The following is a 57671-nucleotide window of genomic DNA, read 5'->3' on the forward strand; positions in this document are numbered from 1 at the left end:
ATTCGTGGACTGCTGAAGGACGACAGCTGTCGCTTCCTTCGCCTGCGTCCACTGCAGCGAGATGCTCGTGAGTGTTGTCGCATCGCTTCTCTTCAAGTCTGTAATTGGCTGTGGAATCGTGGTTACCGCCGTCACATTCGAAAGACCCTCATTCATGCCTCCGACTACTTTCAAGCGGAAGCTGTACGCTTTATTCGGTGTTAGGTTTGTAACCGTAGCGACTGCCGCATTGGATGGAATCGACGCATCTGTCGTTGACGTTACCCAGTTCACTTGGTCTGTGGACTGTTCCACCGTCACAGCCGATGCATTCGCACCTGTACTTGGCGTCCACTTGAACGAAGCAGTAGTTGCTGTCTTGGCCGTATTAGCAAAGGTTGTAATCTGCACTGCACCGGTCTTCGCCAAAACAACAGCGGTTATACCTGCATTGCCACCGCCTACTACTTTCAATCGGAACTGGTAACTCGTATTCGGCGTTAAGCCCGTAACCGTAGCGGTTGTAGCGGAAGTCGCAATTTTACTCGCTGTTGCCGTCTTCCAATTCTCGCCGCCATCGGCAGACTGCTCAATAACGATGCTAGTTGCACGAACAGCTGCCGTCCATGTGAACGATGCGCTTGTTGTTGTCGCAGCAGCTTTTAGCGCAAAGTTCTCTACGGGTACAGTAAGCGTCGTCTCGTCCAAGACGTTAGAATACCCCGCACTGTAGCCGTTTGTTACCGATAGCCGGAATTTAAGTGCAGTGCCGGCAAGAAGCCCAGTAACTGTTACGCTCGTTGATGATGCATTCAGCGCGCTTGTAGTAGCAGTTGTCCATGTGGTGCCATTTGTAGACTGCTGCAAAATGACACTTGTCGCACCTGTTGCGGCTGTCCAACTGAAGGTTATGCTGGAGCCTGACTTGCTTGAAACCTTAAAATCTGTAATCGGAATAACATCGGTTTTGACATCTACCGCGTTCGAATTCCCCGCGTAGCCTCCTCCTGTAATGAGAAGACGGAATTTATAGGCTGTATTCGGAGTCAGATTAGTAACCGTTGCGTCAAGCGCATTTGGCAATATTGGATCGACCGTAGAAGCTTTTGTCCAAGTGGTGCCATTCGTTGATGTCTGAATTTCCACTGCACTTGCATCTGAGGCTTCCGTCCACGTAAAGCTTGCCGTAGTTGCATTCTTTGCCGTGTTCCTAAACGAATTCAACTGAGCCATTGGTGTATCAAGGGAAAGAATATTGGAATTACCGGAACTGTTGCCGCCAACAATAGCCAATCGGAATAAGTAGTGTTTGCCAGCGAGTAAATTACTGGCTGTCGCAGTTGTTGCATTGGAAGCCAAAGTGCCAGTCAGAGCTGTTGTCCAAGTGGAGCCTCCATCGGTCGACTGCTGAACCGCTATGCTCGTAGCTCCTGAGCCCATCGACCAGTTAAAGGTCGCAGACATGGCTGTTGCATTTAAGGTACCTGAAAAATCGGAAACCGGTTCAAAGATGCCTACCTCAGCCCATGCATCAATTACGATAGACTTCAGCTTCTTGACTTGCGCAGCACTAAGCCCAGACATAGAGTCTACTGCAAATAGGTAAGCGTATCTAGCATCTATGAATTGTGCAGTTGGAAACAGGAATTGCATCGCGTTGTAGGTGAGCTTGCCTAAAGTGTCTCTTCCTTGTAGTGAAATGCCTGCCGCATCGATTTTGCTAGCTATTAAATAAGCCGCGTGATTCGGGATGCCGCTGTTCGTATGGACACCGCCATTATCATCCTCATTGGATTCCGGCCAATAGGTGCTGTCTGACATTTTTGCCGGTTGACCGTATCTCTCAGGGTACTGCAAGTTTCGAATGATGTAACCTGTGTCCTCGCCCATAGTCCAGTCATTGGAGTCGATGACGGCTCCCATGATGTCTGAGAAAGATTCGTTAAGCGCTCCGGACTGATTGCGATATTCAAGGCCGTTCGTGTATTGGGTAACACCGTGTGTAAGCTCGTGAGCAACGATATCAAGGGCACAGGACGTACAATCCATGCCATCATTGGCTGATCCTGATCCATCGCCATAGAACATAAAGTGGATTCCCCTGTCCCATGACGCGTTATCTAGGATACGAGGATCATTTACGATCGATATAATGTTCATTCCATTTCCGTCAATACTATCCCTGCCTAATGTATTTTTATAATAGTTATAGACAAGGTTTGCATTATAATGTGCGTCTACAGCTGCACTGTAATAATGCGGTGGAAACGAGGCATTGTCCTTAAATGTGGATGTCTTACTCCAAGTTGCATAAAAGTCATCAATCTCATAAAAGCTTCCTGTAAATATAACGTCTTTATTATCATAAGAGTGGGTAAAGTCTATTAACTCGTAATCCGAGTAATTACCATTCGTATATTTACTAATTTTCAAAGACTTGGAAGCTCCATTATAGCCATACCCCGTTCCTGTCATAGGTGTATATGCGTCCTGAAGCTCATTATACTTATCAATGATTTCCCCCGTATCGGCATCCACATATCCGACCCAGTTTGCATGGGCAGGGTGGATAAAGCTCATATTTACTTCGTACACCAAATAAGTTTTTCCTTGATAGGGGTAGATCATGAGTTTAGCAGTCGGCTTTGGATAGTTAATACTCCCGACTTTGGTTTCCAGTTTCGTCTCCAATTCAATATCTGCTTTGTAGTCTGCCTCCAAATCTTTCTTGAATGCTTGTACTGCAGATTCGGCTGCGATCTTAGGTGTCGTATTGACAGCGGATAGATTAAGATCCGATTGTACATTATTTTGCATCGCATAAATCTTCCTGTCGCTATCCAGGTTGACTTGAACATAGCTTCCATAGACAGGAACGCCGCTCAGCGATTGTTGATAAACGTAGTGTGTTTTACCAACCTCGTCTTTGCTCTTCTTGTTCATAATAAATGACTCGTTACTAGCACTCCGATTATTATGTAGATTTAGCATCTCTTTGTTTGAAGTAAGGAAGTGAAGAATGTCCGTGTCACCCTGAAGCGCCCCAGAGAGATTGCCTTCAATAAACCTTTTATGAGAAGCCTCCTGTGGTTTTTTAACATTACTATCATCCGCAGCAAAGGCGAGAGTAGGTAGAGAGAGAGTTAAAACGAGTATTGGTGTTACTATTCTTGCTAAAAGCCGCTTCATACTTTCCACCCTTTCAAATATAGGAATATTCTACTAGACCCTATCATACATGAAGAAATAGGAAATGGGTTGGATAATTTGATAGAAAAAATAGTAACTACTATAAATACCAATTACAGGGAAATGCTAGTTTCGATTCGCCAAATAACAACAAAAAACGCGATCCCAAGTCCTCTTGGAAACCGCGCCATTTTCATATTTAGATGATGCTGGTGAAGGGAATCGAACCCCCGACCTACGCATTACGAGTGCGTTGCTCTGCCCCTGAGCTACACCAGCGCAATAGAAACCCTTACGTTGCCTACGCCTTTATGGATTGGACTCATTCCAAATATCCCAATCACGGGGCTTTGCTTCCCCCCTGACGTTCCATTTTCCACCTACAAACGTGTGCTGGTCTTCATCAACCGGGTATCGCCATTGGGTATACGCCTTGTGCAACTGTGTGCCCAGCTGGTTAAACGAATTGAAAGACTGGTTAGCCGTTTTGCCGTAATCCGCCCCATAAACTTGAATGCTGATAAATACGGTCAGGAACGTCAGTACGGCTGCAATTACGGTTAGTTCTACAGCTTGGCTTACCCATTGCGCCTTTCGCAAATCTGCATCCCCTTTCCACTTAATTAGCATGATTCAGATACGATTAAGTTTAAAGGTAGATTACATATACTGTAAACCCATCCACATCAATTTTAACAACATCTATTGAAGAATACGCTTTTATTGAGGTGTATAGAACGCAAAAAAGCGCCCTCCGCGAAGGAGAGCGCTTGGACTACAAAAAGATCCCCCTATCTCCTGCCTTCAGGCACGAGACAAGCGCCGATTCCCCTTATCCGGCGGCTCCGGCTGGCCATTGTCGCCGAGCGCGACGCTGCTTGTCACTTGCGGTGAAACCGGTAGATAGAGGGTGAACGTGCTGCCCTCGCCTTTCTGACTGACGAGCGACAGCGTCCCTTCGAGGAGCCGCGCGAGCTGCAGGCTGATTGACAGTCCTAGCCCTGTACCGCCGTAGTTGCGATTGATCGAACCGTCCTCCTGCTGGAACGCCTCGAAGATGAGCTTCTGCTTCTCAAGCTCAATACCAATTCCCGTATCAATAATGGAGAACGATATACGCTGCGGCGAGGTGATTCGCACCGCCGGCCGTCCCCAAGCGACTGGATTCCAGCTGCGAAGCCGGCGCTTCTTCAGCGCAGCAGGCTCAAGCGGCACGCTGCCCTCCAGCTTCACGACAAGCTTGACGCTCCCCCGCTCTGTGAACTTGAACGCATTCACTAGCAGGTTCCGCAATATCTGATTGACCCGCAGCGCGTCGCTCTGCATCACTTCAGGCACGTTCGGAGCAATCTCTGTCTCGAAGACGAGATTCTTCCTGCTTGCAAGTGGCATATATTGCTCCAGTAATGTCTGGACAAGCTCACGCGTCGATAACGGCTCGAAGTAGACATCCATTTTGCCCGCTTCCACCTTCGACAGGTCCAAAATGTCGTTAATCAGCTGCAGCAAGTCATTCCCAGCCCCATGAATAAGCTCCGCGTACCGCACGTCCTCCGTACTGACCCTCTCGCCGTCGCTCTCTTGTAGCAGCTGCGATAACAAAATAATGCTGTTCAACGGCGTCTTCAATTCATGCGACATATTCGCAAGAAACTCTGACTTGTATTTACTCGCGAGCGTAAGCTCCCGCGCCTTCTCTTCAACATCACGCTTCGCCTCGCGCAGCTCCCGCGTCTGCCTGCGAAGCAGCATGTTCATCGTCCGCAGCTCATCCACGCGCTGCTGCTCCTTTTGGAAATCCCGGATGATATAGATCAAGAATCCGCTTAGCACAATGCGAATCGGCAGCGAATAGTAGCCAAACTCCCGCCAGTAGGTGCCGAGCGGCATTAAGTCGAGCGTTTCCAGTGTCAGCGTTGTATTCAAGGCATACAATAAATTTACAGCAAGGACGGTAACGATGCTCTTATATTCGAAGCGCCACGGCTTCCAGCGCAGATACGCGCATAACCAAGCACTGACTAGGCCAACAACGGTCATATTCAAAACAGCGGCTATTGCGGCTTCATCGACACCGAGAAACAGCCGCCCCACTCCGATGCCGAATCCGATTATCGCAATCGTCACCGGCTCTTGAATCACGAGCACCGCGATAATAAGCGGAACGAATCGCAGATCGAGCAAATATAGACCTTCAGTCTTAATGCCGAAAGCCATCGCCGTCCACCCGCCCAGTATAAACATCGCTGTTGTTAGCCAATATTTTACCCGGTTAGATGCGTATTGAAAGAGGTACCGATACCCCAAGTCGAACAAATAAGCCAGCGCAATAAGCAAGCAAATATTGGTTAATAGCGCTTTAGCGTTTGCCAAGATTCATGCCCTCCCGCCCATCTTCTGCAGGTCATTACCCGTTTTCCAGGTTCCTGACACAGCATGAGGATTATTCCGCACATTTGAGCAAATAATACCACGAGCATCGCACCTCGAAAATACGCGAATGTTGCATGAATTTGTTAGAAAAGCTTAAGTAAAACAAACAGATGACTCATTTCCATTTTATAAGGGACTAAAAGATTTTCATTACAATGAAAACATCAAATATACGGAGGCGCTACAGCGATGACTAAAGTCATTACCTTCAAGAATCGTACTGTTCCAGTCCACTACCCATCCGAGCAGCTTTCATACATGGAGCTTCTACGCAATAAATTACTGGAAATGGAATTCAACTTTGATTTTCGCAAAAAATGGAAACGAATCAAGTCAGTCGAAATGGTTCGCGACGTGGCTATCCTGCAATACAGCGACGGCACCAAGCTTTACCTCGAAGTATGCTAGTCATCGGAACGAGCCGCAAACAAAAAGAGCAGTTTGTACATAGCGGAAGCACGGTCATCCAAGACTCCCGCTTAGTTGCAAACTGCTCTTTTTACGTCTGTGCACTTCTCGCGCGCTATAACGCCGCCTGCCGCAGCTTCACGCAGATCGCTTCTTCCTGCATCGGCCTGCCAAGCAAGTAGCCTTGATACAGGTTACAGCCCCAGCTCCGAAGCAATTCAAACTGCTCCTTCGTCTCGACACCTTCCGCTACCGCTACAAACCCTAGCTCATGAACGAGCGAGATCATTGCCTTCACAATCGCCGCCTCCGCATGCTGCTCGGTAATATGGCAAATAAACGAACGATCAAGCTTGAGCGTATGAAGCGGCAGCTCTCGCAAGTAGGTCAGCGAAGCATACCCGATGCCGAAATCATCCAGTGCAATGCGCACGCCTATTTCCCGCAGTGCATTCAACACCGTCGTTGTGCGCTTGCTCGAATCAATCATAATACTTTCCGTAATTTCAAATTCCAAGCATTCCGCCGGCGTATCTGCCAGCGCGAGTATACGTTGCAGCGTCTCGACGAATCCTGGGGCTGTAATTTGCAGCGGGGACAGATTCACGGAAATGATAATATCGTGCAGTCCTTTGCTCCGCGTCCGATGAATCATCCGGCATACCTCGCTCAGCACCCATTCGCCAATCTCCACGATTTGGCCGCTCTGCTCTGCGAGCGTGATGAACTCTCCAGGTGGTACATTCCCGAGCAGCTCGTGATGCCACCGTAGAAGCGCTTCCAAACCTCTCAGATTGCCTGTGGCATCGTAAATCGGTTGATAATGCAGCGACAGATGCTCACTTGGAAGAATGGTTCTGAGTGCCCTTCGCAGCTCTTCCATCCGGTTGATATGCGCTACATCATCTTCGATGTAGACCGCAACCTGGTTGCCGCCAGCCGCCTTCGCCTGGCGAAGAGCCGTGTCAGCATGACGCACGATCAGCTCCGCCGTATCACCATCAGCCGGGAAGCTGCTTACGCCAATGCTGCACAACGAATACAGCTGCTGCCCCCTGACGTGCAGCAAGCTCTCTACCGAGTTTTTAAGCTCTTCAATAAGTCGCTCCGATTCCTTCGAAGCCGTATCCAGCTGAAGCATCTGGAACAGGAGAAAGGTGTTGCCGCTCAACCGATAGACCGAGCAAGACCAGTGGCTTAGCTCATAGAGACGATTCGCCATCTGCCTCAGCGCCTCATCGCCAAACGCCGTTCCCTTCGTTTCGTTAATCAAATAAAACCGGTCCATATCTACAAGCGCAGCAAGCACACCCCTGCCGCACTTCTTCGCTAATGAGATCGCTCTAGCCAGCATGGCAAATGCCGCCTTCCGGCCAGGCAGTCCAGTCAAGGCGTCGTACATCTGCGTAGATGGGGCATTCATACGGCGAGGCATCGTTTCCCTGTGAATGATAGGTTCTAATAGTTCCATACGCGTTACCTCTCATCCTTTCGACCCATAGGTTCCTTAGGTAAATTCTCACACAAATCGACAGGAAAGGAAATAGAGTTTTGACACTTCATACGCTAAAATTATGTTAAAGTGTATATTTCGCGCACAAAAAAAGCCCTTCGGCGCATAATTATGCACCAAAGAGCCTCTATCGTTTATTAATGCGCCGGTTCAGCCTCCGAGACGTACTTGTACCCTACACCCCATACGGTGCGGATAAAATGCGGCTCCTTCGGGTTACGCTCAACTTTGCGGCGAAGATTCACAATATGAACATCGATAGCCCGGTCCGTTACGAACGAATCGAATCCACGGATCGCGTTAATCAGATCTTCACGGCTAAACACTTTACCTGGATGGGTAAGAAACAGCTTCATGAGCTCAAACTCTGAGAACGTCGTCTCGACTTGCGTCCCACGTACAAGCAGCAATCTCCGCTCGGTATCGAGCCGTATGGCGGTCTCCGATTGCTCCAGCTCGTCCACTTCCGCACCAGCTGCAGCCGTCTGCATCAGTCTTGCTCTGCGAATTAGCGCTTCCACCCTCGCACTCAACTCATGCATGCTGAACGGCTTGCATAAGTAATCGTCTGCGCCTGCGCGCAGCGCTTGTACACGCTCGGAAACTTCCGATTTCATAGACACAATCATAATCGGAACGGAAGATGTCTGCCGTATCTTCAGGCACAGCTCTGTGCCATCCCAATCCGGAAGCATCAAATCCAGCAATACGACATCCGGGTTGAACTGCTCCAGCAGCTTCAATCCTTGCTCACCAGTAGCAGCCTGCTTAATGACGTAGCCTTCTTCAGACATGTACATCGACAGCATATCGCTCATCATCACATCATCTTCGATAACCAATATCTTGTACATGCATTCTTCACCTCGTGAAGGGAGTCGTGATTCGTACAAAAACCTTCTGCTATTACTATACAATAGGAAGATCAACCCAACAATAGATTGTTAGAAAAATGTTAGGATTTTGTGTCGAATTCCGTCATCTCCGTCACAAGTCTTGAAACAATTTGTCGAAGCTCCTCACTTACTGCTGCAGCGGCCTCATAAATGAGACCAACTTCCATATCAGGCTCAGGCGCTTTCAGCTGTTGTTCGAGCTGCTGCGCCAGCATGGCGAGCTCAGCTGCCGACAGATTGCTCGCTACCCCTTTGAGCGTATGCGCCATACGGCGTGCCAGCGTGTAGTCCTGCCCCTCGAGCGCCTCAGCCAGCCGTTCATCGAACGTGCTGTAATCCTTCACAAACAGCTTCAGCATATGCGTCAGAATATCCCTTTTGCCATTGACCCTCTGCAGTGCTTCTTCGAGATTCAGACCTTTAATGCCCCTTGCCAGCCACTCATCATCTAGCGCCTGCACTGGCACATATGCGGTGGCTGCCGAATCGCGTTCCTTCGGCTTCGATTTCGCCTGATCGACACGCAGTTCTCCGCCGTAGCGGAGCCATTTGGTAATGATTTGGAGGAGTGTATCCGGCGGAATCGGCTTTGTAAGAACATCGTTCATACCCAGCTGCATGTACCGGTCATGATCCTCTTGAATAATATTCGCTGTCAGCGCTACGATCGGCAGCCGATCATACTTGGAGTCCTGCCGGATAATGCGCGCCGCATCGTCCCCGTCCATCTCCGGCATATGAATATCCATGAGAATGAGATCATAACGCTTGGTCGTGATGCGCTTCAGCACCTCAGTGCCGGTCTCCACCACATCGACCTTAAAGCCCCATTCGCGCAGCTGCTCCACGGCGACAAGCTGGTTGATGTGATTATCTTCGGCAAGCAGAATCGTACCTTTCGTCTGCTTCGGCAGCGGCGCAAGTGCCGCTGCTGCTTCAACATCGGCTTCCGCTGGCGGCTGCTCCTCCCGAGGGAACAGCGTCAGAAGCATCTGGTTCAGGCTGACACATGTCGCTGGCTTCACCAATATCGCATCTGGACGATGTTCGAGCGGCAGCTTCAGCAGCTCCTCGCGTCCGTAGGCCGTCGTCAGCGCGATCGTCTTCACGCCAGCATCCCTGGCCGCTGCCTGCATATCGTTCCAGGTTTCTTCTCCATACATATCCGGCATTTCAAAGTCGAGCAATACCGCGAACGGTCGAACGCCAATGCCCGAACGCAGTAGACGCTCATGAGCTGTCTTCCATGAGTTCAGCGGTATGGGCGTTAGCCCACTGTCTTCAAGCGCTACGCACAGCCGCTGGCTCATCGGCGCATAATCCTCTACAACCCAGACGGAATGCTCTCCGCTCCGGTCACTTCGGTCAATCCGGAAGCGATCCGGCTGCGCTTCTTCCGCAACCGCCAGATCGAGAACAACAGTGAACTGACTGCCTTTTCCATGCTGGCTCTGTACCTGTATCGTGCCGCCCATAAGCTCTACCAGACGTTTCACAATGACAAGGCCGAGGCCAGTCCCGCCATACTTGCGGTTCGTCGCCGCATCTGCCTGCATGAACGGCTTGAACAGCTTGGCAAGCTGCTCTTCTTTCATGCCAATGCCAGTATCTTCGACGATAAAGGCAAGCTTCGCATCTCCGCCCGGCTTGCTGCTCTGCAGCAGCTGAACCTGCAGCCGCACATGACCGCGCTCGGTAAATTTAATCGCATTGATACATAGATTGAGCAGAATCTGCTCCATCCGGAGCCAATCCCCGATAAGCAGCGAAGGCAAAGTATTCGGCGTCTCTACGATAAACTGGAACCTTTCCTTGCCGCCGACGAACACGCTGAGCAGCTCTGACAGTTTATGTATCATGCTGTAAGGATCGAAGGGCACCTCATCCAGCTCAATCTTGCCTGCCTCGACTTTGGCAAAGTCAAGAATATCGTTAATAATGAGCAGCAGCGCCTCGGACGAGTCTCGCGTCTTATGGAGATACTCAAGCTGCAGCGATGTAAGCTCCGTCTTCTGCAGCAGTCCTGTTAGCCCGATAATGCCGGCAAGCGGCGTACGGATCTCGTGGCTGATCTGGGCAAGGAAATGGCTCTTCGCAAGGTTTGCGCTCTCCGCCTCACGCCTTGCTTGCTCGAGCTCCAGCTGGACCCGCTTCGTCTCCGAAATATCACGGGCGATACAGGAGTAGAACGTCTCGCCAGTCAGATCATCATGATGAACGACGAGAATCTTCGACACGGGAATAAAAGCGCCCTGTATCGTGCGCAGCAGCACTTCCTTCTCCTGGAAGCCAACCGCACGAGCATCATCAATACCATCGAGCAGCTCGCCGATTGTGCGCATCGGCATGGCATCCGTGTCGCTGTGAGAATCATGAATGCCAAGCAGAGCTCGCCCTGCCGCATTGATGTACAACAGCTGGCCCTGATCGTCGAACGTTGCGATCAAGTCCTTCGCGGCGCCCATCACCTTCAGCTGCTGGCTGCGCGCTTTCTCCGCCTGCTTCTGCCCTGTAATGTCGCGGGCGATGCCGGCTACGCCAATAAAGCGCCCCTCGCGGTCGCTCATGCCGTTAGAACTGTGCGCGACTGGGAAGCTTGTCCCATCCTTACGGATGTAATTCCATTCCCGCTCGTATGAGAAGTTTTCGCTGCGCAGCATTTCGAACACGGTAATATCCGGCGGCACATGACGGTTGAATTTTTTGCTGAGCCGCTTTGCTTCCCTGCGAACATCTTCAGGGGCAACAAACAAGAGCCCTGTCGCTTTGTTAATGACTTCTTCGGACTTGTATCCGAGCATCTTCTCTGCAGCCTTGCTGAAATAGGTAACGCGGTACTGGTCATCGAGCACGATAAATGCGAACTGGTTCTGGTTAATAATCGCATCCATACGACCGAACAAACCGCTTAAATGCACTTTCATTTGGTTCACCGATTGGGCAAGCTGTGAAATTTCGTCACCGCTGTCATCATGCACATTGTTCACGTCAAACCGGCCAGCCGCCGCCGCCTCCGTAACTTGGAGGATGCGCTTAATGCGCCGAATAACATGATCGGAGAATAAGAAGAAGAGGATGGTCAGCAGCGCTTCCGCGATAGCAATCGTCAAGATCGCGCGCCATTTGATCGCTTTGAGTGGCGCTCCAATATCATCCAGCGGAACATTGAGTGCAATGTGCCAAGATGTCCCTTTAACAGCCGCGTAGAACAGAATAGAGGCGCCTGATGGTCCATGCAGCGTATCGTATCCGTAATCACTGACAAGCATTTCCGAAGCAACCGATTGAAAAGGAAGCTCCGCCGAATGTATAGACTCCGAAGGCAGCTTCGTTGAAGCCTCAATAATACTAGCGTTGTCGTTATACAAGAACAGCAAGTCGTTTGCTCCGACATGAATATTAAGATGCTCTTGGTACATTCGGTCAGCAAGCAGAGAGGCATCCACAATGCCGATCACTTTATTGCCTGCGCCGAATACGGGCACTTGAATGACGATCATTTCCTTCTTATCCTGACGCCTTTCCATCGGATCGGTTACGACGACATTGCCTCTAATCGCTCTCGTAAAGGAAGGCTCGTCCAATATATTAATATAGGTACTATTATTAAGATGCATGCGTCCGGTCAAGTCTGCAAACCCTAGCGATACATAGGGGGAATTGGGCCGATGTGTTTCCGTATTAAAATAAACCTCGCGCTGGCTGTCCGAACCGAAGCGAACTTGATCCGTACGGCTCATCACTTCTACCTCGGCACGCCGGGTATCAATCCAAGATGCCAAATCATTAGCCGTGTTCTGAACCTTCGCATTCGCCTTCTCGACGAGCGTATCCATAATCGTTTGCTTAGCAAGCGTATAGTTGCCATAGCCGACAATCGACAGCGCGCCTGACGTTACAAAAAGAATTAATACGAGCACTTTTGTCCTAAGTGAAAAACTTCCCAAAGCTTAGGCCCTCCTGAAGGAACAATAGTTGTAGTTGTTACCATTATACCTCTAGCAGAAATAGCTTCATAGAAGATAGTTATTGAACCTGTTGGCGATAGAGTAATGAATTACGTGTTTATATATGCACCTTCTGCACGTTTTGCAGCCGGTAGATGTAGTAATGCTTCGAGCAAAGTCCTTTGCTTACAGTAAGCCTGTCGCAGTTCACCCACTTGCAAGTGGTCGGTTCAGCGGATTGGCGAACCTTCGTTACTACCGGGTCCCCGTGCCTGCGCCAGCGCTGATGATGCATCGAGCACATTTGCTTTGCTTTTACCGGTTTTTCACATTCATCTACTGTACAGTTAGCCATATAAAATTACTCTCCCCCGTTGTCAAAACCTAGATGCTGATCTGTGTATTATTATGAATGAAAGTGCTCTTTTTGGAAAGTTCCGCGTAGCTGTATTCCACTGGTAATTGAAACATTTTAATGGCAGGGCGGTCGTGCCCGAGCCCGGCGGTTCAGTTCGAATTGCGGAGTGAAAGCTATCTGAATTTATAAATAATCGCGACAACTTATAAATAATCATTGAAAATTCAGACTTCCTTTCATATACTGTTCTATAAACTAGCCGCTTATTGATTGTGAGGGAAGCCCGATGTCACTGTTTGCCGCTGTCTTTCATACGCTCAAAACGCCGCTCGCCGTCATAACAGGACGAGGTGCGAGCATGCAATTTGATCGCGTTAATAAAGCTTTTTCAGATCTTGTTGGCTGCTCGGAGGATGACCTAAAGGGGCTCCCGCCAAGCAGGCTATTCTCCTCTTGGAACGAAAAAGCGCTAATAGTTACCGAACGGTCGGAAATCTTCATGCTGAGACAGACTTCCAAACCTCGAGAACCACAGCATCTGCTGCTAACGATTGATGAGGTTGCCGATACTGCTGAACCTGCTTTTTTGCTGACAGCCGAAGATATCTCCGCCAGAACGTGGATCGATGCAATGAGCAAGACCGAAAGGGTACTGCAATCCGGAATTTTGAATGAGCATCTCGTAATCGAGCGTTATTTTCGCAGCACTACGTCTCCGATTCTCGATCCGAACCTGCGCATTGAAGAAGAGTCTCTCCAAAAGTTTTTTGAAGACGCCGACCGGGAACGGTTAGTATCCGCGATTAAGCAAGCCACCCTCCACCAAAGAATGGATCAAATTGTCGTTCAAACCAAGCCGCTTGCGAATAACGTGCAGCTAGAGCTGCATATTACGTTTTGCCCGTTCTTCAATGGCGATGGCTCCTTGCTTCATTACGGCTTCATTATAACTAACATACATTCCGTCTCTGAGCCGGCTGATCCGTCCGTGACGCTCAAGGTGCTCATGGCCCGCAGCTATATATCCGCTCAGCAGCTGTCGCTTGCGACGGGCATCTCGTTGCAAACAATTTCCAAGCTGCGCAACGGCAAGATCGGCAAGCCTCAGCGTCAGACGGCGCTTCTCATCGCGTCCCAGCTGAATGTGCTGCCCCAGGATATATGGCCTTAACGGCGGGATCGAAACAGCGGAATAAAAAACCTCTCCTTGGAGAACGGACTCACGCGGCAGCGCTGACCATTCCTCAAGGAGAGGTTTTTTTGGGCGGGTTACGAGGTCCGAGTAGAAAAATGAAGCTGAGAGATCGTATGTGCTCTCTCGGCATGATAATCGGCGTGGTTTGGGTGCTGATTGGCGATGCTGAGAGACCGTATGTGCTCTCTCGGCATGATAACCGGCCGATTGAGACTCTGAGAGTCCAGATTCAGCACTTTCAGAGAAGGAAACTGCCGAAATCGGCCGATTGGCGATGCTGAGAGACCGTATGTGCTCTCTCAGCTTCAAAATCGGCAGTTTTAGGCTCTGAGAGTCCAGATTCAGCACTCTCAGAGAAGGAAACTGCCGAAATCGCTCGATTGACGAAGCTGCAGATCGTATATGCTCCCTCGGCCAACTTTCTGCGCGTTTTGAATGCTGAGAGATCGTATGGAGACTGTCCATAAATTCTAGTCGATTCCAACCAGTTCAATTTTCTAGCCAGCGAAGTCTGAGCAAATCGGATTTAACTGGAGTATGGCACAGTTCAGGCGCAAAGTACCCGAATTAAATCGGTGAAGAGGGTTTTCCCGCTCTTGTGTGTTCATTCTGGGCTCGGCTTGTGGTGAGAGAGGATTTTCCCGCTCTTGGGTATTCTACGGGGATTTGCTTGTGTTCTCAGCTTCAGAATGTTGGTTAGTTTGGTCAGCAGCCGCGCTGCTCAGACCGCCCGGCGGCCAGCGCCTTCCCAACAACAATAAAGGCTGCCCTCGCGAGTCACAAATTCAACATGTGACTTGCGAGGGCAGCCTTCTACTTTATTGCGCAGCCTTATGCGTATGCGCGAGCCGCAGCGTTCTGTCGCTCGCTGCGATTTCGAGGAAGAACTGTGTGTCGATTGACGCGAGCTTCTCCCATGCCTTCACGCACGCGGGGTCGAAGTGAACGCCGCTGCCGGTCAGAATGATTTCCATCGCATCCTCATGCGACATCGCGAGGCGATAGGAGCGCGATGAGGTCAGCGCATCATAAACGTCTGCGACCGCGCTAATTCGCGCAAGCAGTGGAATGCCTTCGCCGCTGAGTCGGTCGGGATAGCCGGTTCCGTCCCATTTTTCATGATGCGATCGGATAATGGATAGCTCATCCTTGAGGAAGCCAAGCTGCCGGCATATCTCATAGCCTGAGACCGGATGGCGCTCGATAACGAGCCGCTCCTCCGCCGTGAGCTTGCCTCTCTTATTCAGAATCGCATCCGGCACGCGCAGCTTGCCGACATCATGCACGACGCCGCCGTGGGCAATCGCCTGCAGCTGATGCTTCGACAAGCCCATCACTTCACCAAGCCGCAGCGCATACAACGCAACCCGTTTGTTATGGCCGGCCGTGTACGAATCACGCGCTTCCGTCGCCATGATGAGCGCGTGAACGCTCGGCGTTATCCATGCTTCCAGCCAAGCGCGCGGATCAGATTGGAACAGTATGCGCAGCGATGTGCTGAATGATCCTTTGGAGAAATACTGCCGCACAAGACCGAACAGCATCGTGAGCAAGGAGCCGAGCAGCAGGAAGTGGTACAACCACCAGCTCAGCTTCCACGCCGAGCCCATAAGAATGATGTATTGCGCCGCAACGATAAAGCCTGTGCTGTATACGATCGCCTGCTGAAATGGGATACGCGCATGCCGATTTGCATGCCAATAGCGGTACATCGTCCATAGACAGGCTATGCATGTGGCACCTCCAGCGAACCATTTGTACGGATTGATGTTCAGCGGAAGATGGTCAATCGCATCCGGATAACGAATCGTTAACGCGCATAAAGCACCGAGCAGTATTAGCCAACCGGGGAGGAGCCAGACGCGCCATTTGGACAGCTGCCGCACGCTCCAATGGTCCGAGCTCACTGCCGACAGCGCCAGCCAAATCGATGTCAGCAGCACGCTCAGCTGCGCGAAAATCTTCGGCATGTAATCCTCATGCATCAGAAAGCCAGGCGTTGTAAGTCCATGCAGGAAGAAAACGCCCGACAGCGACAAGTAAGCGATCGACATAAACCCGACTTTAATGTTACGAAGCCGATGGCCTGTGATGCCGACGCCGATGGCAACTAGCATCGCTAGCGCTGCGACGATCGTTACAATGTGAAAATGTCCCGCCGGTACAACAATGGAAACATCTTTCGTTCCTAGCGAACGTACCCATTCAAATACGCCAATTGGCAATACAACGGATAAAATGGGGCCAATGACAGATTTACCTTTAAGCTGCATGTTACTAGCTCCTCTGCTACATATACTCGAACTAACGGGCAACTTGAATAGTCGTAAACATGCCTCCAATAGGTATCGTAAAGTTGTTAGACGTATGATGTGGAATATGGCAATGAAACGGCCAGTGCCCCGGGTTCCATGCGTCGAACTGCACATCGCGCGTCTCGCCCGGCGCAACAAACACGGTGCTTCTGCGGAGCTGTCTCCATGGCGGTACTTCGTTGCCGTCATAAGCCGTCTCCAGCATCTGCACGCCATGCAGATGCATCGGATGGCCCTGCATCCCTATATTCGCCAAGCGAATCCGTACGCGTTCTCCTAAACGTACCTGTACCGGCGAAGTATCGGGAAAGCAGCGCCCGTTCATCGTAAAGAAGTTAAATCCGTCCGAGAACGGGTCGATGGTGTAAACGCCTGGGCGCAGCTCACCTCTTGGCAGCCCGCTCAGATGAAATTCCTGAAGCATATATGCGATATCCCGGTGGATGTGCTTCTCCTGCTTGTTCTGAATAATGAATAATCCGCATAACCCCAGCATTTCTTGACGAAGCGTGTGGTAATGGCTGTGATACATATGCGTTCCGGGCGGGTTAATAATTCGGAAGATATAATCCATTCCATAGCCCGGCTCAATGAGCGGCGATGGCTCAATCGGCGGTACCCCGTCCATCGTATTAGGAACGTCTAGCCCGTGCCAATGGACACTCGTTGCTTCCGGCAGCCTATTAATGACACGGATGCGCACCCAGTCGCCAGTCTCTACAACAATTGTAGGACCAGGAATGGAACCGTTATATCCGTAGCCTTGCATGAAAATATCCGGCAGCAGCTCTTGCAGCACCGGTTCGGCAATTAATTCGAAGCACTTCATCCCGTTCTCGATCCGATAAGGCGCAAGCGGCAAGTCCGGCGATTCCACCATACGCATCTCCCCCCGTTACAAACAACGAAGTTTATGCGGACTTAAGCCGAATCATGACTGTTCCGGCCAGAAAAAAAAAAGCAACTATCACCAGTTATATCGGCAAATCCTTCTCATTAGTGTAGTTTTTTAAACAAAAAAAGCTCCGTCTGCTGCAACAGCAAACGGAGCCTTCATTTCTAACGAGCGCCTACATCCAAATTACCGGAGCCGGTACGAACATGTACGGGAATGCTGCCGCTGCCGAATACGAGGTTGTCGCGATCATCCTCATCGGTCATTTTTTGCGCTCCATCCCAATCGTTGTCCAGATCCCCACTGCCGCTGCTATACGTAATATGCGCATCTTGCGGCTCCTCGCGCGTCATGATGGACACATCACCGCTGCCTGTTTCCAGATCGGTCGTCTGATTCAGCCCATCCAGTGCGAGATCGATATCGCCGCTTCTTGTTTCACCTTTGATCGCTGCATCCACATCATTCAAAGCAATGTTGCCGCTGCCAGTCTTCGCCGTAAGCTGCTTTGACTTCAGTCCATCAACTGTAATATCACCAGACTGAGCTTTCAGCTCTGCCGATTCATTCACGGTTATATCCGTCGCGTGCAGATTGCCGCTGCCCATATCAACGCTCACCGTCGTAGCGGCAAGCTGCTCCAGGCTAACATCGCCGGAGCCCATGTCGAGCTCGATACGGTCCGCCTGAACTTGCTTCAATTCGGCGTCGCCGCTGCCAGTATCCAGCACCAGCTTGCGGTACATCTGCTGCGGCAACTCCAACGTTAAATCTACGCTGCGGAAGTTCAGTCCAATCGTGAAGCCGACTTTGTCTTCCAGCGAGACGTTCAGCTGATCCCCTTTGCGTTCAAGCGTAAGCTTCAGCTTGTCACGGTATTTGCGGCTTGCGCGGCCGGTCAGCTTTGCTTTAATCTTCTGATCACCGTTTGGCACAATCGTCACATCCATACTGCCGCTTTTGACAACAATATCAGATATGCCGTCCACTGCCATCCACTGCTGCTGGTCGATTTTTTCCGTACCGAACGAGAAGTCGCCTTGGAAGGTCGCGAACGCGCCGATGAGGCCGACGACGACCAGGATGAGTGCAATAACAATCCAGTTTCTCATTTTTTCTTCACCCTTATCACTCTGGAATTAAACTTCAAGTAGGCAAGCGTCATCTTCAAGAAGGCCTTCGTTAGCCAGTGCGTGCCTGCACCGATGAGCATGCCAAGGCCCAGCAGAACCATCGCGATGAATATTCCTTGCGTCATCGTCACTCCACCGCCATACGCACCTTCATAAAGCGCCATGAGGGAGGACACGCCGACGCCGATTGCCGTCGCCCACAGCGCGACAAGTACGCCAAGCAGAGCAACATAAGGACCCAGCACAAAAATCAAATTGAAGAATCCAAGGCTCACCGCAGCCAGCACGGCGCGGGAGACGAGTGTAATACTAACGCTCTTCGTCTCAGCTTGGTCGACGTGGTAGGTGAGGAGCAGTTCTTTGGCGATCAGACGCGGATCTCCCAGCTCATGCGCCGCTTCCGCTTCCGTCTTGCCATGCTCCGCCGCCATGCGAAAATGTTCCTCGTAATCGTACATCCATTCCCGCCGAATCCGCTCCGGTACTGGCTCCAGAAGCTCCCACAGCTGCTGCAAATATTGATTCCTAATCATCGCTCTACACCTTCCTTAATAATTTCGTCGACCGCAACGGAGAAGGACTTCCATTCACGAATCAGCTCCATCAGATGTCTATGCCCCTCGGGCGTAAGCTTGTAATATTTGCGCGGCGGCCCTTCCGAGGACTCTCTCAAGTAAGTGGAAAAATAACCCTCTTGCGTCAATCGGCTCAGCAGCGGATACACACTGCCGACAGCCACCTCAAACTTTGCAGACATGCTGACAGCAAGCTCATAGCCGTACCTGTCTTCCCATGCGGTCAGCGCAAGCACGCACAAGTCCAGCACGCCTTTCTTAAATTGAACATTCATATCAAGCACCCCTATACCACATCGTTAGGTATTCATCATTATAGAATAGTGAGCCAAAAAAATATTGCCCCGGAGCTATACTATATCACCAGCTATTCTACAATGCAATATAGTGAATTGAAAATACGTTCCCTTTAGTACGCCGCCCTCATTATGGTATGCTGATCGCATATCACCTGATGATGGGAGACCTGGAGCAATGAGCTATGAAGTGAAGCAAACGGTAGATACATATGAGCTGTTTACGTTGATTGACACGGAGTCGAACTCCTCTGTTACAGTCTGTCCGGAACGAGGCGGCATTGCCATCAGCTGCATCCTTGGCGGCGTGGAGCTGTTCTACTTGGACAAGGCGACGCTGCTCGATCCTGCTGCGAACATTCGCGGCGGCAACCCGATTCTGTTCCCGATCTGCGGTCAGCTTATGGAGGGGCGGTATGAATGGGAAGGTACAGAGTATACAATGCGTAACCACGGCGTTGCGCGCAATCGGCCTTGGGAAGTCGTTTCGACGAGCGGTGACGGCGAAGCATCCGTTACGCTGCGCCTTCGGAGCGATGCAAGCACCAGAGACGAGTTCCCGTGGGATTTCGAGCTGCTATTCACCTACGCGCTAGTTGGCGGCGAGCTGCACATCCGTCAGACGTACAGCAACTTATCCGATTCGGCGATGCCTTATTATGCAGGCTTCCATCCTTACTTCCGCAGCGAGTCGAAGGATATCGTCTATGGCACGGATGCCTCGCAATTCCTCGATTACAACGACAATATTGTCAAAGACGTGCAGGGAGAGATTGTGCTCACGGGGTTAAAAGAATCGGTCGCCTTGCTGGATGCAACCGACCCGCATATCTCATTCCCAGGTCCAGATGACAGCGGCAAAGTAACATTGCGCTACAGCGATGCATTTAAATATGTGGTGCTATGGCAGGTGAACGGTTCACCTTTCGTATGCGTAGAGCCATGGATGGCGCTGAATGGCGAGCTGAACCGGAAGGACGAGCTGCCGATGCTGGCGGCGGGTTCGAAGGCGCAGCTGGAGCTGTCGATTGCTTTTGAGAAGTAGAGCGAGTTCAACGTAAAAAGAGCCGCCCGTGTGCCGGACTCGTAGCGAAAAATAGACGTTTAAGGATAGAAAGGGGCAATTCGTGCATGGTGCAGCAAACGGCAGGAGCGAATGTACAGCTGCGGCGTCGGCTTGGCAATTCGGATTTGGAGCTTTCCCCGCTCGGTCTTGGCTGCTGGCAGTTCAGCAAGGGCAGCGGAATGGTCGGCAAGTTCTGGCCGGTGCTGGCGGATGAGGACATTCTCGGCATTGTCCGCACGAGCCTTGAGGGCGGCATCAACTGGTTTGATACCGCCGAAGTTTACGGCGGAGGCAAGTCGGAAGAAGCGCTCGCTGACGCGCTAAACGTGCTTGGCGATGCCGCTCGCGGCGCGCATGTGGCGACGAAGTGGTGGCCCATTATGCGGGCAGCCGGCAACATTCCGCGCACGATTGATGAGCGGCTGCGCCGATTGAAGGGCTGGCCTATCGACCTGCACCAGGTGCATCAGCCATACTCGTTCTCCTCGGCCACGGCCGAGATGAACGAGATGGCGAAGCTGGTGCAGCAGGGCAAGATCCGCCATATCGGCGTCAGCAATTTCTCTGCGGCGCGCATGCGCGAGGCGGACAAGGCGCTGCGAGCGCACGGGCTGCGGCTCACGTCCAACCAGGTGAAATACAACCTATTGGACCGCCGCATCGAGCATAATGGCGTGCTCGATACCGCCAAGGAACTTGGCGTTGCCATTATCGCGTACTCGCCTCTGGAACAGGGCGTGCTGACGGGCAAGTTCCACAGCAATCCCGAGCTTGTGCGCGGGATTGCCGCCGGCCGCAAGCTTAGCGGCAGCTTCAAGCCTGCCGCACTGGCGCGGACGCGGCCTTTGGTTGACCGGCTTGCCGAGCTTGCCGGCAAGCATGACGCTTCCCCGAGCCAGGTCGCACTGAACTGGCTCATTCATGCGAATGGCGATACGGTGTTCGCCATTCCAGGCGCTTCCAAGCCGAAGCATGCACAGGAGAATGTGCATGCGATGGCGTTCAAGCTCAGCAGCGACGAGCTGCTGGAGCTCGGGGAGCTGGCGAACCGCTGCAAACGGTAGTTATGGCTCGCCGCACCCGCACCTAGACTACCAGTTCAGTTCGTTCATGAATGTAACGCCCTGATTGCCTTGGCTCAAAAAAGGGATTGCTTACCCGCTCTTGAAGCGGAGTATGCAATCCCTTTATTCATGGCGCAGCCTGCGCCGTTTGCGGGCGCGGCTAAGCTCTAGGCGTGCCGGCATACGATAACCTGCCGCTCGAACTTGCCTTTACGTACGACGCAGCGGTCCGTAACAACGAGGCGTGCAGCGGCGATGTCTTGGTCAATCGTCTCGGTAGAGACGATTACGACCTTAGCCGCCAGACGGCAGGCGCTCTGCAGCATCGCGAGCCGCTCCTCGGACGAAAGCTTCGAGCACAGATTGTACGGCAAGTCGATGATCGCAGCATCGAAAGGCGGCTCGCCCGAAGCATCGCCTAGCTGAAGCTGTGTCATGTCTGCTTTGCGCACGACATCTGGCATGCCGAAGTGGGCGAGATTGACGCGGGCTCCTTTCAACGCGAGCGGATTCACGTCATAGCCAACGATATGGATCCCCATCGACAGCGCCTCAATGAGGACCGTGCCGATACCGCAGCACGGGTCGATGACGCGCAGCTCCGAAGTAATAGCAGGTGCCGCGATGTTCACAACCGCCCGCGCAACCCGCGTACTAAGCGCCGTCGAATACGGCTGAGGCTTCTCATTATGCTTCAGCCAGAGCGCTTCGCTCTTCTCGAATTCCCCAAACAAGTAACGCCCGTCTACGATGGCGACGCCGAACAATCGGTCAGGCTGGCGCATTTCAGCCTTGCCCGCGATTCGCCAGCCAATCTCCTTCTCGATCGCCCGCTGACGTTCGAAGTCGACCGGAACATCACTGCCGACGAACGAGACTTTGAACGTTCGCCCTTCAAGAGCTACAGCCTCTTCTACCTGTGCAGCGATACCGGCTGCATCGTCCGCTCTTAGCAATATGGTAAGCTTCCCCCGGATAAAAGGGCTCCTGCTCGGATTAATATTTTTATCTGAAATCACACAACCACGTTGCGGTTCGAACCCAAACAGCGATCTCATCTCCAGACCGCATAAATCTTGTTCATCCTCGTGGCAGGACACGTCGTAGAAGTATGTTTTTTTACTTGAAATATTTTGCGCATTTTCACTCATGATAGCACTCCTTAAAACCACTATTCATGGCTGCCGCTCGCCGCACGATAGGTCCGAAACACAATCGACTGATTGTAGTTTCCAAACGCTTCTCCGTAGATGGTGAGCCCGCCGATATGCTCGGCTTCTTCCGGAACAGCGAGGCGCAGCAGCCAGTCGTTGCGGGACATGACAATATCGGATAGCTTCACGTCTGACAGCCGTTGGCCGTCGAGGTAAGTGCCGTCTTGGGTAATGCGAATGATTTTAAGCCATCCATATTGATTCAGGTGCACGTTCCACCACGCAGGGTTCAGCTTGCCCCGCCCTTCACCGGAGTCACCGGGACTTGTCCATGCGCCAAGCAGCTTATTGTTGAGGTAGAAATGAATGTCGGACGGCCAATCGACACGCACACCGGGCGCCTCCGAGCCAATCTCCAGCGAAATCTCGATCTCCTCCAACGACTGCCCGAGCAGCACGTAGTTCGGTATCCGATATTCCACGTAACCTTTGCCGAACCAGAGAATTTGCGCATGCATTCGCTCCGGATCGTGAAAATAGCGCGGGTCGTCAAATTGCCCAATCATATGCTCGCTTGTAGCAAGGCCGCAGGTCGGATGAATATCGAAGCTGGTGTAGTGGCCGACCGGCACCGATACCTCGTGGCACTCCCGCTTCTGTTCGGCTGTTTGCGGAATCGTAATCTCCACTTGGCCTTCGGCAAGCGAGCAAATCTTATGCGTCCCGCCGCCGCGCCGGACGAGCTTCGTCTCGATAAGCCCGCCCTTCTCCAGCTTCTTCGCATGCATGGTCACGATTGCGCTGCTGAGGCCAAGCCCCGCCGCAAGTTCTTTTATATTCATCGGCTGTACCGCGAGCAGCTCTAGGATGTGCAATCTCACATCGCTTGCAAGCGCTTCGTAGAGGGGGAGCCATTTGCGGTCTAAGCTTGCACGAATCATCGTCGTTCACTCCGTATCTTGGCTGATATAGCCGATTGTCTGCGAATGCCAGTATATAGGTCCAGCCGGCAGCGGTCAAATTGTGGATGCACGCTCATCCTCGGCGGCGCTCGCAACGCAAAACAGCAGCATCGACCGATTCGTCATCCCGACTTCTACGATTACGGCATACGATTTGCTGCCAAAAGAAATACTTGCGCGGAACCGCCATGATGCGTTTTAATAATGGTGTGGTGTTTTTTTGTTAACTAATTAATATATTTATTAAACCAAGAGGTGACCATGATGTCAATGCAAGCGAAGCTGATTGTGGATAAAGATTTTACGATTGGCGAGGTCGACAAGCGAATTTATGGCTCTTTTATTGAGCATTTGGGACGCGCCGTATATGGCGGCATCTATGAACCGGGACATCCGTCTGCGGATGAGCAAGGGTTTCGCGGTGATGTAATGGAGCTCATTCGCGGCATCGACGTGCCGATTGTGCGCTATCCTGGAGGTAACTTCGTCTCCGGCTACAACTGGGAGGATGGAGTTGGACCGGTAGAACTGCGCCCTAAGCGACTGGAGTTGGCATGGCGGACGTTGGAGCCTAACTTGTTCGGGCTTGGCGAGTTCGTGGATTGGTGCCGTAAAGCGGGTACAGAGCCGATGATGGCGGTCAACCTCGGCACACGCGGTCCAGAGGAAGCGCGGCAGCTGATCGAGTATGCGAACCATCCATCCGGCACATATTGGAGCGATCTTCGCGTGCAGCACGGCCATAAGGCTCCGCATGCGATTAAGACGTGGTGCCTCGGCAACGAAATGGACGGCCCATGGCAGATCGGCGCCAAGACGGCGGAAGAATACGGCCGCATCGCCGCTGAAACGGCGAAGGTGATGAAATGGATCGATCCGAGCATTGAGCTGGTTGCCTGCGGAAGCTCCGGCCTCGGCATGCCTACATTCCCGGAATGGGAGCGTACGGTGCTGGACCTAAGCTATAACGAGGTGGATTATATTTCGCTGCATCAGTATTATGGCAATCGCGACAAGGATACGGCGAATTTCCTGGCGCAATCCATGGGCATGGATGCTTTCATCGGCTCCGTTATTGCGACTTGCGACTATATTCAAGCGAAGAAGCGCAGCAAGAAGAAGGTTCACCTCTCCTTCGACGAGTGGAACGTTTGGTACCATTCCAATGAGGCGGATTCCCGCATCGAACCGTGGTCGGTGGCGCCGCCGCAGCTCGAGGATGTGTACAATCACGAGGACGCGCTGCTTGTCGGCAGCATGCTCATCAGCATCCTGAAACGTGCGGATCGGGTCAAAATGGCGTGCATGGCGCAGCTCGTCAACGTCATTGCGCCAATCATGACGGAAACCGGCGGCGGCGCGTGGAAGCAGACGATTTATTATCCTTACATGCATACGAGTATATTTGGCCGCGGCACGGTGCTCGTTCCGCTGGTGGAATCGCCGAAATATGATGCAAAAGACTACACCGACGTCCCTTATCTGGACGCGATCGCGGTGCATAATGCCGATGCCGGCGAGGTGACGGTGTTCGCCGTGAACCGTCATTTGAGCGAATCGCTGCCTCTGTCGGTCGATCTGCGCAGCTTCGGCAGCTTCCGTCTGATCGAGCATATCGTACTCGAATCGGACGATTTGAAGGCGGCCAACACGAAGGCGGATCCGAACCGCGTCGCTCCGCACACGCACGGCAACGCCGTGGTCGGGAGCAGCGGCGGCGGTCTCGTCGCCTCGCTTGGCAAGGCGTCGTGGAACGTGATCCGCGTGAAGTTGGGGTAGTTTGCGGGGCGGAGTTGAGAGGCGATATTGAGAGAGGCTTAACCCGCTATTCGGCGGGGGAATGCCTCTTTTTTGTGGCTGAGAGAGGCTTTTCACTCTCTCAGTAGTGACATGCCGGTTATTCGGTGACACTTCGGCGCCACTCCGGCGCTGAGAGATCGCATACGTGCTCTCAGCAACAATATTCGAGTTACTTGGTGCCACTTAGGCACTGAGAGATCATAGATGTGCTCTCAGCAGCAATATTCGAGTTACTTGGTGCCACTTGGGCACTGAGAGATCATAGATGTGCTCTCTGCTGACTTTTTGCCGGTTTCGGATGCTGAGAGAACACATACGTGCTCTCAGCAGCAATAATCGAGTTACTTGGTGCCACTTGGGCACTGAGAGATCATAGATGTGCTCTCAGCAAACTTTTCGCCGGTTTTGAACGCCGAGAGATCGCATACGTGCTCTCAGCAACGGCAAACAGCTAGCCACTCCGCTGCCTAGTTCCCCCTATTCGCACCCTCCTTCACTACTGCCAACCAACACAAAAAAACGGAGCAAGGCTCCTCCCTGCTCCGCTCGCCAAACCAACAACTACAACTACAACTGATACCCAACCGCCTTCTGCCAGCCGCCGTATACGCCGGCGCGCCAGGCTTCGTCCCGCTCTGGAACGAAGGTGCGGTCCAGCTCCCACAGCGCGCGGAGCTCGTCCGTGCCGCTCCAGAAGCCGACGCCGAGGCCAGCGAGGAACGCCGCGCCGAGTGCTGTCGTCTCCAGCATGACCGGGCGGACAACGGATACGCCGAGCAGGTCGGCTTGGAACTGCATGAGCATGCTGTTCGCGACCGCGCCGCCATCGACCCGCAGCTCCTTCAGCCGCAGGCCGGATTCTGCGGTCATCGTGCCGAGCACATCCGCGGTTTGATACGCGATGGACTCCAGCGCCGCGCGCACCAGATGCGCCGAAGTGACGCCGCGCGTCAAGCCCGTTATCATGCCGCGCGCCTCGGCATTCCAATACGGCGTGCCAAGTCCCGTGAACGCCGGGACAACGTAAACGCCGAGCGTGTCCGCAACCGAAGCGGCCAGCGCCTCGCTCTCGGATGCATGGGCAATCAGGCCAAGCCCGTCGCGCAGCCATTGGATGACGGAGCCTGCCGTAAAGACGCTGCCCTCCAGCGCGTAGGCCGTCTTGCCGTTCAGCTGCCATGCGATCGTCGTGAGCAGACCCTTCTCCGATGCAACCGGCGCCTCGCCGGTATTCGTCAGAAGAAAGCAGCCTGTCCCATACGTATTCTTCGCCATGCCCGACTCAAAGCACCCCTGGCCGAACAATGCCGCCTGTTGGTCGCCCGCAACACCAGCAATAGGAATACCACGAAATTTGCTGATGTCTCTATCCGCCTCACCAACCACGCCAGCCCCATCCGCACCGAGCAGCCGCGTATAGCCAAAAATCCCGCTCGATTGCTTCACCTCCGGCAGCATTGCAGCAGGAATACCTAGCTTCGCCAAAATCTCCCCATCCCAAGCCAACGTGTGAATATTGAACAGCATCGTCCGCGAAGCATTCGACACATCCGTTGCATGGACCGCGCCCTCTGTCAGCTTCCATATCAGCCAAGTATCAATCGTACCGGCAATGGCGCGCCCTGCCTCCGCTTTCTCGCGAAGCCCCGGCACCTCATCGAGCAGCCACTTCAGCTTCGTCCCCGAGAAATACGGGTCAAGGACAAGCCCCGTCCGCGCACGGACCTCGGCTTCCCAGCCCTCCGCTTTCAGCGACTCGCACATCACGCTCGTGCGGCGGCACTGCCATACGATTGCCGGGTGCAGCGGCTCGCCTGTCTCGGCATCCCAAACAACCAGCGTTTCACGCTGATTTGTAATGCCGATCGCGCTAATTCGCGCCGCGGAAACACCACTGGCTGCCTCTTGCATTACCGCAAGCTGCGTACGCCATATTTCATCCGCATCCTGCTCCACCCAGCCGGCCTGCGGAAACACCGAAGCAAATTCCTGCTGCGCGGAGGCCGCTGCCCGCCCCTGCCGATCGAATAATATCGCTCTGCAGGACGTTGTTCCCTCATCTAGCGCCAATATATACTCGCCCTTCTCCATCTCCATCGTCAACGATGCCTCCTCCAGTCAGCTCACGTCATATCTGGAAAAGCCGTAACCGCATGCAGCTCTGCCTGCACACGCGCCAGCTCCGTCCGTCGCTTCTCCTCATTCCAGCCGAACCGCTGCCCAAGCAGCCGTACGACCGCGCCAGTCAACTTCTCCGCACGCCCCCGGTCGAACAAGATCATCCCCGTGCGCCGCATCAAGAAGTCTACCGCGCTGCACGTCATTTCCTCTTCCACCGCAAAATCAAGCTCCGCACGCAGCGCCCACTCCAGCCGAGCATTATGCAATGCCTCCGCTCGACCAACTGCGACGGTAATTCGCCGTCCCGCAGCAGCACTACCCGCTTCACCTGTACCACTCGCTCCTCCGGCACTGCCGGCACTGCCGGCATTACCAGCACTACCAGTTCCACCAGCTCCGCCAACACCAGCTCGAACGTCCTCGCGTGCAGCCGCAACGGGCAAGCCCGCCCCAGCAGAAGCAGCAGCCCTTTGCTCAGTTGCCTCCGCACGTTCATACGCAGCGTATCGCGCAAGCAGCTTCGGCGTATTACTCCCGTATCGCGCCACCCAGCCGCTCAGCGATTCCTCCGGCACGCCCTGGCGCTCTCCCTCCAGAAGCAGCGCTTCGCACATCGCTTCAAAGGTCGGATAGCCGCTGTAGTCGCCGCCAGAGAGCACCTCTTTATGCGTCGTGCAACCACCGAACTTGCGTCCGGTTCCCTCTTTGACATCCGCTGCGACGAGATCCACGACCTTCTCCGCCATTTTGCGAAAACCAGTCAGCTTCCCGCCTGCAATCGTAACGAGCCCTTTGTCCGATATGAAGATCTCATCCTTACGGGAAATCTCCGATGGGCTCTTCCCGTCTTCGTGAACGAGCGGCCGAACTCCTGCCCAGCTCGACTCAATATCTGCGCTAGTCAGCGCAGCCGTCGGAAAAGCCGCGTTCACTGCCGTCAATAAATAATCGCGGTCAGCGCGCGTCGCAATAACATCGCCAGGATCGTCGTTATAAAAGGTATCCGTCGTTCCGAAATACGTCTTCCCATCACGCGGAATAATAAAAATCATTCTTCCATCAGGCACATCTATATATATGGCCTGCTTCACAGGCAGCTTGGCATAGTCTACTACAAGATGAACGCCCTTGGTCAGCATGAGCCGCTTCCCTTCAACCTTGCCGTCCATGCTGCGCACGTGATCGACCCACGGTCCTGCTGCATTGACGATTTTGCGCGCATAGATGTCGTAGAACTTCCCGCTTCGAGTATCCTTCACCCTTGCTCCGCAGATAACGCCATCCCGATAAAGCATCTCCTCTGCCTTGGCATAATTCACAATGGAGGCGCCGTGGCGATGCGCCGTCTTCATCACTTCCAGCGTCAGCCGTGCATCATCTGTCCGATACTCGTAATAGCGGCCGCTGCCTCGAAGACCATCACGCTTCAATAGCGGCTCCAACGCTTCCGTCTGAACACGCCCATACATCCGCCGCCGCTCCGCTCGTTTCACTCTTGCCAGTCGATCATAGATATATAAACCAATTGAGGAGGCATAGTAGCCGAAGGTGCCGCCCTTATACACTGGCATCAGCATCGGCGCAGGGATAACAACATGCGGCGCATGTCGATGCAGCAGCGCCCGTTCCCGGCCCACTTCCGCGACCAGCCTCACTTCGCCCTGCTTCAGATAACGCAGCCCGCCATGCACAAGCTTCGTCGACCGACTGCTCGTACCTTGCGCGTAGTCGCCCATCTCAACGAGACCAGCCCGCAGCCCGCGCCGCGAAGCGTCCCAGGCGATGCCCGCCCCTGTAATGCCCCCTCCAATGATAAGCACATCCAATAGTTCAGATGCCATTCGTTCCAAATACATCGCCCGCTCCGATGCCGAGAAAGGTTCGTTCATTGCCTGCAAGCCCTCCTTATGAGCAAAAACTCCACAAGATATGCTTCTTTACATGCTGATATGACCTGCGGAATCGTCTCTTTTATCAGTATAAACTCAGGAGGAATTTCATACCAGTTGTCAGCATATATGATATTATTAATTTATGAAACACAGTTTCATACAATAAAACTATCAACGAGGAGGCACAACGACCATGACTAAGCCACAATCATTCTCATTCGACGGAATTGACCATATTCAGCTTGCCGCACCACCGGGCTGCGAGGAAGCGGCTAGGGAATTTTACGCAGGCATCCTAGGCTGGACAGAGCTTCCCAAACCAGTCGAGCTGCAGAATCGCGGCGGTGCTTGGTTTCAATGCGGCTCGCATCAGGTGCATATTGGCGTTCAGCAGGATTTTGTCCCGGCGCTTAAGGCACATCCGGCCATCCTCGTTCGCCAGCTCGATGCGCTTCGCAGCCATATCACTGCAGCAGGCGTCACCGTAATCAACGATGATGCACGGAGCTCGGATTCCATCCGCCGCTTCTACGTTAGCGACCCTTGGGGTAACCGGCTCGAATTTATGGAATATATCACACTGTAACCTTTTCCCGCCCAGGCGCGTCTATCCGATCAAACAAACATATTCCAATGATTGGGAGATGCGCCGACAATGAAGCTCAATTCCTTCGTAAAACGTTCTGCCGCAACTATGATCGTCGCCGGAGTCCTTGCCACTTGCTTTGCCGCCGCACCACCGGCCGGACTAACCTCAGCCAAGGCAGAAGCAGAAGCCAGCACTGCGCCGCAGCAAACAAAGCCGATCTTCGTCTACTTCAACAACTCGCAGCTGACCACTCCAGATACGACAGCGATTATTAAAGATGGCAATCTGCTGCTCCCGCTCCATTTGCTCGGCGGCATTCCCGGCGCTTCGTTCTCTTTTGACACCGCCAGCCAAACGATCTATGCCTCCTACGATACGCACAAAGGCAGCCTTCGTCTTGGTGAACAATCAGGCACGGTGGACGGTCACAGCATGACTTTTGCCGGCAAAGCCGTTCTGCTGAACAAGCGTATCTACGTCCCTGCCCGCTTCGCAGTCGCTGCAATCGGGGGAACGATCGTATGGGACGCGAAATACCGGATTGCATCCATCTTCGGCTCGCAATATGTTACGGCGAATGGCAAGGGCGGACAGTACAAGCTCGACGGCACGACAGGTTCACTCTATTTCAAAAAGCAAGGTCAGCAGCAGAAGCTGATCGGCAAGAGCATCGCGAAGCTGAACCTCGGCTACATTCCGATGGCGACGATGAGCGTTATCTCGATCGGCAAAGACAGCGAGCTGATTACGATCAGCCATATCCATGGGGAGCCGTTGATCAACGACGAAGTATACACCTTGTTCGTTAGAAATGGCGTAATCGTCCATCAGATGCAGGCACATTACTGGCAATTCGGGCCCCGGAATGCGGCAACAGCAGGCAACCTCGCAATCATGACGGACGGCCGCAACGTGCAGCTCGTAAACGGCGATGCCCAAATTGTCCGAAGCTATTCGCTTCCTGAGCTCGCAGGTCTAGATGCCGCTTTTGATGTTGAGGCTGTACATAGCGACTTCCTGCTATTCCGCTCCGAAGAGGGACTGCTGTACATGGCCGATTTCAAATCTGGCAAGACAACGGCGCTCTATCAAACGTTCAAGCTCGATCCGAAGCAGCTCGCCCCCTTCTATGACGGAATCACGTTCAAGGAACAGGACGGGAACAAGCTCTATTTTGAAGTAGCGTCTAACCAGGACGGCCATCGAGAAATTCTTTCTTACGGGATTGGTGGCGAATAGATTCTGTGATACACTATGGTCAAAATCATGCTGTATGCGACTGGCGAGAACGCGTGGAATAAACCACGGGGAAGCATACATTCGGCACATCTACCGTTCGCCTGGGTAAAGTATTTGCTGTTAAACCCCCTTGTCTTCTAAGACATGGAGCGTTTAGCGCGAGTACTTTTTTTTATTCCACGGATAAAGGGGAATGGATCAACATGACAATGGCAAGCTTGTTGAAGGCAAAAGAGGCGGCGGAGCTCGTCTACGCCGGCATCCGGGAGCGCGTCTCGGAGCATCAGAGGAATGAAATCCAGCCGCGCTTGGCGACACTGCTCATTGAGGGCGACCCGGCATCGGCCTACTATGCCAAGTCGAAGCAGCGCATGGCTGAGAAGCTCGGCATCACGTTCGACTTGCACTGTCTTAAGGCCGACATCACCGCGGAGGAGCTGACCGGTTTAATCCACAGCCTGAACACGGACGAGCGGATTCATGGCATTATGCTGGAGCTGCCGCTGCCGAAGCACTTGTCCGTTACAGCCATCGTGGCGCACATCTCGCCACTCAAAGATATCGACGGCGTCACGCCCGCCAATAAGCTGGCGACGCTAACGGGCGAAGCGGGGCTCTACCCGGCAACGCCGCAAGCCTGCATCGGACTGCTTCGGCATTACGGTTATCCGCTTGAAGGCCGCAACGTCACCTTGATCGGCAGAGGCCAGACGGTCGGACTGCCGCTGTTTCATCTGCTGCAGCGCGAACAGGCGACGGTCACCGTCTGCCATTCGCGCACGCCGGATATCGCTTCGCATTTGCGGCATGCGGATATTGCAATCGTCGCCGCCGGCAAGCCGGGCATCATCACTCGCGAGATGGTGCAGCCGAACCCACATCTCATTGTCATTGATGCCGGAATCAATGAAACAGCCGACGGCTCCATCATAGGCGATGCCGCTGCTGATGTAAGCGAAGCGGCGGCAGCAATATCGCCGGTTCCAGGCGGCGTCGGCACGCTCACGACCGCCGTGCTCTTCCGCAATCTGATGGATGCGATTCAGCTTCAACTTCAGGCAGCTCGAAAGGAGAATAACCGATGACAACGGTATGCTGGGACGATACATTGCGCCGCTTTCTGGAGAGAGCAGCAAGCGCCGATCCAACGCCCGGTGGCGGAAGCGCCGCTGCGGTTGCCGCCGCGCTCGGCACTGCCATGTCAGCGATGGCAAGCCATCTAACGCAAGGCGACAAATTCGCCGAAGTGCAGCACCTCATCGCGCCGGCGCTCGATCAGCTCACGCGGCTGTCCTCCGAATGCGAGGAGCTGCTTGCGGCAGATATTCGCGCATTCGATCGTTACATGGCAGCGCTAAAGCTGCCGCGAGCAACCGAAGATGAGAAGCTTCGCCGCAAGGCCGTTCTTCACGATTCAACGATAAGCGCCATCGAGGTACCGCTCCGCCTAATGCGTGTGTGCCACTCCGGTCTGCAAGCGACTTGGAGCATTACCGCTTGCACGAATCCGCATGTCATTTCGGATCTCGGCATCGGCGCGATCCTGCTTGAAGCGGCTGCTCAATCGGCACTGCTCACGGTGCAGATCAACTTGGCTGCGCTTAAGGACGACCCGCTCCGCGAGGAGCTCAAAACAACAGCAAGCACGCTGATTGCCGGCATCGAACAAATAAAAAACCGGACATTAGCTGTCGTTCGCGACAGAATCTAATGTCCGGCTCTTTCGAATTCTATTCTAGCTACAGCCTTCCGTAATTGCGCAGCGCGTTCAACACAACCGTAGTCGTATAGGCTTGCCAATGCTTCAAATCATGCTCATCGCTCCAGCCTCCGTCCTCGCGCTGCGAGGATTCGAGGTGGTCGAGGAACTTGCTTCTAAGCTCTGGAGGAGTCGCTTGCGCAATCAGGGAGTCCGGCGTCTGGGCAAAAGAGAAGTAAGAGAAGTACTGCTTCGGCTCCGCCTTGGATGCGCAAGCAATAATGTTCGCAATCGCCGCTTCCCTGTGCGGTGCAAGCTCCGGCGTTGCAGGCGGATTAACATAGTAATCAAAGGCGTGATAAGCCATGAAGAGCCACTCATTCGCCTGGATTTCCGCTATGTCCAGCTCCTCGCTTGCCCACTGAGCAGTAGATGCCTTCAGCTCGTCCGAACAAATGCCAAGCCGAATCAAATTTCCTGTAATCGAATCCGGTTTCGTCTGTCCGCCTCCGCTCCACCATGGAGCGAGCGGGTATTTCATCAGCGAATCCGGATTGCGCAAGGAGCCATCCGCTTCGCGATTACGCTCCACCCATTCGACTGTGCCTTCGAGCAACGGTGTAAGAGGCACTCCGGTATCCCGATTGATATTCAGCAGAAACTCTAGCGCCAGCGGATGCGAGTCCGGGCATTTGATATCATGCTCAAGACCGTGCGCCCACCCTCCGTCCGCGTTCTTATAGTTCAACAGGCAGCTATGCAGGCGCTCTAAGGAGCCGCCGTCGAATAAATAGCTGAATAGTGCCTGCTCCCACAATAGCCCGTTTGCATATACAAATTGTCTTGCCCTATCAACGGATACCGACATGCGCGCTAACCTCCAATTGGCTTCTTTTTCTCCCCTACTAGTTCGGTACGGGAATGCTAATTCCTTCCAATTGCCCAGTGAAATGCACCTGTCGCCGGTTACGCTGCTCCTTGCAGCAGTACGCTAAACCTGACGCCTTCCGGCGTATTCGTAATGCTGTACTGCGCTCCGTGGGCATCCAGCACTTTGCTTACAATATACAAGCCTAGCCCGCTGCCTCCGGTTGAGCGGCTTCGCGATTGCTCCGCGCGGTAGAAGGGCTCGAACAGCCGCGGCAGCTTCGGCTCGTCAATCGACACTCCTGTGTTAAGCACCTCAAGCCGATACATCATTCGCGGCCGGACGCCATCCGCGCTCATGCTCGCTGGCTCCTCCCACAAACGCACGATGACACGCTCCTCATCGCCGGAATATTGCACCGCATTCGTAATAATATTCGAGACCGCCTTGGACATGAGCCGCTCATCCGCCGTAATGATCGCTTCATCCGGCAGCTCGCAATCGAGCGTCATGTTCTTCACATTGGCTAAATAGCTTACATGACCGACCGACTCGCGGATAAGATCCACAAGATCTACCTCTCTCATCAGCGGCAGGAAGTCGCGACTCTCCAGCTTCGACAGCTCCAATATCTCATGAACAAGCTTGTCCATATCCTGCATGATCGTATAAGACTTGCGCAAATACGTGTCCCGATCCCGGAATGCTCCAACGTTCGCGATCATGGCCTCGAGCTGTCCGCTCACTGCGGTAATCGGCGTCTTCAGCTCATGCGAGATCGTTGCCACGAACTCGCGCCGCTTGGATTCCTGCTCGCGCTCCCGTTCAATGTCGCTCTTCAGCTGAGTGTTCGCTTCCTGCAGCTCGCCCATCGTCGATTGCAGATTAACCGCGAGCCTGCTGAGGCTGAGCGACAGCTCCCCAAGCTCATCACGCGTCTTCAGCGCCGGCTCCGTTGCGGAGAAGTCTAGCTTCGCAAGGCGTCTTGCCACCTTGTTCAGCGAAAGCAGCGGCTTTGCAATAAGCCTCGAATAGATGAGCGCTCCGCCAATTGCGATGAGTAGAATCGGGATGAGCATATAGGGCAGGAATAGCAGGATGACGCCTGCCGCCTCGCCGACCGGTTGCAGTGGCGCATCCACGTACAATGTGAATACTTCATCGCTCTCGGCGAATTTGATCTTTCTCTCTACGCTGAGCAGATGCATGCCTCGATCGCTAGGGTCCCTGCTACCTGCCTCAAACCTTCCCGCCTGCATTTGCTTGCGAAGGCCTAGGTAGCTGTCGCCTGTCCCGATCCAGTTCTTCATCGTGCGGAAATTCGGCGGAATGTAGTACCCGTTCCCATCGCTGTCGCGCAGCATCATCATGGCGTTATGCTCCTGACCGAACTGAGCCATGAGAGGAATGGCATCCGTGGTGCTCTTACCGTCGATGCCCTTCACAAGTACGCTGACGCCGCTCTCGAGACGATCCTGTTTGATTAATTTATAGTAACTCGGCAGCATGAAGTAAAGCGTCAAGTAAATGACCAGCGCGAACGTGACGAGGAGCGCTGTCGTGACGAGGAAGATTTTGAACCGGATGCCTTTGCGCCGTGTCATCCTTCCACCGCCGCGACTTCCGTTTCAAGCGAGTACCCGACTCCTTTGACCGTACGAATGACAGAGATGCCGAGCTTCTTCCGAATGTTCTTAATATGCGCGTCGACAATGCGAGAATCGCCATAATAGTCGTAGCCCCACACTTTGTCGAGCAGCATGTCCCTTGTCAGAATGCGCCCGGCATTAACAATGAGCGTGTTCAAAATATCAAATTCCTTCGTCGTCGTATCAATCAGCTTGCCATCGACGTACACCTTGTACGCATCGGCATCCAGCCGCAGTCTTCCGTCGAACAACAGCTCTCCGGACTGTCCAACACGCGTGCGCCGAAGCACCGCCTCAACCCGCTTCATGAGTACATGGAATGAGAACGGCTTCGTCACGTAGTCGTCCGCTTCTTCCTCGAACGCCTTTAGCTGATCCTTCTCCTCGCTGAGCGCCGTCAGCACGATGACCGGCGTATCCGACTTCTCGCGGATTAAGCGGCACACTTCATAGCCGTTCATCGACGGCAGCATCAAATCGAGTATAACCAGATCGTAATTGGCCTGCTGAAACTTCTTCCAGCCTTCCAGACCATCGCTTGCCACATCTACTTCATAGCTCTGCGCTCGCAGAAACTCGGCAATAAGCTCTTGAATATAATAATCGTCCTCGACAACGAGAATAGCGGCCGGCATAGCAGCAATCCCCCATCCTAATAAGTTACTCTAAGCATACCTGCCCAATATGAAAGGAATATGAATATAGGCTAAAAAAGGGATGAACAAAAAAAACTGACACCGCCATATTGCCGCAGTGTCAGTTCGTCAGTTCCTTCTGTTGTTGCTCCTATTGCCTGCCCTCATTCGCCAGCTTCTCTTGCGCCATGCGGATTAACTCCTTGACCATCGCGCCGCCGATCTGACCGCCGATTTGACCGGCGGACTCCGTCGAGAGCTGGCCGTTATACCCATGCTCAAGCGGAATCCCGAGCGACTTCGCGACCTCGTACTTCACATCGTCAGGACGGCTCGAATTAACGACGTAGCCTTCCTTCCGCATTACCTCGGCTTTGAATGCGCTCATATGCGCATCCGCTGCTGGGACAACATGCTTTCTTCGACTTCTTCGTGCCATTTTGACCTATCCGCCTCCTTCTGGAGTATCTACCGATTACCGTACCCCATGGCGAAATGTTCTATTCAGGCACTCATTCGAACCAGCCTTTAACCTTGAACCATCCATACATGCCGACCGACAAGATAGCCATCACAATGAGAACGAGGAAGTATCCAGCATGCCATTGCAGCTCCGGCATATTCGAGAAATTCATTCCGTAAATTCCGGCAATGAACGTTAGCGGCATGAAGATCACCGTTATGACCGTCAGTGTCTTCATAATCTCATTCATCCGGTTAGAATTGATTGACATATAATGATCGCGCAGATCCGACGTCATATCGCGGTTGGAATCGACCATCTCTGCGAGCTTCAGCAGATGATCATAGATATCCGTAAAGAACAGATGATAATGCGGCAAAGCCTCGATTCGTTGCGTGTTCAGCAGCCGGTAGAGCAGATCCCGCATCGGCACGAATGTTTTGCGCAGCTTCAGCAGCTTGTTGCGAATATCGAACACATGGTTCAAATTCGAGCGGAAGCCCTGCTCATTCGTTCCTTCCGTCTCAAACTCCAGCAGCTGGTCTTCAATCGCCTGCAAAGCCGGAAAATACTGATCCACCAGTTCATCCATCACCGCATACGCCGCATGCAAATTGCCATGAACTTCGGTATGCGGCTTATGGCGAACCTTCTCCCAAGCTTGATCGATCTCGTGATGCGGCTGGTGATGGTAGCTGACGAGAAAGTTTTTGCCGATGAACAAATCTACCTCGGTCGCTTCGAGCGTACGCTCGTCAATCGCATGAAGGACGAGGAAGTGAACATCCTCATAATGATCCATCTTCGGCCTTTGCAGGTAAAGCATACAATCTTCGATCGCGAGCGGGTGAAAATGAAAATAGTCATCCAGCAGCTTCGATTCCTCTGCAGTCGGTTCGGAGAAATCAACCCAGTACCACTGGACATGCTTTCCGTCTAGCTCCGAGAGGTTTGACAGCTGCATCACGCGATGGTCCTTCGTAATCAGCATTATTCGCATCATGATGGTAGCGCTCCGTCTCTTTTTGCATCCATTGTAGCATTAGCGGTAACGAAACTTAAAGCCGACGACTCCGCTATTATCCATCGTGTACGAATAGCCGCTAATTTCCGCTGCATGCTTCTGCATGATCGAGCTCCACGCATTCGCCCCTTGGCTGTCAGCGTATTGCCGCTTCAGCGTAATGGAATCCGCCTTCACTCTAATTGCCGCTTCAATCCGCTCTTCGAATTGCTGAGGCGTATCCACAGTCAGCCCGTTATACGTGTAATAGTTATAAATAATAGCCGTTGCTTTGGGCAGCTGATCGGACCAGACATGGTCACGGCGAAGCTCATCATCCGTCACGTTGAAGTATCCGTAGGTCAGCCGGCCTTCGACATCCGGTACTGGATCATCCCAGGTAACGTCCAGATTGTAGTAGGCTCCGCCGATCTTCACTTTATTCCAGGCATGCGCGACGCCATCGACCGTACCCGTCACGACGTGCGATTCAATGCCCGCCATCGTAAGGAGCAGCTGCGCCGAGTAAGCATAGCCTTGGCACACCGCAATTCCTCTCATCAGCGAGCCGTAGATTGTGTAGGAATCCGCCGGAACCGTGTTGTTCTCGTAATTGTCGTAGTCATAAGCGATATGTTGCAGTAAATAATTGTGGATGGCGAGTTCCCGGTCATATTCTGTCATGTCAGGCTTCAGAATGCTTGCGAGAATTTGTTTCGCTTTGACATCAACCGCTCTTGCCCGTTCGTCCTTAATAACGACTGGCAGCGTCTGATTCGAAGCATTCAATAGATCAAGCTCATCCTTTACAAAATAAGACCCGAACCGCGTGTAAATCCGATAAACCAGCACAATCGACTGCTCCCGAGTCGTTGTCGAGCGCGGCATGAATTTCAGCAGGCTCCCGTAGCTATTGCCCTTCATAATTCCATTGGCTGCAAGTAACGTCACGGCACCCTTCGACCATGCCGCAACCTGCTTGGCATCGGCGAATACTGGAGCGGGACCTTGTTTGCTCGTCAGCCTATCGCGCATGCCTGCGATCGCGAGCGTGTTGTACAGCATGAGCGACAGCTGCTCCCTCGTAATGCTTGCGGATGGGGTGAAGGTATTCGCACTCGTACCTTTGACAATACCGAGGCTGTAAGCTTGCAGGACAGGGTAGCTGTTCGTGTCCTTGAACGGATCCGCCTTTGGCGCAGGCGGCTTCTCGCCGGTCAGCACCTCATAGAGCTGCACCGCCATCTCGCTGAATTCCTGGCGGGTCAGCGGCTTCTGATAGCTATTCGTGAGCCCGTACGGGATGAGCCCGCTTGTCAGAGCATCTTGAATCTCTTGCTGCGCCCACACGCTTGGGGCGCCTGCAGCGGCAGCTTCAGCCTGTGTTTGGCTATAGCCGAGCTGACAACCTAGGCTTAACGTGGTGAAAGCGATAACGGTCATTCCATATTTTTTTATGCGTTGTATGTAATTCATGATCGGATAATCCTCCTACAGCTTTCAATCAATAAGAAGAAGCTATGAAACTATTAGTCTAGTTTAGCACAGATATGGGTATGACTTACATTTTTATTGAATGGAGGTGCGCATAAAATAAACCTCAAGTCCCTGTTAGCGATCCTCGGACTTGAGGTTCTTATCGTTATATTGTGACAGGTCACCGCCACCCAACAAACAAGATTCTGGGCTAGTGAACCCTCTCTCACCGGCTAAATTCGGGCACTTTGCGCCTGAGCTGTGCCATGCTCCATTGCATTACGCTCTCTCAGCTTCGCAAAGCTGCCGATTCCGGCTGGCTCCTTTCCTGAGAGTGCTGCATCTGAACTCTCAGCGCTTCAAACGGCCGATTTTCGCGCTGAGAGTGCGTATTACGCTCTCTCAGCTTAGCCAAGCTGCCTCTTCGGCCAAATACCACGAGTTCGAGCCAATGTAGATGGTCTAGCAGGCTCTGCATGAACCCTAGCTCAGCCAGCCGTTCTTCTCCGCGATGCCGATGGCGTCGATTCGATTCTTCGCCTCCAGCTTCTGAATCGCCTCGGATAAATAATTGCGCACCGTGCCCGCCGAGAGAAACAGCTGCTTCGCGATATCGCCAGCCGTAAGCCCTGCAGCCGCCAGCTTCAGCACCTCCTGCTCCCGCTCTGTGAGCGGATTCTCGGTGTCCCAGAACGTCATTGCCAGCTCCGGACTTACCGCCCGTCCTCCGGCATGAACAGTTCGCAGCGCCGCACCGAGCTCATCAATCGGCGAATCCTTGAGCAGAAAACCGCGCACGCCCGCTTTCATCGCCCGCTGAAAATAACCCGATCGCGAGAACGTCGTCAAGATGACGACACGGCAGGAATGACCCTGCTCCTTCAGCTTCTCCGCCACATCCAGTCCGCTCATCTCCGGCATCTCAATATCCATGACGCAGATGTCAGGTACCAGGTCCTGAATGAGATCAAGCGCCTGCTTACCGTTCTCCGCTTGCCCGATCACTTCAATGTCGTCCTCCAAATCCAGCAGCGCGCTTAGCGCTCCACGCAGCATCCCTTGATCTTCCGGTACGATGACCTTCATCCGCCTATTCCCTCTTTCTCGGCTTCTTTCGCTACGAGCGGCACGGTCATCATAAGCCGCGTCCCGCGTCCTATAGATTCGACGGCTAGGCTACCCTCAATTAACTGGAGCCGCTCACGTATCCCTTTGATTCCATTGCCGCCGCGGGCATCCGCCCATACTCCGTTCGAGGCAGCCTTGCTCAGTCCAGCGCCGTTGTCCGCAACCGAGAGCGTTAGCCGGCTTCCTTCCCTAGTCAGACGGACGGTGCATAGCTTCGCCTTGCTATGTTTGACGACATTCGTGACTGCTTCACGCAGGCACATGCCAAGTATATTGTTGATCGTCGCCGACGGAATCTCTAGCTCCAAGTCGCCTTCCGCCTCCAGCACAATGCCCGCCGCGGACAAAATCTGCTTCGCATGGTCAAGCTCATCGCGAACGGTGAGCGCACTCATGCCCGAGACGAGCTCCCGCACCTGCCGCAGCGCCGCGCGCGAGGTCGCCTGAATGTCCTTCACTTCCTGAACCGCCCGCTCCGGATGCTTCAGAATAAGCTTCTCCGCCAGCTCGCTCTTCAGCGTAATAAGCGAGAGTGTGTGGCCCAGCGTATCATGCAGATCGCGCGAGATGCGCTGGCGCTCTTCATTTTTGGACAGCCTCGCAATTTCCTCATTCGCCAGATTAAGCCGCTTCCTCAGCTCCTTCGATCTGCGCCCGATCATGAATGCGAACGGCATGAACAGCATAATGAGCATCGCAGGCAAATATTGCAGCATGGAATCCATGTCCCGGTACAGCTCCCAGTACCAAATCGTCGCACCGAACAGAGCTGCCAGCACGCCAAGCGCCATGTACATCTGCTTGCGGTTAATGAGCATGCCGATAAGAGGGGCTGGATAGAATGCCATGTAGATTGAGCCTTCATCCGCTAAGCAGAACATGCCAACGAGCACGATAAGCACGAGTATGCCATAGAAGCGCATCCGTTCGAACCGGAAGCTGCACACATAGATGATGATAAAAAGCACAACCGCCATAACACCAACAACCACCTGAAGAGGCGGCTGTTGGAATAAATCATAGAGCGGAAACACAAGATAAACGAGCCATATCATGGAGAAAATCATAGGCGGACCCGACTGGACCTGATTAGCCCGATGAGCTTGCTGAGCTTGCTGAGGCCGCCTTAATGATTCCGACATATTGCTACACCGCTTCCTGTTTCTTCATAATGTAAGCGGAAATTCGCATGCACACGACAACATAGATGACCAGAATGAGAACGCCCTGCCAGTCGATAGAACCGCCGCCGATGATGTTCCACGCACCTTGACCTAGCCGGTACGTAGGGGTCAGCTTCGAAATCGTCTGCATCGTACTTGACATCGATTCCGTCGGCATCCACAAGCCGCCGAGCACCGACAGAGCCATATAAACGATCGTACTCATTACTTGAACCGCATCAGGATTGCGCATTGAGCCGAACAACGTTCCAAGCGACATGAATGACAGGCCGCCAATCCAGATCCACAGCCCGCTCTCGATCCAATGTGCAGCTGATAAATCAACGTGTTTTCCTAAGCCGCCGATAACAAACATCATCACGATGATGGTAAGGTTGATAATCGCTTGCGCAGCGATCTTGGATACGATATACGCCCAGGAAGGCAGCGGCGTAATCTTGAGCAGCCGAATCCAGCCAAGCGAACGCTCACGCGCAATCCGAATGCTGAAGGTGTTGAAGCTCGCGCCGATAATGCCGTAGCAGGTCATCGACATCAAGTAGTATGCCGACCAATCTACGCCGCCGACTTTCTGATTACCAACGACATTGGAGAACAAGAAGAAGAACATGACTGGCATGATAACTGAAAAAATAACAAACCGTTTATTTCGAACCGTTCTCAGAAGCTCTGCTTTACACTGGGCAATCGTCGCCCGAAGCATCGTTGAATTCACCGTATGGTCAACTCCTCATCTATTTTATCCGTACGAATCGCCAATTATTGATTAGCTTGATGGACGAGCGCCTGGAACGCACTCTCCAGACCGCCGCTTTGAATCTCGATATCACGCATTTCGAATTGTTTCTCAACGAGCAGTGTAATGAGCTTATCCGTATTCCCGCTCGACAGCTTCACCCGGCGACCGCTCCACTCGATGTTCGTAATGTCCGGCAGCTCTTGCAGCAATTCCGTTGTCACAGATGGACCTGCGATGAATGAGATGACACGTCCCGTTGTCTCTGCCTTGATTTCACTTGGCGTTCCGTCTGCAATGATCCGGCCATTATTGATGACAATGATGCGGTCCGCCACACTGTCCGCTTCATCCAAGTAGTGCGTCGTCAACACAATTGTCCGGCCGCGGCCCGCCATGGCACGCACTGTATCCCAGAACAGCTGACGCGAAGTAACGTCCATTCCAACCGTCGGCTCATCGAGAAAAATCACGTCAGGATCGCCTGCCAGCGCAAGCGCGAATCCGAGCCGCCGCTGCTGTCCGCCCGACAAAGCCGTCGCTAACTTGCCTTTCTCCGCTTCGAGGTTCGATACTTTGAGCAAGTAATCGAGCGCTAACGGCTTATCGTAGTAGCTGCGAAACAGCTCAATCGTCTCTCCGACCTTGAGCCCATCGATAACGCTGACATCCTGCAGCATCGCGCCGATCCGATCCCTTACATGCTGCTTTCGCGGATCGTCGCCGAGCAGCTTCACGGTTCCTTTCGTCGGCTGATGCATACCGAGAATCATCGAGACCGTCGTTGTTTTGCCTGCGCCGTTCGGCCCGAGCAGCGCCACAACGGTTCCCTCTGCAATAGAGAGCGTCAAATCATCAACAGCCTTCTTGTCCTTGTACACTTTGCTAACGCCTGTTAGCTGTATCGCTGGTTTCATGGATTCGTCCTCGCTCCTTCTCTATTCGCTCATTTGATCTGTTCTAAGCATACCTTCTCGCCCTTAACGAAGGAATTTATGAATGTAATGCTTTTCGTATGACATTTGTCATGTAATGTGAAAAGCATATCGAAAGGCGATTCCTATCATTTGATAAAACTCATAGTAGGCGGTTGTTTGACAATTATGTGACAAGCGCGTATAATCGATTATTGTATCAAGTGTAACCTCTGGTTTTTTCCTCATAGATGTGTTGTTTACCCTCCAGATCACCACATAGTTTTCCTTTTTATTCTCAACGGCTGCTTTAAAGGAAACACGGATTCACACTGGCGCGGCCGAGGAGCCGCAAGGACGTTAGAGAGGTTAGGGCTTTCGTTGCTTTCGTGCATAAGTAATATTATGAAAGTAGGAAGACATTAGCGGTTACGCTTACTATATATGAGACGCGGGCATAGGCGTCAGCATAGCTTTTACACAACAGACCCTCGCTTCGAGATGAAGCGAGGGTCGTCCAATTTATACGGCTTTATTGATCAAAGCCGCCGCTTCGGCGTCTTTCTTTTCTAAGCTGATCCACACGAGTCCCGCCGCCATGAACAGCGTTCCCGCGAACTGCCAAAGGCTGATGCTCTCATCAAAGAACAGATAGCCGACCGCCACCGCTGCCGCCGGAACGACATAACGGAAGAAGTTCGCACGCGCCGCGCCGATGCGGAACATGCTGTCATTCCAGACGATGAACGCAATGACCGTACAGATCACCACATTATACAGAATTGCCGAGTAGTGGCTGGCAGTCAACCCGCTCCAGTCCACTTTGCCCCAAGAGCTAAGCGTAAGCGGGAACATGAACAGGACGCCGAAGACGATAATCCAAGTGCTGACCCGCAGCGCGGAGTACTGTTTCATGAGAGGCATGCAAGCAAGATTATATAACGCCCCGATGATGCTCACGCTAAACGCAAGCAAATTGCCGATCATATGATCCGATGACATATTGAACCCTTCACTGCCGCCAAGAATGACGAAGCACACGCCAATCATCGCTGCCGCGCCTCCGGTTACTAGCCGCCGTGAGATGCGCTCTCGCATAAACAAAGGCCCGAACAGCGCTGCGAAGATCGGCCAAGGTGCTACATTCAGCAGTGAAGCATTCGCCAGCGTCGTATATTTAATCGAATACACGACGATAATTTCGAGCCCTGTAACGCCAACAAGTCCGATAATAGCCGTCTGCAGCATGGCTTTGGGCGCGATGCCTATGCGGCCCTCTTTGATTTTGAGCAGGAGGAGGAATAACGGCAGTGAAAGAGAGAACCGGATAAAAGCGAATAAAATCGGGTCAAACGTCTCCATCGCCTTGCGTGTAACGCCGAAATTCGCTCCCCAAACCGCTGCAACGAGGACGAGCCCCAAATAATATAACCATTTACGATCCTGTTTCATCGTTCCTTGTATACCCCATTCCATGAATTGTAATCTCGCTCACAGTTTGACGGATTCGCCGAGGAAATACAACACAAAAAAAATCGGCGCCCATGAAGAGCGCCGACCGGCTTCTTAGTAAAATGGCTTGAGTATCATGAGGATGAACAGGAGCGATCCCATCGCCGTCGCACCGTAGTACAATTTGTTCGCCTTGGCAAGCAGCTGTTTCTGCTCGTCAGGCACAGGCTGATCAGAAGACAGCTTCGTCTCGGCAATCAGCTTGCCGACCTGTTTCGTGACCGGGGCAGCAAAGCCGATGACCAGCACTTGAATGGCGACGTACAGCACAAGCGAGCCGATGATCCAGAAGCTGACGAACTCCCATCCGTCTGAGAAGACGAGTATGAGCCCCGTTACTACCGCCATGGAACCGCCAATCTTAGGGAATAGCTCCAGCTTGCTGCCGAGCTTGAACGCGCTGCGCAGCTCGCCGACGTTGTCTTTCTTGCCAAAGAGCGTGTGGATAAAGAAGGTTGGGCCTACCCCAATGATGGCTGACATGACGTGAATGAGTACTAGAAATTTCATTCCTCGAATCACCTCGATTATAGTTTTGGAAAAACAGGTGTGCCTGGAAAATATGACCATAATAACACACTGCCACTTACAGCTATATTACGTCCCCATTACACCTATTCCTTCCAATTCATCGAGTCTGTACGAGACGGATGCTTCGACTTTTGGCGTTGCTTCGGCTACAATAGCATTGTTTATGTCCATCTCCCTATTGAAAGGAATGATTCCCGCATGAATGCTCGGATTAATCAGCTTTATACGTATATGGATCAGCATGCGCTAGACGCTGTGCTTGTTAATATGCCGAAGCATGTCTACTACCTGACCGGATTCGCTTCGGACCCGCATGAGCGGTTCCTCGGCCTCATTATCCCGCGCCAAGCGGAGCCGTTCCTGCTCGTTCCCGCGCTTGATCTCGAAGCCGCGCAAGCAGCATCTAGCGTAAAGCTCATCTTCACCCACACCGATACAGATAACCCGTATGAGGTGTTGAAGAAGCATTTGCCCGCAGGCATTCAGACGCTCGGACTTGAAAAAGGCTACCTGACCGTCAGCCGATTTGAAGCGCTCAGTGAAGCAATCGGCGCGACTCGCTATGCCGATATCGACGAGCCGCTGCGCGAGATGCGCGTCATTAAATCGGCGGATGAGATTATGCGCATGAAGCATGCGGTTCGCATCATCGAGGATGTGCTCCGCGCAGGCATCGCGCAAGTGAAGCCGGGCGTCACGGAGATTGAGCTCGTGGCGGAGCTGGAATATCAGATGAAGAAGCTCGGCGCGAGCGGCCCTTCGTTCTCCACGATGGTGCTCGCGGGCGAGAAGTCGGCGATGCCGCACGGTGAGCCTGGTGCGCGAGCGATTCGCTCAGGCGAGCTGCTGCTGTTCGACCTTGGGGTGTATGCGGAGGGTTATGCATCGGATATTACGCGGACGTTCGCAGTCGGCGATATTTCGGAGGAGCAGGCGAAGATCTATGACACGGTGCTGCAGGGGAACCTGCGCGCCATCGCAGCGACACGCCCAGGCGCGACACTCGCGAGCCTCGACCACGCTGCGCGCGAGCATATTACAGCGGCAGGCTATGGCGAGTACTTCATGCACAGGCTTGGCCACGGGCTTGGCTTGGATGTGCACGAGTACCCTTCCGTACACGGGCAGAACCAGGAGCTGCTGCGCAGCGGCATGGTGTTCACGATCGAGCCAGGCATCTACGTGCCTGCCGTCGGTGGCGTGCGCATCGAAGACGACGTGCTCGTCACGGATAGCGGCGTTGAAGTGCTGACGAGCTTCCCGAAGGAGCTTACGGTAATCGGATAACTAAGCTAATAATGAAAAAAGCCGCTGATTTGATAGTCAGCGGCTTTTGGTATTGCGGAGCAACCAATGTATAGCAGTCATGATCATAACTGCATATCTCCACTTATTTGGCTAACATTTCCCCACTATCAGTGAAATAGATGCATATCTCCACTTATTGAACGCATTTTGCTCAATGAAAGCAAACATTTCGAGAAATAAATGAATCTTGGCACTTATTTCATGGGGTCATGCAACGTCAGCAGATAGTTAAGTGCAGTATGCACTTACGAAACTTACTCATATTTCAGCAGCCGCGAAATAAGCGCCCGAGAAATACGGACAAGCTTTCTCTACAATTTAGACTTTACTCTTTAATAAGCAGCGGCAAGACCCACTCGATCCAAGCCATCTCTTCCCGCAGCAGCCTTACCCGCCGTTGATAGAGCAAATACCGCCCGAACTGCTTGGACGTATAACTCGTCACCGGAATAGGCTCACTCTCCATCAGCTTCATCTCCGTCTCCAGCCTCTGCAGGCGTGCAAGCATCGCTTCGCGCCGCTCCTCGAACAGCTTGATTGCCGTCTGCGGCTCGGTTAGGCCAATGGCGTACAGCTTAATGAGGAACTCGTCCCGTTCCAGCTGCAGCGAGGCCGGCTGGTTATCAATCCACTCCCGCAGCGCAGCAGTGCCTGCCTCTGTAATGCTGTATATTTTCTTATCCGGCTTTCCGGTCTGTCCAATGTGCTCGAAAGTGACAAGCTGTTCCTTCTCCAGCTTTGCCAGCAGCGGATAGATCTGGCTGTGCTTTGCCTGCCAGAACGCTTGAAGCAGCTTCATCAGCTCATAACCTGAGCAGGATTTGCGCATCAGCATGCTGAGCAGGGCATATGACAATGCATTCACGTTACAATAAACCTCCCAAAATCGCTATTTCTCTGCTCTCGATCGTATCATAAAAGCGCCAAGAACGCATCGCAACAGTTACCAGTCAAGTATGATATTGTTAAAAATGCTGTGAAATGACGACCAATCCGCAGGCTATATCGCCGTTGCCATGATTGCGCTTTCTTGCTAAGATGAAGGAAAGCATGACGGGTATTTCCGCTTTGATACGGAGCAGCGGCCCTGCTACCGATTTTGCGGATAAAATGAGGGATATGGAATGAACCAAACGGAAGCGGAATTCAGCAATTTGGTCAAAGCGTTCCGCAAGCGGCATATGGGCAAAGGCCCGAGCCGCATCACGACGACGTTCTGCAAGCATTGGGCCATCTGCGAGATGGACGGCAATCTCTCCCCTGTCGAGAAATTCATAGCGGGAGCGAGCGACGGCAAGCAAATGCTTCGTGAGGCACGCACGCAATGGGTGAAAGAGATTTATAAGAACCATCCCCCGACGGAGATGGAAGCGCTGCTTGGGGCCCGATTCGTGGACTTATTCGTAGATATTGATATCGACAAAGATTTCGGCATGTCGGTGTTCGTGTTCGATCAAGACATTGAGCGCAAATTCGGCAGCAGCCGTTAGCATACGATAATAGACATTGCCGTTGGCGCTTGGCAGCGAACCTGCGAGAGACTAACCGCGACAGAGACGAACGATTTTCTTGCTTGCAAGGAGAGGATCGCGTGTTTCTTCGCGGTTTTTTATTTCCTTTTTAAACCGGAGAGGACGATGGAAATTGGGAAAAACGAAACATACCGGGCCGATTAATTTGCCCAGCAAGCCGGATCCGAAGCTGTGGGTGAGCAAGATGCCGTTCGGTCTTGGCAAAGTGAAGCCGCATCATATCCGCGATACGATGAAAGTGATGGTCGATAACCGCGATAACCTCCCTTACGCGTTCCGCATTCTGACGCAAGGCGTGTGCGACGGCTGCGCGCTTGGCGTCTCGGGCTTGTACGACCAGACGCTGGCGGGACCGCACGTGTGCACGACACGGCTTAATCTTCTGCGCCTTAATACGATGCCGGCGATCAAGCCCGCTATGCTCCACGCGGACATTGATGAGCTGCGCAAAATGGACAGCACTCAGCTGCGCAAGCTCGGGCGCATCCCCTATCCGCTTATTCGCCGCAAGGGCGAGCGGTCGTTCAGCCGCCTATCTTGGGATGCGGCGCTTGATCTGGTCGCGGAGCGGATTCGCGCGATTGATCCGAAGCAGCTGGCGTTCTACCTGACCGCGCGCGGCATTACGAATGAGTCTTACTATGCGGCGGCGAAAGTCGCCCGCTTCCTAGGGACGAACAACATCGACAACGCGTCGCGGATCTGCCACTCGCCGTCGAAGACCGCAATGAAGAGGTCAGTGGGCATTGGCGCTTCGAGCTGCAGCTACAAGGACTGGATCGGCACCGATGTGCTCATCTTCTGGGGCAGCGTCGCAGCGAACAACCAGCCGGTGTCGACCAAATATATGTACGCCGCAAAGCGGAAAGGGACGAAGATTATCGTCATAAACCCGTATCGCGAGCCCGCGATGGACGGCTACTGGGTCCCTTCCATCGCCGAGTCGGCGTTGTTCGGCACGCGCATTGCCGATGATTTCTATCAAGTGAACATTGGCGGCGATATCGCCTTCATGCACGGCGTCATGAAGCATTGGTTCGCGATGGAAATCGAGAAACCTGGCTCTGCGATTGATCGTAAGTTTGTCGCTGAGCATGTGAGCGGCTATGAAGAGCTGCGCCAGCATGTGAAGCAGCAGGACTGGGCACAGCTGGAGCGCTCTTCCGGCTTGTCTCGCCAGCGGATGGAAGAGTTCGCTGAGCTGCTCGCCGCCTCGAAGTCCGGCGTGTTCGTCTGGAGCATGGGGCTCACGCAGCACCGCTTCGGCACGGACAATATTTCGCAGGTCGCCAATCTTGCGCTGCTGCGCGGATTTCTCGGCCGTGAGCACTGCGGACTCATGCCCATTCGCGGGCACAGCGGCGTGCAAGGCTCCGGCGAGATGGGAGCCGACCCGTTCAGCCTGCCGGGCGGCGAGTTCAAGGGCGCAGACATTCCACGCATCGAGAAGGTGTGGGGCTTCGAGCTGCCGAAATGGCAAGGCGACATCGTCGGCGTGACACTCGAGAACGCGGTGCTGCCGGAGGATCACGAACGGAAGCTGAAGCTGTTCTATACGTCAGGCGGCAATTTCCTCGAGACGATGCCGGACCCGGACTTCATTCGCGGCTGCCTCGAATCCGTGGCGATTCGCGTCCATCAGGACATCGTGCTCAACACCTCGACGCTCGCCGATGCGAAGGAAGCAGTCATCGTGCTGCCTGCGATGACACGCTACGAGCAGCCGGGCGGCGGCACGTCCACCTCCACGGAGCGGATGGTGTACTTCTCGCCGGAGATTGCCGGCCCGCGCATCGAAGAAGCGCGCACGGAATGGCAGATCTACTGCGACCTCGCGTCGCGGGTTGATCCGGAGCGTGCCGCACTCGTCCGGTTCAAGGATGCGCAGGAGCTGCGCGAAGAGATGGCGGTCGCCGCGCCGAATTACGACGGCGTGCAGAAGCTGAAGAACAAAGGCGACGTGTTCCAATGGGGCGGCGCATTCCTGTGCGAGGACGGCATCTGCCCGACTCCGAGCGGACGCGGCCAGCTGATCAAGGTCGAGCTGCCTGAGCTGCGCAAGCCAGAGGGGCATTACTACATCACCTCGCGCCGGGGCAAGCAGTTCAATTCGATGATCTACAGCACGAAGGACCCTTTTAACAATGCAGATCGGTATGATGTGCTGCTAAGTCCGAATGACGGTGCGAAGCAGGGCATTGCGGAGGGCGACGCCATTGTGCTGTACAACAGCTGCGGCACGTTCCACGGCAGGGCTCGTTTTGCGGATATTGCTTCTGGGAACCTCGAGCTCTATTGGCCGGAGTGCAATGCGCTGCTGCCGAAGAAAGTGTATGAACCATTCGCGGGAATCCCCGAGTACAATACTGCAGTTGTGATGGAGAAGGCGGAGACGTACCATGCGCTCAAAGATACGCGCTATGTGGAGAAACGCATTGCCGAGCTCGATCATGAGATGAACGATGAGGAAGCGTAAGGAGGCACTGCAAACATGCTGCCAAAAATAACGACGAGATGGCGCATTACCCGCATCAGCGATGGAGCGGCCGCGCAGCAAGAGGATGATATTGCGACCGAATATCCGCTGACGGTCCGGGTTGGCGATGAGGAGTTTGCGACGATTGTCTGTTCGCCGACCGACCTCGAGGAGATGACGGTTGGCTTCCTCGCCTCCGAAGGCGTCATCCGTGGGGCGAACGAGATCAAGGAGCTGCGCATTGACGAGGAACGCGGCTTCGTCTACGTCGAGCTCGTTCATGAGCAGTCCACGAGCAAGGACGATTACGCGCGGCGGTTCATCGGCTCGTGCTGCGGCAAGAGCAGACAGTTTTATTTTCAAAATGATGTCCGTACCGCACGCACCTCAATGAGCCGCACGACTCTAACACCGGAGCAGTGCACCTCGCTCATGCGGCTGCTGCAGAGCAGCTCGAGCGAGTTCAAGCTGACCGGCGGCGTGCATAACGCCGCCCTTTGCACGCCGACTGGGCTGCTCGCGGTCCGCACGGACATCGGCCGGCATAACGCGCTCGACAAGCTGTTCGGCTATGCGCTGCAGCAACGGCTTCCGATCACCGACAAAATCATTGCCTTCAGCGGACGCCTCTCCTCCGAGGTCGTGCTGAAAGCCGCCAAAATCGGCGTCGGCATCATGCTCTCCAAATCCGCGCCGACCGATCTCGCGCTGAAGCTCGCCGAGGACCTCGGCATCACCTGCGTCGGATTCATTCGGGGCAGCGAGATGAATGTGTATACGCATGGCCATCGCATAATAGAAAATAGGGGCTCGAGCGCTGAATAGCGCTTTAGCCCCTTTTGCATGTTCGCAATTGCGTATGATATGCTGCATTGCTGCAACGTTATTTCGCCTTTGCAAGCAGCTTCTTGATCTCAGCCTCGATCTTCATCGGCTTCGTCGCCGGAGCGAACCGTTTCACGACTCGTCCTTCGGAGTCAACGAGGAACTTCGTGAAGTTCCACTTGATCCTGCCGGAACCGAGGAAGCCTGGCGCCTTCTGCTTCAAGTACTTGTAGAGCGGGTCAGCGTCCTGCCCGTTCACATCGATTTTGCCGAGCAGCGGGAACGTTACGCCGAAGTTAAGCTGACACGCTTGCGCCATCTCGCTGTCCTTTACCGGCTCTTGATTCGCGAACTGATTGCACGGGAAGCCAAGTACCGCTAAGCCCTCGTTCTGGTAAGTCTCATGCAGCCGCTGCAAATCGTTGAATTGTGGAGCGAGGCCGCATTTGGTCGCCGTATTTACAATGAGAAGGACCTTGCCGCTATAATCCGCCAGCGACTTCTGCTCGCCTCTCGATGTCTTCACCTGGAAATCGTATACGCTCATGGTTCGTCACCTCATTTATATTTTACACAATTATATTTTACACAATTCAGAATGCATTGGAAAGGAGAAAAATAATCTGCTAAACACCAAAAGCCCCTTCCCGCCAGTACAGCGGAATCGAGGCTTAGCAACCTGCTTGGCGCAGTTCATATTGTGATGGTCAGCCTGTGCACCACCTAGCTGACAACAACCACAAAGCTAACAAGCGTCGACCAACTGCCGCTGAACCCTGGCACGCTGTCCGGGGGACTGTACAGCGTCACCGCATAGGTGCCCGGTCCTTTATTCGGCGTAAGCCGGTACGTGAACTTACCTTCTTTAACGGGAATATCGACAAGCTTGCTCTCCACACTGCCAATGCGATAGCCAATTTGAACCGAGTCGAAGCCCGCTCCTTTAAACTCCCCGGCAATGTCAATCGCGGCGCCGTTACTCATCTCCGCATAACCGCTCGGCCACGCCTTCCCGTTGCTGCTCGTCAGCTTCATCTCAACCTTCACATTATCCGTGAACACTGAGCCATCCGTGCGAAACGGCACATCTGCAGCCTTGATCGTCGTCTGAAGCGGAATACTGTTAATGACACGCTTCGTCTGCATATCGCGCATGACAAAAGCATTATCCCCCGGCACCAAATGTACGCCCACCTTGTACAGTTGATACTTCAAGCTATTATAGCCAGCCGGAGGCTTTTGCTGCTCGTAGCTCCATCCTGTCCCTGGCCCTAACCGCTCGTTGTAATAGTTGAACGGAGGTCCTCCAATGCTGAGCACCGATGTCTGATAATCCGCAGTGTGAATAACAGGAGGCACGACAGAGTTGGTCGACCAGTGCGCATAATGCACCATGATCGACTTCGCTCCAGCGTCATAGCTGACAGGCAGTCCGAACTGCTCGGTCATGAACCGGAGCGGCACCAGCGTCGTGCCAGCCTTCACCACAAGCGGCACGGTTGCCACCTTCTCCTTTTTTCGGAACACTTCGCCGGTACTCAGCTGGAGCTTCAGCTCGTTCTGCCAGCCATTCTGGGAGACGTAGACCGCGGCCCCGCCACCTTCCTCTGCCACATATTGGATCTGGCCGCCAATAATGTTTGCAATATCCCTCAGCGGCAGGAATGCCGTGCCGTCCTTCACTAGAGGCGCCTGCGCCAGCGGTACAAACTTATTCTCGAACGGCTTGAACATCTCGCCGCGTCCCGCCTGCAGGTTCAGCTGCATATCCACAGGCAGCAGCACGATATCCGCCGAGTCGAGCAGGTTCAGAACAGGCCGGAAGCTGGTCAGCATCGAGGCAAAATCATCAAGCGAGCCATAGCTTACGAAAGAGTAGTACGTGCTGCCGTCATTCGTCCAGCTCGCTGAATACGTCACTTTCCCTGCGACCGAGCTTGAAACAAGCACCGTGCCTGTCGAGCCGCTCACCGGCGCACCTGGCTTTATCATCGAAGCAAACTTATCGCTCAGCTGCTTCGATAGCTCAGCACCAACTCCATCACCCCAGAACTTCCAGCCGCCAGTCCCACTGCTCGCCAGCTGCTTCGCACTCGCCGGTACGGCCAATCCCGCTTCGCTCGCTTTCCCTGCCGCAAGCCGGTAGAGCACATCCGCAGTCTCAGGCTTCACGCCAGTCTGATCGCCAGCCCCAAGCAGCCTCGCCTCGACTAGCTTTGCCGAACGGTATGCCGTCAGCTCATATCCATCCGCTGTCAGCTGACTCTGCATCCCGTAATACTGCCAGCCTGAATCCGGCAGCCGCGTCGGCAAATACGCCGTGACAGGACTCTCCTTGTACAGCTGCTTCGCCAGCGCACTCGTAAAATGCGTATAATACCCAAAGCCCGGGTCAAGCTCAGGCTTCCCCAAGCCCGTTAACCGCGACGGCACGCCAGTTTCGGTCCCAGCCCAAGTCCCCGTTCCAATACCGGCCTCAGCCTCTGTTCCAGCCGTTGCCTCTGCTCCAGCCCCATCTGCCGCGGCCACGAACAACGCTGCCGCAAGCAGCATCAATCTTGTCCACTTCCTACTCCTTGACATCTGTCTCAACCTTCCTTTCACAGTAAACTCACCGTTTTTACAGACGCTTCCATCGCCGAAAGGTTGCAAGCATACAAAAAAGCCCCCAAACCATCAGCATCTGCCGACCGTTCGGGGACTCCACACTCTCTATTAAACGCGCGTACCTTCCACGCTCTTGCGAAGCAGTTCAACCGCTCTTGCCGTACCGGTCTTCTGCTCCTCCAACCCTTCATACTCGACGCTCATCCAGCCGCCGTAGTTCGCTCCTGCGAGACGTCCGACAATGTCAGCAACATCGACGCTGCCCTCTGTCGGAACAGAGCCCACGAACGGTCTGCCGTCCAGCGAGCGGTATACACCCTCGGTCACTTCCGGACCGACAAGCTTAAAGTCCTTCGCATGCACGTGGCGGATGAACGGCTTCAACGCTTCGAATGCCGTCTGCGGCACATCGTCGACGAGCAGGAAATTACCCATATCGAACGTGCTGCGCAGCGCCGGCGATGCAACTGCAGCGATGATCTCTTCCACTTGCTCCGATTTGCCAGCGAACACGCCATGGTTCTCGAGGCAAAGCACAATGCCTTTCTCTAGCGCATATGCCGCACCGGCTGCCAATCCTTCCACAATCCAGCCTTTGCCCTGCTCGAAGCTGATGCCTTCCTTGCGGTCGCCTGCGAAGACGCGCACCACTTCCGCGCCAAGCTCTACCGCCATATCAACGGCCAGCTTAATATCGTCTAGCTGCGCTTCGCGCTCTTCAGCCGTCAGCTTAACGAAGTCATTGCATGCGCCGAAGCAAGCCAGCTTCACATTATTGCGCGCCAGCGCCTCGCGCACTGCAGGCAGATCACGCTCCGTATTCCAGAACACGCTCAGCAGCTCCACGCCGCCTGCGCCGATTGATGCTGCATAGTCGATGAAGTCGGCATTTTGCCAAGAGCCGTCGTACAGATACTTGTGGCAGCTCCATACACTTACTGCGATTTTCATAACTGACCAACCTCCTCTTAACGATACCTTTTAATAAATTCAACCGCTTTGCGAATATCGAGCTCCGGCTTTGCGCCAACCTCACGCTCAATGGTTAGATAACCTTTATAACCGATCGACTGCAGCGCGGCAAAATAAGCGTCAAAGTCAACGCCGCCCTCGCCAAGCGGCACTTCTTCAAAGTCCGCACCGGCAGCAGCCATCTCGGCAATATGCTCATGCGTCATTTTCTGATAACCGAGGAATCCGTACACCTGCCGCGGATCAACGACACGCATCCGCTTGCCGTCCTTCACATGTGTATGCACAATATAATCTTTGAGCGTAATGACGCCCTGCACCGGGTCGTCGCCTGTCACCATGACCATGTTCGCCGGATCAAAGTTAACCGACACGCCGTTCGTGCTAAGCGTATCAAGGAAGCTCTTGAGGTGAGCAGCCGGTTCCGGCCCTGTCTCAATTGCAAAATACGAATTCAAGCTCTTCGCATACTGGCCAAGCTCCTCGCAAGCTTGCTGCATCGCCGTGTAAATCGCGCCATTCCGGTCATCCGGCACGATGCCGATATGCGTCGTTACGACGTTCGTACCGAGGTCAACGGCAAGATCGAGAATCCGCTTCGACTGCTCGACTTTCTCTGCATTAGCCGCTCCATCCTGGAAGCCGTGGCCGCCGAGGTCGCCGCATAGCGCGGAAATTTCCAAACCCAGTCCGTCAATATAAGAACGCAGCTCGCGTCTTGCCGCCGCATTCAAATTCGCAGGGTCCATCTCGCCGGATACGGCATAGATTTGCACGCCCTCCGCGCCGACTTCCTTCGCTTTCAACAATCCGTCACGTACGCCAATGCCGAAGCTGTCAACGATAACGCCGATTTTGTTCGTCAATTGAATCGCCATATCTATAGGTCCTCTCTATTCAAAAGTAATTTCTTTCCCAGTAGCTGCCGACTCATAGATCGCACACAGCATACGCGTCACTTCAACGCCGTCTTGAACCGGGCTCAGCGTCTCCGCTTTGCCTAGGCAGCTGTTTACGAAATGACCGATCTCGCGTCCGAACGCATCCTCGAAGTCGAATGTCTTATGATCGATTTGCGGAGTCAGATTCACGATCGTATCATGCTGCTCGCCCATAATGACAAGTGCCGGCTCAACTTCTGCGCCGCCCTTATCACCGAAGATTTTCACGGAAATCTCGTCCTTCTGAGCATGCAGCGTGAAGCTGACGTCAACCATCAAGGAAGCGCCGTTCTCGAAGCGGATAATCGCATTCGCCAAATCTTCAACATCGTTGCGCTCAGCGTCGTAGTCAGCCGCTTTGTAGAAGCCGAGGTTCTTAATATGCGAACGGTTGCCAAGCTTCTTATACGTATTGCCTGTGACCGATTTCACCTTCGGACGGCCCATCAAGTACCAGCAAATATCAATGATATGAACGCCAAGATCAATCAGCGGTCCGCCGCCGGAGCGTTCCTTATCGGAGAACCAGCCGCCTGGGTTACCAAGTCTGCGCAGGCAAGTCGCCTTCGCATAGTAGATTTCTCCAAGATCGCCTGCGTCAATGAAGCGCTTCAGCACTTCGACGCTGGAAGCATAGCGGCGTACGAAGCCAACCTGCAGCAAGCGGCCCGATGCTTCTACAGCAGCGGCAACGCGTTCCGCGTCTTCAACGGTCTTCGTAAGCGGCTTCTCGCAAAGCACATGCTTGCCCGCTTCGAGCGCCGCAATGGTGATCTCCGCATGCGTGTTGTTCCAAGTACATACGCTAATCGCATCAATACCCGGGTCAGCAAGCAGTTCTCTGTAATCGGCGTACACTTTGGCTGCGCCATACTTGTCCGCCGCCGCGCGCGCACGCTCTTCATTCTTATCGCAAATCGCAACTAGCACTACATTCGGATTCGCTGCATATGCACCTAGATGCGCGCCGGAGATGGAGCCCGCTCCGACAACGCCAATGTTAAGCTTCTCTTGAGTATTCGTCATTATTAGCCAACCTTTCCTATATGTAATCGGTTTCGATATAATGAGTTTAACTTGTCATTTCAGATGGGAGAATGCACAGCATGCCAACCTATATGGACAATATGATCAGTCCTTTGCCACTTCGGCTATTCGACTCGATGGTCGATATAACGAAGCTGCGCGTCAAATCGCTTACGATCGTTCATGCCGGGCATTTGCCTGGACGAACGTTGCAGCGAGGGAAGACGAAATTTGATCATTGGGCGTTCGTCTATATTAGCGCAGGCCGCGGGTACTACCAAGCAGGCGACGGAGAACGGCAGACCGTCGAAGCCGGCTCTCTCTTCTGCTTCTATCCCGGCGAAGTGTTCCAATATGGTCCCGAGAAGAACGGCTTCTGGGACGAATACTATTTCACCATAGAAGGAGAGCGCATCCAAGAGTGGGTCGCCAATTGGTACAAGCAGCCGGAGCTAGTCAAGCATATCGGAACGGACGAAAGCTTTTTCAGCAAAATCGAGCTCATCTTCCAGCTAATCGACAGCGCTGTACCCGCCAACCAGGATCGTGCAGCCCTCGCGCTGGAGTCGCTGCTGTTTGACATGATGCTTCGCTGGGACAGTCCCGAGACAGAAAGCCGCTCGCTGTTCGTTCACAAGGTCATTGACGACTTGTCCGAGTCGATCTATCAACCGCTCGACACGGCTGCGCTTGCGGCGCGCCATCATATCTCCATCCCGACGCTGCGCCGCATCGTGCATGGGTATACTGGATATCCGCTTGGCGAATATCTTCACCGCCTTAAGGTGGCGGAAGCGAAGAAGCTGCTCGTCAGCACGGACAAGACCGTCAATGAGATTGCGTCGATGCTCGGCTATTCAGATATGTTTTATTTTTCGCGCGTGTTCAAGAAGATGACCGATACTGCTCCGCGAACGTACCGGAGGCGCATGGGATGATAGGATGTCCGCTGACTGATGCCAAACAAATAAGCCCGCCCTCTTCTTATGTTGAAGGGGCGAGCCTAAGATGAACAGCGCATCTGCTAATCACGTTCTTCAAGGTTACGCTGCAGGTAGCTCTCCAGCGTGTTCGAAATATCGAAGACGGTATGGGCTAAATCGTAGTTTTCAAAAGCATGCTCGCAGCTTGCCTGGTACCGTATCGCGGTTTCGTATTGATTCAAAT

Annotated in this window: 50 protein-coding genes, 1 tRNA gene and 1 riboswitch (1 of these 52 running past the window's edge); of the genes, 15 read left to right on the forward strand and 36 right to left on the reverse strand. The window is 53.5% G+C overall.

Annotated features, from left to right (window positions below):
- From AC0LWF_RS16530 to AC0LWF_RS16545, 4 genes are all read right to left on the reverse strand, one after another.
- Positions 1 to 2922, reverse strand: a 2922-nt coding sequence (locus AC0LWF_RS16530; RefSeq protein ID WP_474652647.1) for a M4 family metallopeptidase, incomplete at its 3' end; no start/stop codon positions are given.
- A 453-nt stretch (positions 2923 to 3375) separates the two neighbouring features.
- Positions 3376 to 3447: transfer RNA gene (locus AC0LWF_RS16535), tRNA-Thr, on the reverse strand.
- 30 nt (positions 3448 to 3477) lie between these two features.
- A complete protein-coding gene (locus AC0LWF_RS16540; protein ID WP_474652648.1) occupies positions 3478 to 3768 on the reverse strand; it encodes a hypothetical protein in 291 nt (96 codons plus the stop codon).
- 204 nt (positions 3769 to 3972) lie between these two features.
- Positions 3973 to 5541: a sensor histidine kinase gene (locus AC0LWF_RS16545; RefSeq protein ID WP_474652649.1), complete on the reverse strand. Its 1569-nt coding sequence runs from the start codon at positions 5539 to 5541 to the stop codon at positions 3973 to 3975.
- A gap of 249 nt (positions 5542 to 5790) precedes the next feature.
- Here AC0LWF_RS16545 and AC0LWF_RS16550 point away from each other — a divergent pair, with 249 nt between their 5' ends.
- The gene (locus tag AC0LWF_RS16550; RefSeq protein ID WP_090579775.1) at positions 5791 to 6009 is read left to right on the forward strand and encodes a hypothetical protein; all 219 of its coding nucleotides are present in this window, start codon (positions 5791 to 5793) and stop codon (positions 6007 to 6009) included.
- Positions 6010 to 6124: 115 nt separating this feature from the next.
- Here AC0LWF_RS16550 and AC0LWF_RS16555 read toward each other — a convergent pair whose 3' ends face one another.
- The 4 genes from AC0LWF_RS16555 to AC0LWF_RS16570 form a co-directional block, all read right to left on the reverse strand.
- On the reverse strand, positions 6125 to 7480 hold the full coding sequence (locus AC0LWF_RS16555; RefSeq protein ID WP_474652650.1) for a putative bifunctional diguanylate cyclase/phosphodiesterase: 1356 nt from the start codon (positions 7478 to 7480) through the stop codon (positions 6125 to 6127).
- 179 nt (positions 7481 to 7659) lie between these two features.
- A complete protein-coding gene (locus AC0LWF_RS16560) occupies positions 7660 to 8376 on the reverse strand; it encodes a response regulator transcription factor (RefSeq protein ID WP_090579768.1) in 717 nt (238 codons plus the stop codon).
- 101 nt (positions 8377 to 8477) lie between these two features.
- Positions 8478 to 12365: a response regulator gene (locus tag AC0LWF_RS16565; protein ID WP_474652651.1), complete on the reverse strand. Its 3888-nt coding sequence runs from the start codon at positions 12363 to 12365 to the stop codon at positions 8478 to 8480.
- A gap of 118 nt (positions 12366 to 12483) precedes the next feature.
- The gene (locus tag AC0LWF_RS16570) at positions 12484 to 12720 is read right to left on the reverse strand and encodes a hypothetical protein (protein ID WP_474652652.1); all 237 of its coding nucleotides are present in this window, start codon (positions 12718 to 12720) and stop codon (positions 12484 to 12486) included.
- A gap of 289 nt (positions 12721 to 13009) precedes the next feature.
- Between AC0LWF_RS16570 and AC0LWF_RS16575 the strand changes: the two genes are divergently transcribed.
- Positions 13010 to 13894, forward strand: a complete 885-nt coding sequence (locus AC0LWF_RS16575) for a helix-turn-helix domain-containing protein (protein WP_474652653.1) — start codon at positions 13010 to 13012, stop codon at positions 13892 to 13894.
- A gap of 842 nt (positions 13895 to 14736) precedes the next feature.
- On the opposite strand, the gene AC0LWF_RS16580 is transcribed toward AC0LWF_RS16575, so the two are convergent.
- From AC0LWF_RS16580 to AC0LWF_RS16600, 5 genes are all read right to left on the reverse strand, one after another.
- A complete protein-coding gene (locus AC0LWF_RS16580) occupies positions 14737 to 16191 on the reverse strand; it encodes an HD-GYP domain-containing protein (protein ID WP_474652654.1) in 1455 nt (484 codons plus the stop codon).
- 31 nt (positions 16192 to 16222) lie between these two features.
- A complete protein-coding gene (locus AC0LWF_RS16585) occupies positions 16223 to 17113 on the reverse strand; it encodes a multicopper oxidase family protein (protein ID WP_474652655.1) in 891 nt (296 codons plus the stop codon).
- A 179-nt stretch (positions 17114 to 17292) separates the two neighbouring features.
- Positions 17293 to 18240 (reverse strand): DUF4097 family beta strand repeat-containing protein, encoded by a 948-nt coding sequence (locus AC0LWF_RS16590; protein WP_474652656.1) that lies wholly within the window; start codon positions 18238 to 18240, stop codon positions 17293 to 17295.
- The gene (locus tag AC0LWF_RS16595) at positions 18237 to 18794 is read right to left on the reverse strand and encodes an HAAS signaling domain-containing protein (protein ID WP_474652657.1); all 558 of its coding nucleotides are present in this window, start codon (positions 18792 to 18794) and stop codon (positions 18237 to 18239) included. The genes AC0LWF_RS16590 and AC0LWF_RS16595 overlap by 4 nt, the downstream gene beginning before the upstream one ends.
- The gene (locus AC0LWF_RS16600; RefSeq protein ID WP_474652658.1) at positions 18791 to 19111 is read right to left on the reverse strand and encodes a PadR family transcriptional regulator; all 321 of its coding nucleotides are present in this window, start codon (positions 19109 to 19111) and stop codon (positions 18791 to 18793) included. Before AC0LWF_RS16600 ends, AC0LWF_RS16595 begins: the two co-directional genes overlap by 4 nt.
- A gap of 199 nt (positions 19112 to 19310) precedes the next feature.
- Between AC0LWF_RS16600 and AC0LWF_RS16605 the strand changes: the two genes are divergently transcribed.
- Both AC0LWF_RS16605 and AC0LWF_RS16610 read left to right on the forward strand, forming a co-directional pair.
- Positions 19311 to 20177: an aldose epimerase family protein gene (locus AC0LWF_RS16605; RefSeq protein ID WP_474652659.1), complete on the forward strand. Its 867-nt coding sequence runs from the start codon at positions 19311 to 19313 to the stop codon at positions 20175 to 20177.
- 86 nt (positions 20178 to 20263) lie between these two features.
- The gene (locus tag AC0LWF_RS16610) at positions 20264 to 21262 is read left to right on the forward strand and encodes an aldo/keto reductase (RefSeq protein WP_474652660.1); all 999 of its coding nucleotides are present in this window, start codon (positions 20264 to 20266) and stop codon (positions 21260 to 21262) included.
- 167 nt (positions 21263 to 21429) lie between these two features.
- Here the strand turns inward: AC0LWF_RS16610 and AC0LWF_RS16615 are convergent, their stop codons facing one another.
- Positions 21430 to 22413: a TRM11 family SAM-dependent methyltransferase gene (locus AC0LWF_RS16615; protein ID WP_474652661.1), complete on the reverse strand. Its 984-nt coding sequence runs from the start codon at positions 22411 to 22413 to the stop codon at positions 21430 to 21432.
- A gap of 20 nt (positions 22414 to 22433) precedes the next feature.
- Positions 22434 to 23357, reverse strand: a complete 924-nt coding sequence (locus AC0LWF_RS16620) for an ArsR/SmtB family transcription factor (RefSeq protein ID WP_474652662.1) — start codon at positions 23355 to 23357, stop codon at positions 22434 to 22436.
- An 82-nt stretch (positions 23358 to 23439) separates the two neighbouring features.
- On the opposite strand from AC0LWF_RS16620, the gene AC0LWF_RS16625 reads away from it, so the two are divergent.
- Positions 23440 to 23580, forward strand: coding sequence for a hypothetical protein (locus AC0LWF_RS16625; protein ID WP_474652663.1), 141 nt, complete (start codon positions 23440 to 23442; stop codon positions 23578 to 23580).
- Between the two features lie 62 nt (positions 23581 to 23642).
- On the forward strand, positions 23643 to 25157 hold the full coding sequence (arfA, locus tag AC0LWF_RS16630; protein ID WP_474652890.1) for an arabinosylfuranosidase ArfA: 1515 nt from the start codon (positions 23643 to 23645) through the stop codon (positions 25155 to 25157).
- A 588-nt stretch (positions 25158 to 25745) separates the two neighbouring features.
- On the opposite strand, the gene glpK is transcribed toward arfA, so the two are convergent.
- Both glpK and AC0LWF_RS16640 read right to left on the reverse strand, forming a co-directional pair.
- Positions 25746 to 27269: a glycerol kinase GlpK gene (gene glpK, locus AC0LWF_RS16635; RefSeq protein ID WP_474652891.1), complete on the reverse strand. Its 1524-nt coding sequence runs from the start codon at positions 27267 to 27269 to the stop codon at positions 25746 to 25748.
- 32 nt (positions 27270 to 27301) lie between these two features.
- Positions 27302 to 29188, reverse strand: a complete 1887-nt coding sequence (locus tag AC0LWF_RS16640) for a glycerol-3-phosphate dehydrogenase/oxidase (RefSeq protein ID WP_474652664.1) — start codon at positions 29186 to 29188, stop codon at positions 27302 to 27304.
- A 196-nt stretch (positions 29189 to 29384) separates the two neighbouring features.
- Here AC0LWF_RS16640 and AC0LWF_RS16645 point away from each other — a divergent pair, with 196 nt between their 5' ends.
- The 4 genes from AC0LWF_RS16645 to AC0LWF_RS16660 all read left to right on the forward strand — a co-directional run bounded on the left by AC0LWF_RS16645 (position 29385) and on the right by AC0LWF_RS16660 (position 32730).
- Positions 29385 to 29777 (forward strand): VOC family protein, encoded by a 393-nt coding sequence (locus AC0LWF_RS16645; RefSeq protein WP_474652665.1) that lies wholly within the window; start codon positions 29385 to 29387, stop codon positions 29775 to 29777.
- A gap of 69 nt (positions 29778 to 29846) precedes the next feature.
- The gene (locus AC0LWF_RS16650; RefSeq protein WP_474652666.1) at positions 29847 to 31019 is read left to right on the forward strand and encodes a stalk domain-containing protein; all 1173 of its coding nucleotides are present in this window, start codon (positions 29847 to 29849) and stop codon (positions 31017 to 31019) included.
- Between the two features lie 26 nt (positions 31020 to 31045).
- Positions 31046 to 31133: riboswitch (ZMP/ZTP riboswitch) on the forward strand.
- Between the two features lie 95 nt (positions 31134 to 31228).
- Complete coding sequence (locus tag AC0LWF_RS16655; RefSeq protein ID WP_474652892.1) at positions 31229 to 32104, forward strand: bifunctional 5,10-methylenetetrahydrofolate dehydrogenase/5,10-methenyltetrahydrofolate cyclohydrolase; 876 nt, start codon at positions 31229 to 31231, stop codon at positions 32102 to 32104.
- The gene (locus AC0LWF_RS16660) at positions 32101 to 32730 is read left to right on the forward strand and encodes a cyclodeaminase/cyclohydrolase family protein (protein ID WP_474652667.1); all 630 of its coding nucleotides are present in this window, start codon (positions 32101 to 32103) and stop codon (positions 32728 to 32730) included. Before AC0LWF_RS16655 ends, AC0LWF_RS16660 begins: the two co-directional genes overlap by 4 nt.
- Before the next feature lie 28 nt (positions 32731 to 32758).
- Here the strand turns inward: AC0LWF_RS16660 and AC0LWF_RS16665 are convergent, their stop codons facing one another.
- The 12 genes from AC0LWF_RS16665 to AC0LWF_RS16720 form a co-directional block, all read right to left on the reverse strand.
- The gene (locus AC0LWF_RS16665) at positions 32759 to 33586 is read right to left on the reverse strand and encodes a prenyltransferase/squalene oxidase repeat-containing protein (RefSeq protein ID WP_474652668.1); all 828 of its coding nucleotides are present in this window, start codon (positions 33584 to 33586) and stop codon (positions 32759 to 32761) included.
- A 98-nt stretch (positions 33587 to 33684) separates the two neighbouring features.
- Positions 33685 to 35190, reverse strand: coding sequence for a sensor histidine kinase (locus tag AC0LWF_RS16670; RefSeq protein ID WP_474652669.1), 1506 nt, complete (start codon positions 35188 to 35190; stop codon positions 33685 to 33687).
- A complete protein-coding gene (locus AC0LWF_RS16675) occupies positions 35187 to 35870 on the reverse strand; it encodes a response regulator transcription factor (protein ID WP_474652670.1) in 684 nt (227 codons plus the stop codon). The genes AC0LWF_RS16670 and AC0LWF_RS16675 overlap by 4 nt, the downstream gene beginning before the upstream one ends.
- Positions 35871 to 36021: 151 nt before the next feature.
- Positions 36022 to 36309 carry a small, acid-soluble spore protein, alpha/beta type gene (locus tag AC0LWF_RS16680; RefSeq protein ID WP_474652671.1) on the reverse strand — a complete coding sequence of 96 codons (288 nt, stop codon included), beginning with the start codon at positions 36307 to 36309 and terminating at the stop codon, positions 36022 to 36024.
- 73 nt (positions 36310 to 36382) lie between these two features.
- Complete coding sequence (corA, locus tag AC0LWF_RS16685; protein ID WP_474652672.1) at positions 36383 to 37336, reverse strand: magnesium/cobalt transporter CorA; 954 nt, start codon at positions 37334 to 37336, stop codon at positions 36383 to 36385.
- Positions 37337 to 37375: 39 nt separating this feature from the next.
- Complete coding sequence (locus AC0LWF_RS16690; protein ID WP_474652673.1) at positions 37376 to 38812, reverse strand: S-layer homology domain-containing protein; 1437 nt, start codon at positions 38810 to 38812, stop codon at positions 37376 to 37378.
- Positions 38813 to 39295: 483 nt separating this feature from the next.
- Positions 39296 to 39898, reverse strand: a complete 603-nt coding sequence (locus AC0LWF_RS16695) for a response regulator transcription factor (protein ID WP_474652674.1) — start codon at positions 39896 to 39898, stop codon at positions 39296 to 39298.
- On the reverse strand, positions 39895 to 41082 hold the full coding sequence (locus tag AC0LWF_RS16700; protein WP_474652675.1) for a sensor histidine kinase: 1188 nt from the start codon (positions 41080 to 41082) through the stop codon (positions 39895 to 39897). The genes AC0LWF_RS16695 and AC0LWF_RS16700 overlap by 4 nt, the downstream gene beginning before the upstream one ends.
- A 4-nt stretch (positions 41083 to 41086) precedes the next feature.
- A complete protein-coding gene (locus tag AC0LWF_RS16705; RefSeq protein WP_474652676.1) occupies positions 41087 to 41839 on the reverse strand; it encodes an ABC transporter permease in 753 nt (250 codons plus the stop codon).
- A gap of 44 nt (positions 41840 to 41883) precedes the next feature.
- Positions 41884 to 42777: an ABC transporter ATP-binding protein gene (locus AC0LWF_RS16710; protein WP_474652677.1), complete on the reverse strand. Its 894-nt coding sequence runs from the start codon at positions 42775 to 42777 to the stop codon at positions 41884 to 41886.
- Between the two features lie 519 nt (positions 42778 to 43296).
- On the reverse strand, positions 43297 to 44226 hold the full coding sequence (locus AC0LWF_RS16715) for a DMT family transporter (RefSeq protein ID WP_474652678.1): 930 nt from the start codon (positions 44224 to 44226) through the stop codon (positions 43297 to 43299).
- Positions 44227 to 44340: 114 nt separating this feature from the next.
- Positions 44341 to 44796 carry a DUF2269 family protein gene (locus tag AC0LWF_RS16720; RefSeq protein ID WP_474652679.1) on the reverse strand — a complete coding sequence of 152 codons (456 nt, stop codon included), beginning with the start codon at positions 44794 to 44796 and terminating at the stop codon, positions 44341 to 44343.
- 219 nt (positions 44797 to 45015) lie between these two features.
- On the opposite strand from AC0LWF_RS16720, the gene AC0LWF_RS16725 reads away from it, so the two are divergent.
- Positions 45016 to 46104 (forward strand): M24 family metallopeptidase, encoded by a 1089-nt coding sequence (locus AC0LWF_RS16725; protein ID WP_474652680.1) that lies wholly within the window; start codon positions 45016 to 45018, stop codon positions 46102 to 46104.
- 346 nt (positions 46105 to 46450) lie between these two features.
- On the opposite strand, the gene AC0LWF_RS16730 is transcribed toward AC0LWF_RS16725, so the two are convergent.
- On the reverse strand, positions 46451 to 46990 hold the full coding sequence (locus AC0LWF_RS16730) for a PadR family transcriptional regulator (RefSeq protein WP_474652681.1): 540 nt from the start codon (positions 46988 to 46990) through the stop codon (positions 46451 to 46453).
- Between the two features lie 259 nt (positions 46991 to 47249).
- Between AC0LWF_RS16730 and AC0LWF_RS16735 the strand changes: the two genes are divergently transcribed.
- The 3 genes from AC0LWF_RS16735 (at position 47250) to fdhD (ending at position 50958) form a co-directional block, all read left to right on the forward strand.
- Positions 47250 to 47615, forward strand: coding sequence for a Na-translocating system protein MpsC family protein (locus AC0LWF_RS16735; protein WP_090579655.1), 366 nt, complete (start codon positions 47250 to 47252; stop codon positions 47613 to 47615).
- Between the two features lie 154 nt (positions 47616 to 47769).
- Positions 47770 to 50133, forward strand: coding sequence for an FdhF/YdeP family oxidoreductase (locus AC0LWF_RS16740; RefSeq protein ID WP_474652682.1), 2364 nt, complete (start codon positions 47770 to 47772; stop codon positions 50131 to 50133).
- Between the two features lie 15 nt (positions 50134 to 50148).
- Complete coding sequence (fdhD, locus tag AC0LWF_RS16745; protein WP_474652683.1) at positions 50149 to 50958, forward strand: formate dehydrogenase accessory sulfurtransferase FdhD; 810 nt, start codon at positions 50149 to 50151, stop codon at positions 50956 to 50958.
- A gap of 58 nt (positions 50959 to 51016) precedes the next feature.
- On the opposite strand, the gene AC0LWF_RS16750 is transcribed toward fdhD, so the two are convergent.
- The 5 genes from AC0LWF_RS16750 to AC0LWF_RS16770 form a co-directional block, all read right to left on the reverse strand.
- Positions 51017 to 51505 (reverse strand): glutathione peroxidase, encoded by a 489-nt coding sequence (locus AC0LWF_RS16750; RefSeq protein ID WP_474652684.1) that lies wholly within the window; start codon positions 51503 to 51505, stop codon positions 51017 to 51019.
- A gap of 176 nt (positions 51506 to 51681) precedes the next feature.
- The gene (locus AC0LWF_RS16755; RefSeq protein ID WP_474652685.1) at positions 51682 to 53541 is read right to left on the reverse strand and encodes a copper amine oxidase N-terminal domain-containing protein; all 1860 of its coding nucleotides are present in this window, start codon (positions 53539 to 53541) and stop codon (positions 51682 to 51684) included.
- A 132-nt stretch (positions 53542 to 53673) separates the two neighbouring features.
- Positions 53674 to 54516 (reverse strand): sugar phosphate isomerase/epimerase family protein, encoded by an 843-nt coding sequence (locus AC0LWF_RS16760; protein ID WP_474652686.1) that lies wholly within the window; start codon positions 54514 to 54516, stop codon positions 53674 to 53676.
- 17 nt (positions 54517 to 54533) lie between these two features.
- Entirely contained in the window at positions 54534 to 55415 is an 882-nt protein-coding gene (locus AC0LWF_RS16765) for a sugar phosphate isomerase/epimerase family protein (protein WP_474652687.1), read from the reverse strand.
- Positions 55416 to 55430: 15 nt separating this feature from the next.
- A complete protein-coding gene (locus tag AC0LWF_RS16770) occupies positions 55431 to 56504 on the reverse strand; it encodes a Gfo/Idh/MocA family protein (protein WP_474652688.1) in 1074 nt (357 codons plus the stop codon).
- A gap of 80 nt (positions 56505 to 56584) precedes the next feature.
- On the opposite strand from AC0LWF_RS16770, the gene AC0LWF_RS16775 reads away from it, so the two are divergent.
- Positions 56585 to 57442, forward strand: coding sequence for a helix-turn-helix domain-containing protein (locus AC0LWF_RS16775; protein WP_474652689.1), 858 nt, complete (start codon positions 56585 to 56587; stop codon positions 57440 to 57442).
- Positions 57443 to 57528: 86 nt separating this feature from the next.
- Here AC0LWF_RS16775 and AC0LWF_RS16780 read toward each other — a convergent pair whose 3' ends face one another.
- Positions 57529 to 57671, reverse strand: partial view of a guanylate kinase gene (locus AC0LWF_RS16780; protein ID WP_474652690.1) — the 3' portion only. 445 nt of this gene lie beyond the right edge of the window; 143 of the gene's 588 nt are visible here — the last part of the coding sequence; the start codon falls outside the window, past its right edge; it ends in the stop codon at positions 57529 to 57531.

The sequence above is a fragment of the Paenibacillus sp. sgz302114 genome (genome assembly GCF_056120345.1).

Bases quoted from the DNA above. Each gene is read 5' to 3' on its own strand.
- AC0LWF_RS16550 (WP_090579775.1), top strand. From the start codon at position 5,791: ATGACTAAAGTCATTACCTTCAAGAATCGTACTGTTCCAGTCCACTAC.
- AC0LWF_RS16555 (WP_474652650.1), bottom strand. From the start codon at position 7,480: ATGGAACTATTAGAACCTATCATTCACAGGGAAACGATGCCTCGCCGT.
- AC0LWF_RS16560 (WP_090579768.1), bottom strand. From the start codon at position 8,376: ATGTACAAGATATTGGTTATCGAAGATGATGTGATGATGAGCGATATG.
- AC0LWF_RS16570 (WP_474652652.1), bottom strand. From the start codon at position 12,720: ATGGCTAACTGTACAGTAGATGAATGTGAAAAACCGGTAAAAGCAAAG.
- AC0LWF_RS16575 (WP_474652653.1), top strand. From the start codon at position 13,010: ATGTCACTGTTTGCCGCTGTCTTTCATACGCTCAAAACGCCGCTCGCC.
- AC0LWF_RS16580 (WP_474652654.1), bottom strand. From the start codon at position 16,191: ATGCAGCTTAAAGGTAAATCTGTCATTGGCCCCATTTTATCCGTTGTA.
- AC0LWF_RS16585 (WP_474652655.1), bottom strand. From the start codon at position 17,113: ATGGTGGAATCGCCGGACTTGCCGCTTGCGCCTTATCGGATCGAGAAC.
- AC0LWF_RS16590 (WP_474652656.1), bottom strand. From the start codon at position 18,240: ATGAGAAACTGGATTGTTATTGCACTCATCCTGGTCGTCGTCGGCCTC.
- AC0LWF_RS16595 (WP_474652657.1), bottom strand. From the start codon at position 18,794: ATGATTAGGAATCAATATTTGCAGCAGCTGTGGGAGCTTCTGGAGCCA.
- AC0LWF_RS16600 (WP_474652658.1), bottom strand. From the start codon at position 19,111: ATGAATGTTCAATTTAAGAAAGGCGTGCTGGACTTGTGCGTGCTTGCG.
- AC0LWF_RS16605 (WP_474652659.1), top strand. From the start codon at position 19,311: ATGAGCTATGAAGTGAAGCAAACGGTAGATACATATGAGCTGTTTACG.
- AC0LWF_RS16610 (WP_474652660.1), top strand. From the start codon at position 20,264: ATGGTGCAGCAAACGGCAGGAGCGAATGTACAGCTGCGGCGTCGGCTT.
- AC0LWF_RS16615 (WP_474652661.1), bottom strand. From the start codon at position 22,413: ATGAGTGAAAATGCGCAAAATATTTCAAGTAAAAAAACATACTTCTAC.
- AC0LWF_RS16620 (WP_474652662.1), bottom strand. From the start codon at position 23,357: ATGATTCGTGCAAGCTTAGACCGCAAATGGCTCCCCCTCTACGAAGCG.
- arfA (WP_474652890.1), top strand. From the start codon at position 23,643: ATGTCAATGCAAGCGAAGCTGATTGTGGATAAAGATTTTACGATTGGC.
- glpK (WP_474652891.1), bottom strand. From the start codon at position 27,269: ATGGAGAAGGGCGAGTATATATTGGCGCTAGATGAGGGAACAACGTCC.
- AC0LWF_RS16640 (WP_474652664.1), bottom strand. From the start codon at position 29,188: ATGAACGAACCTTTCTCGGCATCGGAGCGGGCGATGTATTTGGAACGA.
- AC0LWF_RS16645 (WP_474652665.1), top strand. From the start codon at position 29,385: ATGACTAAGCCACAATCATTCTCATTCGACGGAATTGACCATATTCAG.
- AC0LWF_RS16650 (WP_474652666.1), top strand. From the start codon at position 29,847: ATGAAGCTCAATTCCTTCGTAAAACGTTCTGCCGCAACTATGATCGTC.
- AC0LWF_RS16655 (WP_474652892.1), top strand. From the start codon at position 31,229: ATGGCAAGCTTGTTGAAGGCAAAAGAGGCGGCGGAGCTCGTCTACGCC.
- AC0LWF_RS16660 (WP_474652667.1), top strand. From the start codon at position 32,101: ATGACAACGGTATGCTGGGACGATACATTGCGCCGCTTTCTGGAGAGA.
- AC0LWF_RS16665 (WP_474652668.1), bottom strand. From the start codon at position 33,586: ATGTCGGTATCCGTTGATAGGGCAAGACAATTTGTATATGCAAACGGG.
- AC0LWF_RS16670 (WP_474652669.1), bottom strand. From the start codon at position 35,190: ATGACACGGCGCAAAGGCATCCGGTTCAAAATCTTCCTCGTCACGACA.
- AC0LWF_RS16675 (WP_474652670.1), bottom strand. From the start codon at position 35,870: ATGCCGGCCGCTATTCTCGTTGTCGAGGACGATTATTATATTCAAGAG.
- AC0LWF_RS16680 (WP_474652671.1), bottom strand. From the start codon at position 36,309: ATGGCACGAAGAAGTCGAAGAAAGCATGTTGTCCCAGCAGCGGATGCG.
- corA (WP_474652672.1), bottom strand. From the start codon at position 37,336: ATGATGCGAATAATGCTGATTACGAAGGACCATCGCGTGATGCAGCTG.
- AC0LWF_RS16690 (WP_474652673.1), bottom strand. From the start codon at position 38,812: ATGAATTACATACAACGCATAAAAAAATATGGAATGACCGTTATCGCT.
- AC0LWF_RS16695 (WP_474652674.1), bottom strand. From the start codon at position 39,898: ATGAAGGTCATCGTACCGGAAGATCAAGGGATGCTGCGTGGAGCGCTA.
- AC0LWF_RS16700 (WP_474652675.1), bottom strand. From the start codon at position 41,082: ATGTCGGAATCATTAAGGCGGCCTCAGCAAGCTCAGCAAGCTCATCGG.
- AC0LWF_RS16710 (WP_474652677.1), bottom strand. From the start codon at position 42,777: ATGAAACCAGCGATACAGCTAACAGGCGTTAGCAAAGTGTACAAGGAC.
- AC0LWF_RS16715 (WP_474652678.1), bottom strand. From the start codon at position 44,226: ATGAAACAGGATCGTAAATGGTTATATTATTTGGGGCTCGTCCTCGTT.
- AC0LWF_RS16720 (WP_474652679.1), bottom strand. From the start codon at position 44,796: ATGAAATTTCTAGTACTCATTCACGTCATGTCAGCCATCATTGGGGTA.
- AC0LWF_RS16725 (WP_474652680.1), top strand. From the start codon at position 45,016: ATGAATGCTCGGATTAATCAGCTTTATACGTATATGGATCAGCATGCG.
- AC0LWF_RS16735 (WP_090579655.1), top strand. From the start codon at position 47,250: ATGAACCAAACGGAAGCGGAATTCAGCAATTTGGTCAAAGCGTTCCGC.
- fdhD (WP_474652683.1), top strand. From the start codon at position 50,149: ATGCTGCCAAAAATAACGACGAGATGGCGCATTACCCGCATCAGCGAT.
- AC0LWF_RS16750 (WP_474652684.1), bottom strand. From the start codon at position 51,505: ATGAGCGTATACGATTTCCAGGTGAAGACATCGAGAGGCGAGCAGAAG.
- AC0LWF_RS16755 (WP_474652685.1), bottom strand. From the start codon at position 53,541: ATGTCAAGGAGTAGGAAGTGGACAAGATTGATGCTGCTTGCGGCAGCG.
- AC0LWF_RS16760 (WP_474652686.1), bottom strand. From the start codon at position 54,516: ATGAAAATCGCAGTAAGTGTATGGAGCTGCCACAAGTATCTGTACGAC.
- AC0LWF_RS16765 (WP_474652687.1), bottom strand. From the start codon at position 55,415: ATGGCGATTCAATTGACGAACAAAATCGGCGTTATCGTTGACAGCTTC.
- AC0LWF_RS16770 (WP_474652688.1), bottom strand. From the start codon at position 56,504: ATGACGAATACTCAAGAGAAGCTTAACATTGGCGTTGTCGGAGCGGGC.
- AC0LWF_RS16775 (WP_474652689.1), top strand. From the start codon at position 56,585: ATGCCAACCTATATGGACAATATGATCAGTCCTTTGCCACTTCGGCTA.